The 51,218-nt window shown below is 65.8% G+C and carries 69 protein-coding genes and 6 pseudogenes (1 of these 75 running past the window's edge); 33 read left to right on the forward strand and 42 right to left on the reverse strand.

All coding sequences use genetic code 11. The annotated features are described in order from the left end of the window. Nucleotides 1-276: 276 nt before the first annotated feature. The 3 genes from KQ304_RS11645 to KQ304_RS11655 all read right to left on the reverse strand — a co-directional run bounded on the left by KQ304_RS11645 (nt 277) and on the right by KQ304_RS11655 (nt 3,196). Nucleotides 277-1,053: a hypothetical protein gene (locus tag KQ304_RS11645; protein WP_259737251.1), complete on the reverse strand. Its 777-nt coding sequence runs from the start codon at nt 1,051-1,053 to the stop codon at nt 277-279. A 332-nt stretch (nt 1,054-1,385) separates the two neighbouring features. Next, complete coding sequence (locus KQ304_RS11650) at nt 1,386-1,730, reverse strand: cupin domain-containing protein (protein ID WP_259737252.1); 345 nt, start codon at nt 1,728-1,730, stop codon at nt 1,386-1,388. Continuing rightward, nucleotides 1,730-3,196 (reverse strand): mannose-1-phosphate guanylyltransferase/mannose-6-phosphate isomerase, encoded by a 1,467-nt coding sequence (locus tag KQ304_RS11655; protein ID WP_259737253.1) that lies wholly within the window; start codon nt 3,194-3,196, stop codon nt 1,730-1,732. The genes KQ304_RS11650 and KQ304_RS11655 overlap by 1 nt, the downstream gene beginning before the upstream one ends. 90 nt (nt 3,197-3,286) lie before the next feature. On the opposite strand from KQ304_RS11655, the gene KQ304_RS11660 reads away from it, so the two are divergent. After that, nucleotides 3,287-5,200, forward strand: coding sequence for an exostosin family protein (locus KQ304_RS11660; protein ID WP_259737254.1), 1,914 nt, complete (start codon nt 3,287-3,289; stop codon nt 5,198-5,200). 406 nt (nt 5,201-5,606) lie between these two features. Beyond that, on the forward strand, nt 5,607-5,912 hold the full coding sequence (locus tag KQ304_RS11665) for a hypothetical protein (protein WP_259737255.1): 306 nt from the start codon (nt 5,607-5,609) through the stop codon (nt 5,910-5,912). Nucleotides 5,913-6,129: 217 nt separating this feature from the next. Here the strand turns inward: KQ304_RS11665 and KQ304_RS11670 are convergent, their stop codons facing one another. The 3 genes and pseudogenes from KQ304_RS11670 to cpsB form a co-directional block, all read right to left on the reverse strand. Next, nucleotides 6,130-7,617: a mannose-1-phosphate guanylyltransferase/mannose-6-phosphate isomerase gene (locus tag KQ304_RS11670; protein ID WP_259737256.1), complete on the reverse strand. Its 1,488-nt coding sequence runs from the start codon at nt 7,615-7,617 to the stop codon at nt 6,130-6,132. Between the two features lie 128 nt (nt 7,618-7,745). Beyond that, nucleotides 7,746-8,498 carry a hypothetical protein gene (locus KQ304_RS11675; protein WP_259737257.1) on the reverse strand — a complete coding sequence of 251 codons (753 nt, stop codon included), beginning with the start codon at nt 8,496-8,498 and terminating at the stop codon, nt 7,746-7,748. A gap of 434 nt (nt 8,499-8,932) precedes the next feature. Further along, nucleotides 8,933-9,183 (reverse strand): annotated as a pseudogene (gene cpsB, locus KQ304_RS11680) (mannose-1-phosphate guanylyltransferase/mannose-6-phosphate isomerase); the annotation flags it as partial. Nucleotides 9,184-9,737: 554 nt separating this feature from the next. Here cpsB and KQ304_RS11685 point away from each other — a divergent pair. After that, nucleotides 9,738-10,040: a type II toxin-antitoxin system VapB family antitoxin gene (locus KQ304_RS11685; RefSeq protein ID WP_231594675.1), complete on the forward strand. Its 303-nt coding sequence runs from the start codon at nt 9,738-9,740 to the stop codon at nt 10,038-10,040. A 573-nt stretch (nt 10,041-10,613) separates the two neighbouring features. Here the strand turns inward: KQ304_RS11685 and KQ304_RS11695 are convergent. Beyond that, on the reverse strand, nt 10,614-10,796 hold the full coding sequence (locus KQ304_RS11695; protein WP_259737258.1) for a type II toxin-antitoxin system VapB family antitoxin: 183 nt from the start codon (nt 10,794-10,796) through the stop codon (nt 10,614-10,616). A gap of 42 nt (nt 10,797-10,838) precedes the next feature. On the opposite strand from KQ304_RS11695, the pseudogene KQ304_RS11700 reads away from it, so the two are divergent. Further along, a pseudogene (locus KQ304_RS11700) lies at nt 10,839-11,093 on the forward strand (hypothetical protein); the annotation flags it as partial. 170 nt (nt 11,094-11,263) lie between these two features. Here KQ304_RS11700 and KQ304_RS11705 read toward each other — a convergent pair. The 6 genes and pseudogenes from KQ304_RS11705 to KQ304_RS11730 all read right to left on the reverse strand — a co-directional run. Continuing rightward, nucleotides 11,264-11,431 carry a hypothetical protein gene (locus KQ304_RS11705; RefSeq protein ID WP_197163530.1) on the reverse strand — a complete coding sequence of 56 codons (168 nt, stop codon included), beginning with the start codon at nt 11,429-11,431 and terminating at the stop codon, nt 11,264-11,266. Nucleotides 11,432-11,563: 132 nt separating this feature from the next. Beyond that, the gene (locus tag KQ304_RS11710) at nt 11,564-11,788 is read right to left on the reverse strand and encodes an AbrB/MazE/SpoVT family DNA-binding domain-containing protein (RefSeq protein ID WP_231594677.1); all 225 of its coding nucleotides are present in this window, start codon (nt 11,786-11,788) and stop codon (nt 11,564-11,566) included. A gap of 188 nt (nt 11,789-11,976) precedes the next feature. Then, nucleotides 11,977-12,441 (reverse strand): hypothetical protein, encoded by a 465-nt coding sequence (locus KQ304_RS11715; protein ID WP_259737259.1) that lies wholly within the window; start codon nt 12,439-12,441, stop codon nt 11,977-11,979. Between the two features lie 85 nt (nt 12,442-12,526). Then, nucleotides 12,527-12,658: an NAD(P)-dependent oxidoreductase gene (locus KQ304_RS11720; RefSeq protein ID WP_259737260.1), complete on the reverse strand. Its 132-nt coding sequence runs from the start codon at nt 12,656-12,658 to the stop codon at nt 12,527-12,529. Nucleotides 12,659-12,669: 11 nt separating this feature from the next. Then, nucleotides 12,670-13,131, reverse strand: a complete 462-nt coding sequence (locus KQ304_RS11725) for a hypothetical protein (protein ID WP_259737261.1) — start codon at nt 13,129-13,131, stop codon at nt 12,670-12,672. Nucleotides 13,132-13,204: 73 nt separating this feature from the next. Next, a pseudogene (locus KQ304_RS11730) lies at nt 13,205-13,495 on the reverse strand (sugar nucleotide-binding protein); the annotation flags it as partial. Nucleotides 13,496-13,567: 72 nt separating this feature from the next. On the opposite strand from KQ304_RS11730, the gene KQ304_RS11735 reads away from it, so the two are divergent. Next, nucleotides 13,568-13,777 (forward strand): type II toxin-antitoxin system HicB family antitoxin, encoded by a 210-nt coding sequence (locus KQ304_RS11735; RefSeq protein ID WP_197163534.1) that lies wholly within the window; start codon nt 13,568-13,570, stop codon nt 13,775-13,777. Next, nucleotides 13,774-13,959: a type II toxin-antitoxin system HicA family toxin gene (locus tag KQ304_RS11740; RefSeq protein WP_259737262.1), complete on the forward strand. Its 186-nt coding sequence runs from the start codon at nt 13,774-13,776 to the stop codon at nt 13,957-13,959. The genes KQ304_RS11735 and KQ304_RS11740 overlap by 4 nt, the downstream gene beginning before the upstream one ends. 74 nt (nt 13,960-14,033) lie before the next feature. Here the strand turns inward: KQ304_RS11740 and KQ304_RS11745 are convergent. Further along, a pseudogene (locus KQ304_RS11745) lies at nt 14,034-14,978 on the reverse strand (dTDP-glucose 4,6-dehydratase); the annotation flags it as partial. A 127-nt stretch (nt 14,979-15,105) separates the two neighbouring features. Here KQ304_RS11745 and KQ304_RS11750 point away from each other — a divergent pair. Together KQ304_RS11750 and KQ304_RS11755 are read left to right on the forward strand one after the other, a co-directional pair. Next, complete coding sequence (locus KQ304_RS11750; protein ID WP_231595001.1) at nt 15,106-15,246, forward strand: type II toxin-antitoxin system HicA family toxin; 141 nt, start codon at nt 15,106-15,108, stop codon at nt 15,244-15,246. Continuing rightward, nucleotides 15,243-15,455 (forward strand): type II toxin-antitoxin system HicB family antitoxin, encoded by a 213-nt coding sequence (locus tag KQ304_RS11755; RefSeq protein WP_197163540.1) that lies wholly within the window; start codon nt 15,243-15,245, stop codon nt 15,453-15,455. Before KQ304_RS11750 ends, KQ304_RS11755 begins: the two co-directional genes overlap by 4 nt. Here the strand turns inward: KQ304_RS11755 and rfbC (KQ304_RS11760) are convergent. Together rfbC (KQ304_RS11760) and KQ304_RS11765 are read right to left on the reverse strand one after the other, a co-directional pair. After that, the gene (gene rfbC, locus KQ304_RS11760; protein ID WP_370594596.1) at nt 15,446-15,928 is read right to left on the reverse strand and encodes a dTDP-4-dehydrorhamnose 3,5-epimerase; all 483 of its coding nucleotides are present in this window, start codon (nt 15,926-15,928) and stop codon (nt 15,446-15,448) included. The two genes, KQ304_RS11755 and rfbC (KQ304_RS11760), sit on opposite strands and share 10 nt — an antisense overlap. A gap of 18 nt (nt 15,929-15,946) precedes the next feature. Beyond that, nucleotides 15,947-16,069 (reverse strand): annotated as a pseudogene (locus KQ304_RS11765) (glucose-1-phosphate thymidylyltransferase); the annotation flags it as partial. A gap of 418 nt (nt 16,070-16,487) precedes the next feature. Here KQ304_RS11765 and KQ304_RS11775 point away from each other — a divergent pair. Then, nucleotides 16,488-16,679 (forward strand): hypothetical protein, encoded by a 192-nt coding sequence (locus tag KQ304_RS11775; protein ID WP_197163542.1) that lies wholly within the window; start codon nt 16,488-16,490, stop codon nt 16,677-16,679. A 436-nt stretch (nt 16,680-17,115) separates the two neighbouring features. Here KQ304_RS11775 and KQ304_RS11780 read toward each other — a convergent pair whose 3' ends face one another. The 4 genes from KQ304_RS11780 to KQ304_RS11795 form a co-directional block, all read right to left on the reverse strand. Beyond that, a complete protein-coding gene (locus KQ304_RS11780) occupies nt 17,116-17,304 on the reverse strand; it encodes a hypothetical protein (protein WP_197163544.1) in 189 nt (62 codons plus the stop codon). Nucleotides 17,305-17,766: 462 nt separating this feature from the next. Next, nucleotides 17,767-18,111, reverse strand: coding sequence for a type II toxin-antitoxin system PemK/MazF family toxin (locus tag KQ304_RS11785; RefSeq protein WP_197163553.1), 345 nt, complete (start codon nt 18,109-18,111; stop codon nt 17,767-17,769). Beyond that, a complete protein-coding gene (locus tag KQ304_RS11790) occupies nt 18,108-18,332 on the reverse strand; it encodes an AbrB/MazE/SpoVT family DNA-binding domain-containing protein (RefSeq protein WP_197163555.1) in 225 nt (74 codons plus the stop codon). Before KQ304_RS11790 ends, KQ304_RS11785 begins: the two co-directional genes overlap by 4 nt. A gap of 385 nt (nt 18,333-18,717) precedes the next feature. After that, on the reverse strand, nt 18,718-18,897 hold the full coding sequence (locus KQ304_RS11795; RefSeq protein ID WP_197163557.1) for a hypothetical protein: 180 nt from the start codon (nt 18,895-18,897) through the stop codon (nt 18,718-18,720). 204 nt (nt 18,898-19,101) lie between these two features. On the opposite strand from KQ304_RS11795, the gene KQ304_RS11800 reads away from it, so the two are divergent. Further along, the gene (locus KQ304_RS11800; RefSeq protein WP_197163559.1) at nt 19,102-19,719 is read left to right on the forward strand and encodes a Uma2 family endonuclease; all 618 of its coding nucleotides are present in this window, start codon (nt 19,102-19,104) and stop codon (nt 19,717-19,719) included. Here the strand turns inward: KQ304_RS11800 and KQ304_RS11805 are convergent. After that, nucleotides 19,658-20,038 (reverse strand): transposase family protein, encoded by a 381-nt coding sequence (locus KQ304_RS11805; RefSeq protein ID WP_197163561.1) that lies wholly within the window; start codon nt 20,036-20,038, stop codon nt 19,658-19,660. The genes KQ304_RS11800 and KQ304_RS11805 overlap by 62 nt on opposite strands. 163 nt (nt 20,039-20,201) lie before the next feature. Here KQ304_RS11805 and KQ304_RS11810 point away from each other — a divergent pair, with 163 nt between their 5' ends. Further along, complete coding sequence (locus tag KQ304_RS11810) at nt 20,202-20,405, forward strand: AbrB/MazE/SpoVT family DNA-binding domain-containing protein (RefSeq protein WP_197163563.1); 204 nt, start codon at nt 20,202-20,204, stop codon at nt 20,403-20,405. Next, entirely contained in the window at nt 20,402-20,791 is a 390-nt protein-coding gene (locus KQ304_RS11815) for a type II toxin-antitoxin system VapC family toxin (RefSeq protein WP_259737263.1), read from the forward strand. The genes KQ304_RS11810 and KQ304_RS11815 overlap by 4 nt, the downstream gene beginning before the upstream one ends. Before the next feature lie 60 nt (nt 20,792-20,851). Here KQ304_RS11815 and KQ304_RS11820 read toward each other — a convergent pair whose 3' ends face one another. Further along, the gene (locus tag KQ304_RS11820) at nt 20,852-21,061 is read right to left on the reverse strand and encodes a hypothetical protein (protein ID WP_259737264.1); all 210 of its coding nucleotides are present in this window, start codon (nt 21,059-21,061) and stop codon (nt 20,852-20,854) included. A 202-nt stretch (nt 21,062-21,263) separates the two neighbouring features. On the opposite strand from KQ304_RS11820, the gene KQ304_RS11825 reads away from it, so the two are divergent. Beyond that, nucleotides 21,264-21,509, forward strand: a complete 246-nt coding sequence (locus KQ304_RS11825; RefSeq protein ID WP_259737265.1) for a FitA-like ribbon-helix-helix domain-containing protein — start codon at nt 21,264-21,266, stop codon at nt 21,507-21,509. Between the two features lie 3 nt (nt 21,510-21,512). Here the strand turns inward: KQ304_RS11825 and KQ304_RS11830 are convergent, their stop codons facing one another. From KQ304_RS11830 to KQ304_RS11870, 9 genes and pseudogenes are all read right to left on the reverse strand, one after another. Next, nucleotides 21,513-21,848: a hypothetical protein gene (locus KQ304_RS11830; RefSeq protein ID WP_259737266.1), complete on the reverse strand. Its 336-nt coding sequence runs from the start codon at nt 21,846-21,848 to the stop codon at nt 21,513-21,515. A gap of 170 nt (nt 21,849-22,018) precedes the next feature. Then, nucleotides 22,019-22,195, reverse strand: a pseudogene (locus tag KQ304_RS11835) (dTDP-glucose 4,6-dehydratase); the annotation flags it as partial. 44 nt (nt 22,196-22,239) lie between these two features. Next, on the reverse strand, nt 22,240-22,713 hold the full coding sequence (locus KQ304_RS11840; protein WP_259737267.1) for a type II toxin-antitoxin system VapC family toxin: 474 nt from the start codon (nt 22,711-22,713) through the stop codon (nt 22,240-22,242). A gap of 8 nt (nt 22,714-22,721) precedes the next feature. Continuing rightward, on the reverse strand, nt 22,722-22,982 hold the full coding sequence (locus KQ304_RS11845; protein ID WP_259737268.1) for a type II toxin-antitoxin system Phd/YefM family antitoxin: 261 nt from the start codon (nt 22,980-22,982) through the stop codon (nt 22,722-22,724). Nucleotides 22,983-23,095: 113 nt separating this feature from the next. Next, nucleotides 23,096-23,497, reverse strand: a complete 402-nt coding sequence (locus KQ304_RS11850; RefSeq protein ID WP_311133906.1) for a HigA family addiction module antitoxin — start codon at nt 23,495-23,497, stop codon at nt 23,096-23,098. Further along, nucleotides 23,407-23,694, reverse strand: a complete 288-nt coding sequence (locus KQ304_RS11855) for a type II toxin-antitoxin system RelE/ParE family toxin (protein WP_259737270.1) — start codon at nt 23,692-23,694, stop codon at nt 23,407-23,409. The genes KQ304_RS11850 and KQ304_RS11855 overlap by 91 nt, the downstream gene beginning before the upstream one ends. A gap of 137 nt (nt 23,695-23,831) precedes the next feature. Beyond that, on the reverse strand, nt 23,832-24,311 hold the full coding sequence (locus tag KQ304_RS11860; protein WP_259737395.1) for an ISAs1 family transposase: 480 nt from the start codon (nt 24,309-24,311) through the stop codon (nt 23,832-23,834). A gap of 388 nt (nt 24,312-24,699) precedes the next feature. Next, on the reverse strand, nt 24,700-24,987 hold the full coding sequence (locus KQ304_RS11865) for a transposase family protein (protein WP_259737271.1): 288 nt from the start codon (nt 24,985-24,987) through the stop codon (nt 24,700-24,702). A gap of 222 nt (nt 24,988-25,209) precedes the next feature. Further along, entirely contained in the window at nt 25,210-26,796 is a 1,587-nt protein-coding gene (locus KQ304_RS11870; protein ID WP_259737272.1) for an APC family permease, read from the reverse strand. A 297-nt stretch (nt 26,797-27,093) separates the two neighbouring features. On the opposite strand from KQ304_RS11870, the gene KQ304_RS11875 reads away from it, so the two are divergent. The 5 genes from KQ304_RS11875 (at nt 27,094) to KQ304_RS11895 (ending at nt 31,406) form a co-directional block, all read left to right on the forward strand. Next, on the forward strand, nt 27,094-28,008 hold the full coding sequence (locus KQ304_RS11875; RefSeq protein ID WP_259737273.1) for a DUF1800 domain-containing protein: 915 nt from the start codon (nt 27,094-27,096) through the stop codon (nt 28,006-28,008). A 419-nt stretch (nt 28,009-28,427) separates the two neighbouring features. Then, nucleotides 28,428-29,588 carry a GDP-mannose 4,6-dehydratase gene (gene gmd / locus KQ304_RS11880; protein WP_259737274.1) on the forward strand — a complete coding sequence of 387 codons (1,161 nt, stop codon included), beginning with the start codon at nt 28,428-28,430 and terminating at the stop codon, nt 29,586-29,588. A gap of 83 nt (nt 29,589-29,671) precedes the next feature. Next, a complete protein-coding gene (locus tag KQ304_RS11885) occupies nt 29,672-29,983 on the forward strand; it encodes a type II toxin-antitoxin system Phd/YefM family antitoxin (RefSeq protein ID WP_259737275.1) in 312 nt (103 codons plus the stop codon). Next, the gene (locus KQ304_RS11890) at nt 29,980-30,399 is read left to right on the forward strand and encodes a type II toxin-antitoxin system VapC family toxin (protein ID WP_259737276.1); all 420 of its coding nucleotides are present in this window, start codon (nt 29,980-29,982) and stop codon (nt 30,397-30,399) included. The genes KQ304_RS11885 and KQ304_RS11890 overlap by 4 nt, the downstream gene beginning before the upstream one ends. Next, nucleotides 30,396-31,406: a GDP-L-fucose synthase gene (locus KQ304_RS11895; RefSeq protein ID WP_259737277.1), complete on the forward strand. Its 1,011-nt coding sequence runs from the start codon at nt 30,396-30,398 to the stop codon at nt 31,404-31,406. The genes KQ304_RS11890 and KQ304_RS11895 overlap by 4 nt, the downstream gene beginning before the upstream one ends. 233 nt (nt 31,407-31,639) lie before the next feature. Here KQ304_RS11895 and KQ304_RS11900 read toward each other — a convergent pair whose 3' ends face one another. Next, the gene (locus tag KQ304_RS11900) at nt 31,640-32,524 is read right to left on the reverse strand and encodes an N-acetylmuramoyl-L-alanine amidase (protein ID WP_259737278.1); all 885 of its coding nucleotides are present in this window, start codon (nt 32,522-32,524) and stop codon (nt 31,640-31,642) included. A gap of 113 nt (nt 32,525-32,637) precedes the next feature. Here KQ304_RS11900 and rfbA point away from each other — a divergent pair, with 113 nt between their 5' ends. Continuing rightward, entirely contained in the window at nt 32,638-33,546 is a 909-nt protein-coding gene (gene rfbA, locus KQ304_RS11905) for a glucose-1-phosphate thymidylyltransferase RfbA (RefSeq protein ID WP_259737279.1), read from the forward strand. Nucleotides 33,547-33,563: 17 nt separating this feature from the next. Here the strand turns inward: rfbA and KQ304_RS11910 are convergent, their stop codons facing one another. From KQ304_RS11910 to KQ304_RS11920, 3 genes are all read right to left on the reverse strand, one after another. Next, nucleotides 33,564-33,704 (reverse strand): hypothetical protein, encoded by a 141-nt coding sequence (locus tag KQ304_RS11910; RefSeq protein WP_259737280.1) that lies wholly within the window; start codon nt 33,702-33,704, stop codon nt 33,564-33,566. A gap of 109 nt (nt 33,705-33,813) precedes the next feature. Further along, nucleotides 33,814-33,942 carry a hypothetical protein gene (locus KQ304_RS11915; protein WP_259737281.1) on the reverse strand — a complete coding sequence of 43 codons (129 nt, stop codon included), beginning with the start codon at nt 33,940-33,942 and terminating at the stop codon, nt 33,814-33,816. After that, complete coding sequence (locus KQ304_RS11920) at nt 33,939-34,181, reverse strand: type II toxin-antitoxin system Phd/YefM family antitoxin (RefSeq protein WP_259737282.1); 243 nt, start codon at nt 34,179-34,181, stop codon at nt 33,939-33,941. The genes KQ304_RS11915 and KQ304_RS11920 overlap by 4 nt, the downstream gene beginning before the upstream one ends. A gap of 63 nt (nt 34,182-34,244) precedes the next feature. Here KQ304_RS11920 and rfbD point away from each other — a divergent pair, with 63 nt between their 5' ends. From rfbD to rfbC (KQ304_RS11940), 4 genes are read left to right on the forward strand one after another with little or no spacing between them, the layout of a single operon-like run. Then, complete coding sequence (gene rfbD / locus KQ304_RS11925) at nt 34,245-35,180, forward strand: dTDP-4-dehydrorhamnose reductase (protein WP_259737283.1); 936 nt, start codon at nt 34,245-34,247, stop codon at nt 35,178-35,180. Beyond that, on the forward strand, nt 35,171-35,551 hold the full coding sequence (locus tag KQ304_RS11930) for a clan AA aspartic protease (protein ID WP_259737284.1): 381 nt from the start codon (nt 35,171-35,173) through the stop codon (nt 35,549-35,551). Before rfbD ends, KQ304_RS11930 begins: the two co-directional genes overlap by 10 nt. Further along, the gene (gene rfbB, locus KQ304_RS11935) at nt 35,548-36,621 is read left to right on the forward strand and encodes a dTDP-glucose 4,6-dehydratase (RefSeq protein WP_259737285.1); all 1,074 of its coding nucleotides are present in this window, start codon (nt 35,548-35,550) and stop codon (nt 36,619-36,621) included. Before KQ304_RS11930 ends, rfbB begins: the two co-directional genes overlap by 4 nt. A 39-nt stretch (nt 36,622-36,660) precedes the next feature. Further along, nucleotides 36,661-37,224 (forward strand): dTDP-4-dehydrorhamnose 3,5-epimerase, encoded by a 564-nt coding sequence (gene rfbC, locus KQ304_RS11940; RefSeq protein WP_259737286.1) that lies wholly within the window; start codon nt 36,661-36,663, stop codon nt 37,222-37,224. Between the two features lie 14 nt (nt 37,225-37,238). Here the strand turns inward: rfbC (KQ304_RS11940) and KQ304_RS11945 are convergent, their stop codons facing one another. Both KQ304_RS11945 and xth read right to left on the reverse strand, forming a co-directional pair. Next, the gene (locus KQ304_RS11945) at nt 37,239-37,517 is read right to left on the reverse strand and encodes a hypothetical protein (protein WP_259737287.1); all 279 of its coding nucleotides are present in this window, start codon (nt 37,515-37,517) and stop codon (nt 37,239-37,241) included. A gap of 28 nt (nt 37,518-37,545) precedes the next feature. Next, complete coding sequence (gene xth / locus KQ304_RS11950; protein WP_259737288.1) at nt 37,546-38,400, reverse strand: exodeoxyribonuclease III; 855 nt, start codon at nt 38,398-38,400, stop codon at nt 37,546-37,548. Nucleotides 38,401-38,470: 70 nt separating this feature from the next. Here xth and KQ304_RS11955 point away from each other — a divergent pair, with 70 nt between their 5' ends. Beyond that, on the forward strand, nt 38,471-38,749 hold the full coding sequence (locus tag KQ304_RS11955) for a hypothetical protein (protein ID WP_259737289.1): 279 nt from the start codon (nt 38,471-38,473) through the stop codon (nt 38,747-38,749). Here KQ304_RS11955 and KQ304_RS11960 read toward each other — a convergent pair. Then, nucleotides 38,721-39,473 (reverse strand): lipopolysaccharide assembly protein LapB, encoded by a 753-nt coding sequence (locus KQ304_RS11960; RefSeq protein WP_259737290.1) that lies wholly within the window; start codon nt 39,471-39,473, stop codon nt 38,721-38,723. The two genes, KQ304_RS11955 and KQ304_RS11960, sit on opposite strands and share 29 nt — an antisense overlap. 154 nt (nt 39,474-39,627) lie before the next feature. Here KQ304_RS11960 and KQ304_RS11965 point away from each other — a divergent pair, with 154 nt between their 5' ends. The 7 genes from KQ304_RS11965 to KQ304_RS11995 all read left to right on the forward strand — a co-directional run bounded on the left by KQ304_RS11965 (nt 39,628) and on the right by KQ304_RS11995 (nt 45,799). Further along, entirely contained in the window at nt 39,628-40,365 is a 738-nt protein-coding gene (locus tag KQ304_RS11965; RefSeq protein ID WP_259737396.1) for a hypothetical protein, read from the forward strand. Nucleotide 40,366: 1 nt separating this feature from the next. Continuing rightward, a complete protein-coding gene (locus KQ304_RS11970) occupies nt 40,367-41,032 on the forward strand; it encodes a hypothetical protein (protein WP_259737291.1) in 666 nt (221 codons plus the stop codon). Between the two features lie 5 nt (nt 41,033-41,037). Further along, nucleotides 41,038-42,312, forward strand: a complete 1,275-nt coding sequence (gene larC, locus KQ304_RS11975; protein ID WP_259737292.1) for a nickel pincer cofactor biosynthesis protein LarC — start codon at nt 41,038-41,040, stop codon at nt 42,310-42,312. Next, nucleotides 42,312-43,352, forward strand: coding sequence for a lysylphosphatidylglycerol synthase domain-containing protein (locus KQ304_RS11980; RefSeq protein WP_259737293.1), 1,041 nt, complete (start codon nt 42,312-42,314; stop codon nt 43,350-43,352). The genes larC and KQ304_RS11980 overlap by 1 nt, the downstream gene beginning before the upstream one ends. Before the next feature lie 73 nt (nt 43,353-43,425). Further along, nucleotides 43,426-43,905 carry a Fur family transcriptional regulator gene (locus tag KQ304_RS11985; RefSeq protein ID WP_259737397.1) on the forward strand — a complete coding sequence of 160 codons (480 nt, stop codon included), beginning with the start codon at nt 43,426-43,428 and terminating at the stop codon, nt 43,903-43,905. 320 nt (nt 43,906-44,225) lie between these two features. Next, a complete protein-coding gene (locus KQ304_RS11990) occupies nt 44,226-44,822 on the forward strand; it encodes a Crp/Fnr family transcriptional regulator (protein ID WP_259737294.1) in 597 nt (198 codons plus the stop codon). A gap of 53 nt (nt 44,823-44,875) precedes the next feature. Further along, nucleotides 44,876-45,799, forward strand: coding sequence for an esterase-like activity of phytase family protein (locus tag KQ304_RS11995; RefSeq protein WP_259737295.1), 924 nt, complete (start codon nt 44,876-44,878; stop codon nt 45,797-45,799). Here KQ304_RS11995 and KQ304_RS12000 read toward each other — a convergent pair. Beyond that, a complete protein-coding gene (locus tag KQ304_RS12000) occupies nt 45,761-47,305 on the reverse strand; it encodes an iron ABC transporter permease (RefSeq protein WP_259737296.1) in 1,545 nt (514 codons plus the stop codon). The genes KQ304_RS11995 and KQ304_RS12000 overlap by 39 nt on opposite strands. Next, on the reverse strand, nt 47,302-48,381 hold the full coding sequence (locus KQ304_RS12005; RefSeq protein WP_259737297.1) for an extracellular solute-binding protein: 1,080 nt from the start codon (nt 48,379-48,381) through the stop codon (nt 47,302-47,304). Before KQ304_RS12005 ends, KQ304_RS12000 begins: the two co-directional genes overlap by 4 nt. A gap of 73 nt (nt 48,382-48,454) precedes the next feature. Here KQ304_RS12005 and KQ304_RS12010 point away from each other — a divergent pair, with 73 nt between their 5' ends. Beyond that, nucleotides 48,455-50,086 carry a bifunctional aminoglycoside phosphotransferase/ATP-binding protein gene (locus tag KQ304_RS12010; protein WP_259737298.1) on the forward strand — a complete coding sequence of 544 codons (1,632 nt, stop codon included), beginning with the start codon at nt 48,455-48,457 and terminating at the stop codon, nt 50,084-50,086. A gap of 27 nt (nt 50,087-50,113) precedes the next feature. Here the strand turns inward: KQ304_RS12010 and KQ304_RS12015 are convergent, their stop codons facing one another. Further along, nucleotides 50,114-50,566: a secondary thiamine-phosphate synthase enzyme YjbQ gene (locus KQ304_RS12015; protein WP_259737299.1), complete on the reverse strand. Its 453-nt coding sequence runs from the start codon at nt 50,564-50,566 to the stop codon at nt 50,114-50,116. A gap of 188 nt (nt 50,567-50,754) precedes the next feature. Between KQ304_RS12015 and KQ304_RS12020 the strand changes: the two genes are divergently transcribed. Next, entirely contained in the window at nt 50,755-51,027 is a 273-nt protein-coding gene (locus KQ304_RS12020) for a hypothetical protein (protein ID WP_259737300.1), read from the forward strand. Nucleotides 51,028-51,052: 25 nt separating this feature from the next. On the opposite strand, the gene KQ304_RS12025 is transcribed toward KQ304_RS12020, so the two are convergent. After that, nucleotides 51,053-51,218, reverse strand: partial view of a response regulator transcription factor gene (locus KQ304_RS12025; RefSeq protein WP_259737301.1) — the 3' portion only. Its footprint extends 566 nt past the window's final position; only the last 166 of its 732 coding nucleotides appear in the window; the start codon falls outside the window, past its right edge; the stop codon is at nt 51,053-51,055.

Genomic DNA, 51,218 nt, shown 5'->3' on the forward strand with positions numbered 1-51,218 from the left:
AGTGTGTCTAAAATATCGATAATCATCCAGAGATCAGGCCAAGAAGCATGGTGGAAACTACCCGAAGTCTATTCAAGGACTGCTCTGAGCAAAAAGCGGGCAAAACCTGCTCAGTATCGTCTCATTGGCGAGAATGAGACTAGGTTATTTGGATTAAGCCGTTTTGATCAGAGTTTCCCTAGGACTTCTTAAGTGCTGGAGGCTCAAAGGTGAAAACAACCCAGGCATTGTTGCCTGTGGCTAGGAATATTCACAGCTCTGAGACGCAAGGACACATTACCTTTGAGCCTCCAAGTTTAGCAGGCATTCTTTTGCCATATTATATTGATTGCATAGATTATCAAGGTCGACACCAGGATGAGGCCCCTCTTCTGGGAGGGCATCTTGCCTCCCAGGAAGTGGTATGGCACACCTATTCTTGTAAGCATTGCCATGCTGGAGCTTGTCAGTCTCCTTGATTAGCTCCTTAATATATGTGGAATATACAGCTAGATCTGCTTTGCTGGGGCAAGAATTAATTAGGCCAAGGTCGAGCAGGCTGCTTGCAAGCACCATTGGCTGTGCGCAGATTTCCTCAAAAAGAAGAGGTTTAAAGTTATCTCTGCTATGAAGGTCATTGATAATGTCCAGCCAATCGCCATACGTGCAGGAGACTTCTGCAAACACCTCCTTTTGTGAATCATAGTAGCGAGATAAACTAGTAAATGCACCAGAAGGATCTCTGAGTATGGTTATCCCTTTAATGTTGCCAGAAACGAGCCTTCGATACAGGATGGGATCATGCTGATGATGTATAAAACGCTCTTGAATGATGACTTTCGAAACAATAGTACGAAGACCGTGTTCAGCCTTGAAGCCGCTTTCCAGAACTGAGATGTCAGGCTTGCCTACTTCTTCAAAGTAGATCAGAAGGGCGGCTAAATAAGTTGAATATGTATTAGCAGACCTAGGAAAGGCGTCAATGCAAAGGGCATTAGAAGGATCCGCTCGAAAGCGCGATAGCAAGTCGCGACCGCGTACTAGGTCAAGGAGAAGAGAGGGGTTCACATCCATCACTATTTGGCTCTATCATAAAGCACGCTCGCGGTTCCTGTCTACCACCCAGCCTCCCCGGAAGGATGAGCCTCTTTTCTCAGCTACGAGCTTGACACTCGCAGATCAATGCCTGGAGACAAGCTGCAAACGATCACGGGATACCACAGCCAATCGCTGCTGCGGCTGGCTAAACGCACGCTGCTGCCACTGACTAGCCTGCCGGAGCTCCTGCTGAGCCTGGCCGAGCTGCTGCCGAATCGTGAAGGACCATGAGGACAGCAAGGTGCTCAAATCTTATTATCCCTGAACTCAAAAGCATTAAAAGCCATTGGTTCGCAGAAACTTCCTAGCTACCGGCCAATCCCAAAATACAGAAGTACAAGCGCGCCTTGGCCGTCGTTCTTGAAGGAATGTAGGCAGCCCGGAGGGATGTGTACACAGTTGCCAATGATCAACGCGCATTGTTGGCCGTCTATCTCTGCAACTCCAGATCCGCTGAGGACAACGAAGACTTCATCCAGATCTTCATGAATGTGCTTCATCGTCTGCTGATCGGGATGCAGCGTTGCTATCGCCAGCTGCTGCAGATGATTGATTAATCCAGCACGCAACAGCACTTGTTTGGAAATCTCCGGATTGTGGGAAACACCCTCAACAAAACCATCGCCGATCTGGGTGATTCTGGTGTGATTCATCATTGGCTCGTCGACATGGCTTGGGGCAGATGACTTGTCCGCCCATACCGATCCTCGAACCGCACGATGTCGTCCTCGCCCAGATAAGGCCCGCTCTGCACCTCGATCATCTCCACCGAGATCTTGCCGGGGTTGCTCAGCCGGTGCTTCGCTCCCAGCGGGATGTAGGTGCTCTGGTTCTCGCCCACCAGTTCCTCCACGCCATCCTTTTCCACCACCGCGGTGCCCTGCACCACCACCCAGTGTTCAGCCCGGTGGTGGTGCATCTGCAGCGACAGGCTGGCGCCGGGATTCACCACGATCTTCTTCACCTGCCAGCGCTCGCCCTCCACGATGCCGTCATAGGAGCCCCAGGGCCGGTAGATGCGCCGATGGGCGCGGCCCTCCCGCGCCCCCACCGCCTCCAGCTGCCGCACCACCGTCCGCACGTCCTGGGCCCTGTCGCGATGGGCGATCAGAACGGCGTCGTCGGTTTCCACCACCACCAGATCCTCCACACCCAGGCCCACCACCAGCCGGTGTTCGCTGCGCAGGTAGCAGTTGCGGGCACCTTCGCTGATCACCCTCCCGCGCAGCACGTTCCCCTGCGCGTCCTGATCGGCCGTTTCCCACAGGGCGCTCCAGCTGCCCACATCGCTCCAGCCGGCCTCCAGCGGCAGCACCGTGCCCAGGCCGGTGCGCTCCATCACCGCCACATCGATCGCCACGCTCGGGCAACTGGCGAACGCTTCCCGCTCCAGCCGCAGAAAATCAAGATCGGCCGTGTCCTGATCCAGCGCCGCCCGGCAGCTGCTCACCACCTCCGGTGCTAGCCGCTCCAGTTCCGCCAGGATCGCGCTGGCGCGGAACAGGAACATGCCGCTGTTCCAGGTGAAGCGACCCGCCGTCAGGAACTGCTCGGCCGTGCCGCGATCGGGCTTCTCCACGAAGCGGGCGATCGGCACCGGCGCCTCGCTGCGCAGCGGTTCAGCGGCCTCGATGTAGCCATAGCCCGTTTCCGGCCCCGTGGGCACGATCCCGAAGGTCACCAGCAGGCCCGCCTCAGCCGCTGCCCGCCCGGCCTCCACGCTGGCGCGGAAGGCGGCGGCATCGCGGATCACATGGTCGGCCGCCAGCACCAGCAGCAGCGGGTCGTCGCCCTTGGCGGTGGCCTGCAGGGCCGCCACCGCCACCGCCGGGGCGGTGTTGCGACCGATCGGCTCCAGCAGGATCCCCGCCGGCTCCACGCCGATCTGGCGCATCTGCTCGGCCACGATGAAGCGGTGGCCCTCGTTGCAGATCAGCAACGGCGGCGCCAAGCCGGGCAGCCCCTCCAGGCGCTGCTGGGTCTGCTGCAGCAGGGTCTCTTCTCCGTCGCCGGCCAGGGCCCAATACTGCTTGGGGTAGCTGGCCCGCGACAGGGGCCAGAGGCGTGTGCCCGTGCCGCCGCAGAGGATCACGGGCACCAGGGGGACGGCGGGGTTCACGACGGCACCGATGCAACGCTTGATGAAGTGCAGTCAACACGCCATCAGCTAGTTCCTTGGTACTCCTGGTTACGTTTGGCCAGTGCTCGTGTGGCTTTCCTCGCCGTGATGCGCAGCGCCAGCCAGCGGCCAGCGGTGTTCGACCCGAATCTTCAGCAGTTGATCGCCCAGGCCGAGCGGGAGCGGAGGCAGGGTCAGTGGCCCCACGCTCTCCATCTCTACCGCCGTGCCCTCGCCCTGGCACCCCAACACCCTGGCCTGCGCACGGCCCTCTCTCTGTTGCGGCGCCTTCATCCCCTGCCGGGGTGCCTGCACCAGCCTGAAGCCCAGCCACGCACGCTTCCATCGCCCGCTGATGCAGCCCAGCTGCGTGAACTACAGGCGGCCGACCGGCTGGGGGACCTGAGCTTCGACTGGTACTCACTGTCTGGGCAGTTCCAGCATGCCCTCAACAACATCACCCGCAGCTCCCGCATTCCGCTGATCGTGGATGCCGGCACCACCCGGGCCTCCTCCGCCCTCTGGCTGGCGCGCCGCTGGTCTCAGGCTGAAGTGGTGGTGCTCGTGCAACGTCCGCTCGACCGTGAGGCCATCGCGGCAGCCGTTGCGGGCACGAACGTGCGCTTTGTGGAAGCGCAGGGTTCCGAGATCACGGGCCCGATCCTGCCGTCCCTGGCGCTGCTGGATCAACTCCTCCCCGCCACCACCCACACGCCGGCCCTGCTGCATCTCGATGCCGATCTCGTGGACATGGCCGCGCTCTTCAGCGGTGAAGCCTTCTGGCTGCCCCAGTTCCCGGTCGTGCTGATTCGGGGCGGCCTGGCCGCCGATCCCCAGGGGCGCACCCTGCCCCAGCCCTACCACCACGCCTTTGCTGCCTTCGGCTACGAAACGTTGCGCAGTGGCTCGGTGCTGGTGGCCTTCCACCGGCCTCGCCTGGTGGAACTGGCGGCCGCCGATCTCGTGGCTGATCCGGCAGCTCCGGCCCCCCAGGCCAGTGAGGCCGCTCAGCTTTCCGGTGAGACGGTACTGGAGCCAGGGCTGGTGGCCTTCGATGGCGAATGGCAGTTCCCCGCCATCACCGAGCAGCGGGCCTTCCAGTTGATGCGGCAGCGCCCCAATCCGGTGGATGGGGTGCTCTATGTGGGCTTCCCCTGGGCGAGCCTGATCGATCACCTCAACAACGGCACCGCCAAGGGGCGGGCCCTGCTAGCGGAGCTTGATCGGCTATTGCCCCACCTGCAGGGAGCCAGCCGGCGGATCACGGTCTGCCAGCAGATCTTCTTCCTTCAACACCGCTGGATCTTCGAGCGGGCCGGCATCACCGATGTGTTCTGGCCCCACACCACCATCTTCGCTGCCGATCCTGCCCTGCGGCTGCATCCCTTTCCGCTCTTCGCGGTGCAGTGGCAGCAGCCAACAGATCCTGAGCCCAGCCGCGACATCCTCTACAGCTTCATCGGTGCCCACTCCACCCGCCTCTACCTCAGCAACTCCCGTGATCTGATTCTCAGCAGCCTCGCGGGCCAGCCCGGCGCCCTCATCCAGGGCAACGACGGCTGGTTCTACGAGGATCTCGTCTATGGCGTACAGATCACGGGCAGGATTGGGGCAGATGATCCCCGTGCCATGGGCACCGGCCCAGAAGAGCAGCGCCATCGCTACATCGACAGCCTGCGGCGCTCCGTCTTCTGCCTCTGCCCCTCCGGCACCGGACCCAACACCATCCGCCTCTGGGAAGCAATCGGCTCCGGCGCCATACCCATCATCCTCTCCGACACCTTCCGCCCGCCAGGCCCCCGCCAGCTCTGGGACGACGCCGTGTTCCTTCTGCCCGACAACGCCCAGGGGGTGATGGCCATCCCTCAACTCGCGAAACAGTGGGCCGCCGACCCCGAGCTGCTCGCCGCCAAGCGCGCCGGCCTGCGCCGCCTCTGGCAGCGCTATTCCCCCGACACCTTCATCACCGACATCATTGAGTTGATCGACGGACTCCGCGGATGATCCTCCCTGGCAGGCCCCGGCTCCTCTGGCTCTGGGCACTCCTGATCGGCCTGTCGGTGTTCAGGGGCGCCAGCACGATCTGGCTGCCCCCCTCATCACCACTGCACGAACCCCTCTGCAACCTGATGAGCGGTCTGCCCGCTTGCCGCAGGTAGCGCGTTCTTCGCTCCCCGCTGCTGGCAGACGCCTGGGGCCACTCCGTGAAATCACGGATGCATGCGCCCATGGTACTGACATACTATTTACTGAGGGTTTGGGCCTGGCGTCGCTACGGTCATGGCAGAGAACGAAGCGCCGGTTTCCTCGGCTCAGCCCGATCCGTTTCCTTTCCTTGATCGCGCCGGTTCTGCCTCCCTTGTCGGCGGCTGCCTGGTCGTTCTGATCACGTTCTTGACCTCCTACAGCCATGTCGATCTCCTCGGGATCCGCTTCAACGTCAATCAGCAAATCGGAATTCCTGTCCTCCTTGCCGCCGTGGCGGCGCTGGTTGGCGAAGTTAAATTGGCATCCAACGATCGATGCGCAGATCAGGGCGCTCGAGAGCAAGAGGCGAGAGCTCGAGAGCGAGAGGCGAACGAAGCTGCTCGAGAAAGAGATCAATCAGCTCGATCAAGAGAACAAGCGGCTCGCCGATCTCGAATCCAAGCTCGATGCCTTGTTGCTCAGTGCCGATTCCTCCTCGCCGACACCGCCCTCAACCGGCTCCAGCTGAGTGAAGCCTTAGCCGTGTTGATGGAAGAGATCAAGCCGTCTGAATCCTGAGGTTCACTCTGGGTACTCCTGATCGGCCTCTCTGTCTTCAGCGGGCCAGCACACTTTGGCTTCCCCCGTCTTCACCGCTGCATGAACCGCGCTGCAACCTGATGAGCAGCCTGCCCGCTTGCCGCGAATAGCGCGTCCTCCGCTGAGCCGGGGTAAAGAATGCCGGTTTACTGAGCCCTCACCAAACGATCGCGCAGTTGGTCGTTCTCTGTTGGACCGCTCTCCGTGCGCCCATAGCGGTCCTCGAACCGCACGATGTCGTCTTCACCCAGATAGGGCCCGCTCTGCACCTCGATCATCTCCACCGGGATCTTGCCAGGGTTGGTGAGCCGGTGCTTCGCTCCCAGGGGGATGTAGGTGCTCTGGTTCTCGCCCACCAGCTCCTCCACCCCATCCTTTTCCACCACCGCGGTGCCCTGCACCACCACCCAGTGTTCAGCCCGGTGGTGGTGCATCTGCAGCGACAGGCTGGCGCCGGGATTCACCACGATCTTCTTCACCTGCCAGCGCTCGCCCTCGACGATGCCGTCGTAGGAGCCCCAGGGCCGGTAGATGCGCCGATGGGCACTGCCCTCACGCGCCCCCACCGCCTCCAGTTGCCGCACGATCGTCCGCACGTCCTGAGCCCGCTCGCGATGGGCGATCAGCACGGCGTCATCGGTTTCCACCACCACCAGGTCGTCCACCCCCAGGCCCACCACCAGCCGGTGTTCACTGCGCAGGTAGCAGTTGCGGGCGTCCTCGCTGATCACCCGCCCCCGCAGCACGTTGCCGGACGCGTCCTGATCGGCCGTTTCCCACAGGGCGCTCCAGCTGCCCACATCGCTCCAGCCGGCCTCCAGCGGCAGCACCGTGCCCAGGCCCGTGAGCTCCATCACGGCCACATCGAGCGCCACGCTCGGGCAGCCGGCGAAGGCTTCCCGCTCCAGCCGCAGAAAATCGAGATCGGCCGTGTCCTGATCCAGCGCCGCCCGGCAGCTGCTCACCACCTCCGGTGCCAGCCGCTCCAGTTCCGCCAGGATCGCGCTGGCGCGGAACAGGAACATGCCGCTGTTCCAGGTGAAGCGGCCCGCCGCCAGAAACTGCTCGGCCGTGGCGCGATCGGGCTTCTCCACGAAGCGGGCGATCGGCACCGGCGCCTCGTTGCGCAGCGGTTCGGCGGCCTCGATGTAGCCATAGCCCGTTTCCGGCCCCGTGGGCACGATGCCGAAGGTCACCAGCAGGCCCCCTTCCGCCGCTGCCCGCCCGGCCTCCACGCTGGCGCGGAAGGCGGCGGCATCGCGGATCACGTGGTCGGCCGCCAGCACCAGCAGCAGCGGGTCGTCGCCTTTGGCGGTGGCCTGCAAGGCCGCCACCGCCACCGCCGGGGCGGTGTTGCGGCCGATCGGCTCCAGCAGGATCGCCGCCGGCTCCACACCGATCTGGCGCATCTGCTCGGCCACGATGAAGCGGTGGCCCTCGTTGCAGATCAACAACGGCGGCGCCAAGCCAGGCAGCCCCTCCAGGCGCTGCTGGGTCTGCTGCAACAGGGTCTCCTCGCCGTCGCCGGCCAGGGCCCAGTACTGCTTGGGGTAGCTGGCCCGCGACAGGGGCCACAGGCGGGTGCCCGTGCCGCCGCAGAGGATCACGGGCACCAGGGGGACGGCGGGGGTCACGACGGCACTGATGCAACGCTTGATGAAGCGCAGTCAACACGCCATCTGCTGGAGCCTTGGTACTCCTGGTTACGTTTCATGGTTGCGGCAAGCTCTCGTGAACAGCGGATCCAGCTGAGATCCGGGATTCAGACATCCATGTAATCCAGCCGCTCCAGCAGCGTTTGGTACGCGCTGCTGGATCTGATCTCAGCGGCCACGTGATCAGGAATGGCGCGTCGTGGGCGGGGCTCAATGCGATCGCTTGAGCTTCGGCCACTGTCCCCGCTCAGGTTCACCCCACCGAACCGCTGCCGGTAGGTGGGGTGGTAGCAAACATCCAGCGTTCTGCAGAGCTCTTGCATGAACATATCAGGATCCTGACAGAAGTTTTCGTACTTCATCAAGTTCAGATCTGCATAGCTATCGAGAAAATGTAAATAGCGATGGCAATACTCATTCAAGCTGCTCGGCACAAACTGTGTGTGCCAGTTAATCGCCACCAGCGACAGAAAGCTGTCCAACGGGTGACGGATCGTGGCTACCGATGCCAGCTGATACTCCCCAGCCAGAAACTCACGAACAGGGGTGAGGGCAGCGGCCTGGTCTCCACGGCAGAAATCGGAATGGCTGTGATCCCGAAGCACCAACACGGCACCATCCCGCTCGCAAATCGCCATCATCTCAGCCATCACCGCCAGAAAATGGCTCCTGATTTCGCTCATCGTGAGCTGCCGGTAGCCCCGCTCCAGCAGCAACAGTGGATTGCTGGGCTGGAAGTCTCCGCCATGCCGGTTCAGCGGATTCACCTCACTCACCAGGGCCACATGTGGCATGGCCGCCAGGCATTTGCTGATCACCGTGCCCCCTGTGCAGGCCAGGTGGTGCAGGGTGCGAACCATCGGCCGGCTCGCGCGGGCTGGCGCCTGCCTGGCCAGCTCCGCCCGCAGCGCCTCCAGCTCCCGCTCCAGCCTTCCGAGCTTCAGCCAGGCGCGGACCGTGGTGGCCGACACCCCCACATCCCTGGCCACATCCGCAGGCCGCTGGCCCCCATCCAGGCAGCGGCTGATGGCTTCCTGGCGGCGGGGGTGGGATTGCATCGCTCAATCATGCCAGCGACGATTGAAGCACACCTCAATTGACTTCGATGTGCTGCAGTGTGTTCCCCTAAACCGTGCTGCGCCCTGTTGCTTGGGTTCGCCCACTCACAATGGCTGCCCTGCTGCCTCTCCCGAAACCGGCATCTGGCGCGGCAACTTCCTTGGGCTTTATTGGTAGGCAACCCAATCCATCCCCGCCAACAGAAGCGAGGCCAGCTTCAACCAGGCGCTGTTGCAGCATCGTCAGTTGCCATCACCACCAGATCCTCCACGCCAGACCATCCACCAGCCGGTGTTCGCTGCGCAGGTAGCAGTTGCGGGCGCCTTCGCTGATCACCTTTTTCTGCAGCACATTGCCCAGGCCCATGCGCTCTATCACGGCCACATCGAGCGCCACGCTCGGGCGCCTGGTGAAGGCTTCCCGCTCCAGCTCCGCCAGGAACTGATTGGCCGTGGCGAGATCGGGCTTTTCCACGAAGCGGGCGATTGCACCCCCTGCGTGAGGCTCAAGCGCGAATCGTGTCTGGAGGCGCCGGCTGTGGCAGCGCTATGCCCACGGCACCTTCATCGCCGACACTCTCCTCGCCGCAGGTAGTGGGTCCTTTGGTGCCCGCTCTTGGAACGCCTCATGGGGCCATTCCGTGAAACCACGGATGCAAGTACGAGCAATACTGGCATACTATTGCACATCGGCTTGGGGTTGGTTTCGCTGCGGTCATGTCAGAGAATGAAGCGCTGGTTTCCTCCGCTCAGCTCGATCCGTTTCCCTTCTTCGGTCGCGTCGGCTAGGCCTCACTCGTCGGCGGCTGCCTGGTTGTTCTGATCACGTTCTTAACCTCCTACAACCATGTCGATCTCTTCGGGATCCGCTTCAGCGTCAATCAGCAAATCGGAATTCCTGTCCTCGTTGCCTTGTTGCTCAGTGCCGATTCCTCCTCTCAGGCACCACCCGAACCCGCACAAAACCATCACTGCCCAGCCAAGCCGCCCCGCCAGCTGCAGGTGTTCCTCAGCCAGGTCGAGTTGATCGGTCTACACGAATTGAGCGCTGTCTACACGCCTCCAGCCGTGGCCCTCAACATCCGCAACGCCGAAGCCAGCCGCCTCGCCGCTGAGGTGGCCTCCCTCGCGGGCGAAACCAAAACCGCCGCCGTAATCCTGGCCCTGAAAGAGCGGTTGCGGCGCCTGCAGCGCCAGAGCCACACCACAGCGAATCGGCAAGCCAGCCTCGTCAACCGGCTCGACCAGATCGCCCTACGTTGTGCTGGGCGGCCGATCAGCGATCGTCGCAGCGCAGAAGAGATCCTCGGCTACGACCCCATGGGCCTGCCCACCTGCTGGTGACCCACTCATCCGCAGTTCTGGCCATCCTGCAGAACGAACCGGAGCGCCACGCCTTCAACGAGGCCATCGCCGCAGCAGAACAGTGCTCTCTCTCCTCGGCTTCCCTTGGATCGTGAACAGGCTGAACTCGATCGCGAGGCCTTCAGTCGTTATGGCCAAGGACGTCATCGGGCTGGGCTGAATTTCGGCGATTGTTTGTCCTACGCCCTGGCCAAGTGGCTCGCTGAACCGTTGCTGCTCAAAGGTGACGACTTCTGCCACACCGATCTTCAGCCCGCCTGCTCAGCGTCATGACACCGGTGGCGGCGACCGGCACCGGCTGTGGCGGAAGCTGCTTCATGCCCCTGATTCCTGCTCTGGCTTTGGCTCCTGCTGCGCCAGCCCTTGCTCCTGGGCTAGTTCGGCCAGGCGCCGGTCCACGGACCACCAGTTCATGGCGGTTGCGCAGATGGCCGCAGGCCAGTTCGCCGATCACCCAGGGATGGATCAGCACCTCGCCCTCCTGCAGGAGCGTGGCGAGGCGGGCAAGTCCATGGCGCAGATGCTCCACCCAGACGGAGGTGTCGACGAGGATCAAGCGGCGCTCCGGCGACGGGGGATCGGATCGAGCGCCGGTTCACTGCCGCCAAGTGCGGCCAGACGCTTCGCACTTTCGCGCTGCACCAGGGCCCGCAGGGCCTCCTTGAGCAAGCCACTGCGTTCCAGGTGGCCGCACAGCTGCTCGGCTCTGGCCAGCAATTCATCGTCGAGCGTCACTGTGGTGCGCTGAATTCCATCCAAGAGGCTCCGGTCATTTCCAAAAAGGACATCCTCAACCTCGTCTACCTCTGCCGCCACTACGGCCTCAGTGAGGTGGCCGCCTACTGGCAGCAGGTGGTGGCCAACCTCTTTGGCACCGTCAGCGGCAAGGGTCTCGCCATCCTCGGCTTTACCGATGGCCTCCGGCCGACTGCGTCTACTAGGCCGATACCAACGACACCCCGCGTAGCCGCGGGCTTCTCCGCAGGAGTGGCGCCCTCCATCACCATCTGCCGTGATCTGCTCGATGAGGGCATCGCAGGTGGTGCCCGCGCCCGTGTTCCATCAAATCTGCGAGGCGCTCGACCTCCCCTGCGATCCTTCTGCTCTGGGGGGCTGCGGCGGCTGTGCAGGCGGATGGGGTACGGGGAGGGGAGGGGGCGGCAGGCTGGGGTCTGGGCGAATGGCCGTTCAGCCCAGGCCGGTCAACCCGTGTCCGATCCCGTCCCCCCCGACGGCGTGCCAAGCCAGCTCTGAAAATCCAAAGGCGAAAGGATCAAGAGCGACGGGAGAGCCGATTTCACGGCCAGCAGGTCGGCATCGCCGCTCACCAGGAGCGCCACCCCTGCGGTGAGCGCCAGATCCAGGAACACCTGATCATGAGAGTCACGAATCGAAGAGCCACTGGGGAGGATGTCGCCCGACCAGCTCTCACACCACGGCCAACACGCGAATCAGCTGACGGGCTGTGGGCCCCGCCAGTACGGGCCTGATGGCATCGCCTGTCACGCCTGGCGTGCCCAGCCCACAGCGTCGGCCACATCCGCTTCCGTGATCCCCATCTCCGCAAGGCGCGTGCGCACGGCGATGGCGCCTCCCGGATGAACCGGGGTGAGCACAATTCGGCCGTTCTCACAAGCCGCCTCGTAGTAGTCGGCGACGCCGGCTTGCTCCACCACAGCCTTGGGAAGGGTGAGCTGGTTCTTGCTGGTGCGCTTCGCCAGCACCATCACCACCCGCCTCACTTGGTAAGGAATTCTTACTTTTAGTCATGGATCGCTACGATCGGGAGGCGCTGGTGGTCATCCGAGAGCCAGTCACAGGGTGATGGCGGCAGCAGTGTGGTCTGCTCAGGCTGCCAGGGGCGGAAGGACTTGCGCTTGTGCATGCCCCATTCTCTCGCCCAGATCCATTGCAGTCACAAGGATCTGAGCAGCTTCATGGCGGTCTGTGGAGAGGCTGCGGGTGACCTATGCGCGACAGGCTCCTTGTAGCGGTTGGGTTTCGACGCCAAGGCGCTCGTTGAATTCGTGTTTGGAAACGTCGTTGGCCTGATCGCTCTTTTTCCTCCGATGTCCACGTCACCCTCCCCCGCCGCCAGCTCCCTCTCCAGCAGCAATAGGGCGTCTGGCTCATCGCTCCCTCCCTTCCGCTTGTTGTTGCGGATGCTCAACTGGCGGCGCGATCCCGCCGCTGAACAGCGTTCGATACAGGTCGAGAGAGTGCTCGCATTGCTCAACCGGATACACTCCCAGCTCGACATGATCGAGGGCGGCTTGCCTTCTAGGTCGACCCCTCCGCCAACAATCGCCGCAAAATCCAGCGACTGTTGTACTTGCTCAATTGCTCTGAGCTGACTGAGCTCTATCGCGGCTGAGGTCATATCACCATCTCCAACAACTGCCGCAGGGCCTGTCGCCAGGGGGTTGGGGACAGGCCGAGGGCCCGGCGGCGGCTGGAGGAGCAATTCAGCAGGGAATAGCTGCGGCGCTGGGCGGGCAGCCCACCTGATCTTCCACCACCCCGAGGGACTGGCCGCTGGCGCCGGGCTCGCGGTGCAGCCGCAGCTGGGTGATGGGCCTGGGGCTGGCTGGAGGCACGGGCGAGGCGATCAAGGCGTGGTGGAGTACTGGTGTACTAAGCTGGTGGTTGTCGGGATCTGGATGCGCCGCCGCCCTGGTGGCGGCTGGGGTTCGATGGCAATGCCCTGCTGGAAGCCGTCGTTGGAACAGTTGTTGGCCTGATTGCTCTGTTTTCTTCCTATGACCACATCAACCTCCCAGAACGAGCTCTCCCGCTCCAGCAGCAATGGGGCGTCTGGCTCATCGCTCTCTCCCTTCCGCTCGTTTTTGCGGATGCTCAACTGGCGGCGCGATCCCGCCGCCGAACAGCGCAGGATGCAGCTCGAGAAAGAGCTCGCGTTGCTGAGCTGGATGCACTCCGAGCTCGACTTGATCGAGGCCGACTTGCCTTCCAGCTCGACCCCTCCGCAGGCAATCGCCGCAAACTCCAGCGACTGCTGAGCCTGTTCAACAGCCCAGAGATGGCTGAGCTCTATCGCGGTTGAGCTCATCCCACCGCCTCCAGCAGGGAATAGCTGGGGCGCTTGGCCAGCTCGCCCACAGCCACGGCCACAGCCTTGGTGGGCCGTAGGCGCCGAGGGGATCACGGCCCTGCTCGGGCCGGTAGGGGCTGCCCTGCTGGCCGTTGAACACGAAATCCGTGCTCACCTGCAGCAACCGCCCGCCCGTCTCCACCAGCGCTTCCGCGAAGGCCCGCGGCGCGCCGCCGTTCACGGCGGTGTAGGCGCCACCATTGAGCACCCAGTCGGGGCGGTGCTCGAGCACAGCAGCCCGGCAGGCGGCGGCATCGGCGAGATCCAGAGCCAGGAGCCCTTGGCCACCGACTCCTTCACCGCTGCGGCTGGTGGCGATCAACTATCAGGATTGCTGTTGTCACGGGCTGACTAGGGTGTGTTGGAAGCTTTTGATCCAAGCGAGGCTGCGGGCGTGAGCGCTTACACCGCTGTTGTGAAGCAGGACGGCGACTGGTGGATCGGCTGGGTGGAAGAGGTGCCGGGCGTGAATGCCCAGGAACGAACCCGTGAACGGCTGGTGGTTGCGCTGAAGGCGGTGCTGCAGGAAGCCCTGGAGATGAACCGCGCCGAAGCCCGTGCTGCTGCAGGCAGCTCCTACGAGGAGCTGGCGCTGGCCCTGTGAAACGCAGGGATCTGCTGCGCCATCTCAGCCAGCACGGCTGCACCCTCTTGCGAGAAGGCGGCAACCACTCTTGGTGGCACCAGCCCGAGCTCAACAGGCGCAGTGCCATCCCCAGGCACACTGACATCAAGGAGCTTCTCGTGCGCAAGATCTGTTCCGATCTGGGAATCCCCCGGCCTTGAGCCATCTGTCCAACTGATCCCATCGGGGGAGGTCATCACCCGGTTGCCCTTGCCGCTGACCCTGATGGCAACAACCAGCCCAGCTCGCTGCTGATCCGGGTTGGATCAATCGCGTAACGCCGGTCGTGACCAGGGCGATCCGTCACCGGCGTGACCAGGAGGCTGTGGGGGGCACCAGCGGGCAGCAGGTCATCGAGCGCACTGCAGATCGCCTCCACCACCTGCTTGTTGGTGCGCTCGCTGGCTGTTCCATTTGAACCGGATCCGCCCACGCAATAGCTGCGGCCGAGCTGGCCCTGGGTGGCTGCCAGCAACAGGGCGTCAGCATGGTCGTCCACGTAGAGCCAGTAGCGCACGTTGGCGCCATCGCCATAGAGGGGGATCGGTTCGCCTGCGGCGGCCTTGAGGATCACCACCGGGATCAGCTTCTCGGGGAACTGCCAGGGGCCGTAGTTGTTGGAGCAGTTGGTGAGCACCACCGGCAGGCCGTAGGTGTGGTGCCAGGCGTTCACCAGGTGGTCGCTGGCGACCTTGCTGGCCGAATAGGGGCTGCGCGGGTCGTAGGGGGTGGTTTCCGAGAAGCGGCCCGAGGGGCCCAGGGAGCCGAACACCTCATCGGTGGAGATGTGGTGGAAGCGGAAGCCAGCCTGGCGCTCCTGAGGCAGGCCTTCCCAGTGGGCGCGCACCTCCTGCAGCAGCTGGAAGGTACCGCTCACGTTGCTGCCGATGAAAGCAGCGGGCCCCTCGATGGAGCGGTCGACGTGGCTTTCGGCCGCTAGGTGCAGCACCAGGTCGGGGTCGGCCTGCCGCACCGCCGCTGCCGTGGCCTCGGCGTCAGTGAGGTCCACCCGCAGCAGGGTGTGGCGCTCAGCCGCCTGGGGCAGCGCCTCGATGCTGGTGAGGTCGCTGGCGTAGCCGCACTTGTCGAGGTTGAACACCAGGGCGTCGCTGTCTGTCAGCAAGCGGCGCACCACCCCCCCAGTGTCAGCAGGATCTTCATGGCTGGGCCTCCTTCTCAGAGTTCCGTGATCGCACGGAAGCCAAGCGCAGCCACAAAGGGCAACACTGACCCTCGAGACCAGCAGCACTTGTGGTGTGAAGATCCGCGAGGTGATCAAGCAACTGGAGCTTGCGGGCTGGGTGCTGGTGGCCACAAGGGGGAGCCACAGGCAGTTCAAACATCCCCAAAGGCCTGGGCGCGTTACAGTTGCTGGAAAGCCCAGCGACGATCTCGCGCCAGGCACCCTCAAAAGTATTGCCAAGCAATCCGGAGTGCCCCTGCCATGAGCCAATCGTTTGCCGTGGTGATCGAGGAAGCCGATCACAACTTTTCGGCTTACGTTCCTGATCTTCCAGGTTGCGTGGCCACCGGCGCATCTCGCGATGCTGTACTGGCTGAGATTCGAGAAGCCATTGCCTTTCACCTGGAAGGCCTGAGAGCCGATGCCGAGCCCCAGCCGCTCGTGCGCTCAAGTGTGGCCACTGTTCAGGTATAACCGGAACCGCCCTCATCACGCAAATACCTCCCCGGCGGCAACGGCCTCGGCAAAGCTGGGGGCGGCGGCATCCTTCTCAGCCAGCGCAGGGAGCGTTCGCAGCTTTTGCTCCAGAAGCCGCTGGCCTTGTAGAGCACCTCAGCCGTCTCACTCAGGGTGAGGAAGCCATGGCCAAAGCCCACCGGCACCCACAGCTGCTGCTGGTTGGCGGCGCTGAGTTCGGCCCCCACCCACTGGCCAAAGGTGGCTGAGCTGCGGCGCAGGTCCACCGCCACATCAAAGATCGCCCCAGCCGTGCAGCGCACCAGCTTGCCCTGGGGTTCGGGTTCCAGCTGGTGGTGGAGGCCGTGCAGCACGCCGCGGCTGGAGCGGGAGTGGTTGTCCTGCACAAAGGTGGTGGCTGTGCCCACGGCCTGATCAAAGCGGCGCTGGTTCCAGCTCTCGTAGAAGAAGCCGCGATCGTCGCCAAACAGCTGGCGGTGCTGAGCGGCTCAACCTGCATGGGGCGTCTCCAACAGCTGCAGCAGGTAGCTGCCACAACCACTCTTGCGTAGCGGTGTGGCCAGCGCTTCCAGCTGCCCATCGCTGATCCAGCCCTGGCGCCAGGCCACCTCACTCCTCGGCTTCCCTTGGATCGTGAACAGGCTGAACTCGATCGCGAGGCCTTCCGTCGTTATGGCCAAGGACGTCATCGGGCTGGGCTGAACTTCGGCGATTGTTTGTCCTACGCCCTGGCCAAGTGGCTCGCTGAACCGTTGCTGTTCAAAGGTGACGGCTTCTGCCACACCGATCTCCAGCCCGCCTGCTCAGCGTCATCACACCGGTGACACCCTCGCCCTGGCACCCCAACACCCTGGCCTGCACACGGCCCTCTCGCTGCTCCAACGCCTTCATCCCCTGCCGGGGGGGCCTCCACCAGCCTCAAGCCCAGCCACGCACGCTCCCGTCACCGCCTGAGCTTCGACTGGTACTCCCTGTCTGGGCAGCTCCGCCCTCTGGCTGGCGCGCCGCTGGTCTCAGGCGGAAGTGGTGGTGCTCGTGCAACGTCCGCTCGACCGTGAGGCCATCGCGCGCCCGATCCTGACGGCCCTGCTGCATCTCGATGCCGACCTCGTGGACATGGCCGCTCAGCTCTCCGGTGAGACGGTGCTGGAGCCAGGGCTGGTGGCTTTCAACGGCGAATGGCAGTTCCCCGCCTCTACCTCAGCAACTTCCGTGATCTGATTCTCAGCAGCCTCGCGGGCCAGCTCGGCGCTCTGATCCATGGCAACGACGGCTGGTTCCACGCGGAGGATCCCCGTGCCATGGTCACCGGCCCCAACACCATCCGCCTCTGGGAAGCCATCGGCTCCGGCGCCATTCCGATCATCCTCTCGGATACATTCCGCCCCCCCGTCCCCCGGCCCCCGCCTGCTCTGGGACGACGCCCTGTTCTTCCTGCCCGACAACGCCCAGGCTGTGATGGCCATCCCCCAGCTCACCAAGCAGTGCGCCGCCGGCCCCAGCTGCTCGCCGCCTCTGGCAGCGCTAGTCCCCCGACACCTTCATCACCGCTGCACGAACCCCTCTGCAACCTGATGAGCGGGTCTGCCCGCTGCTGGCAGTCACGTGGCCAATCCGTGAAACCACGGATGCATGCGCTCATGATACAGACGCACTATCAGTGGATCGATTTTGGCTTGGCGTCGCTACGGTCATGGCAGAGAACGATGCGCCGGTTTCCTCGGCTCAGCCCGATCCGTTTCCTTTCCTTGATCGCGCTGGTTCTGCCTCCCTTGTCGGCGGCTGCCTGGTCGTTCTGATCACGTTCTTGACCTCCTACAGCCATGTCGATCTCCTCGGGATCCACTTCAACGTCAATCAGCAAATCGGAATTCCTGTCCTCCTTGTCGCCGTGGCGGCGCTGGTTGGCGAAGACGAAGTCTTCTCCGAAGGAGTAGTTAAACTGGCATCCAACGATCGATGCGCAGATCAGGGCGCTCGAGAGCGAGAGGCGAACGTAGCCGAAGGCCGGCGAAGCCGTAGCTGCTCGAGAGAGAGAACAAGCGGCTCGCCGATCTCGAATCCAGGCTCGTAGACGAAGTCTTCTCAGAATGAGTTGCCTTGTTGCTCAGTGCCGATTCCTCCTCTCAGACACCGCCCTCAACCGGTTCCAGCTGAGTGAAGCCTTGGCCGTGTTGATGGAAGAGATCAAGCCGTCTGAATCCTGAGCTTGGCTGAAGTCTGCCGATACGGCAGAGGCGATTGGCAGCGACCCCGATAACCCCCGTAGCATGTTTATGTCTATCGCAGAATGTTGGCGTGGCATCGCTCAGGTCCTGGAGGGCAGCAGCTTGCCCAGCTGGGCCGACACACCGGCGCAATCAGCGGCGGCCAGAGCGCCCAGGCCCCCCAACACCAATCGCTCATCAAGGGTGAACAGCTTGAAGCGCACCAGGCAGGGTTGGGGCAGGCCTGCGGCCTTGAGATCTTCAAGGGGCCAATCGAGGGGCCACGAGGATTGCCGCGCTGATGTGATCATCGCCAGCAGCAGATGGCCACAGCCTCGCTGGAAGCCAGGCTGTGAGAGCACCAACGCCGGCCGCTGCTTCTGGTCCTGCCGATCCGTGAATGGGAACGGCACCCGCACCACCGTGTACCTCTCGAGGGCGCTCACAGATCGCGGAACGCCTCCTCATCCGCCGGGCTGCTCCAATCGCTCAGGCTGCTGTCCAGCCCCTGGAGATAGGCCAGATCCAATGGCGCCACCGCTCGCACCCGCACCGAGCCATCCTCCAGCTCCCAACTGAGCTGGTCGCCCTGTCGCAATCCCAGGGCCTCACGCACGGCCTTCGGCACCGTGACCTGCCCCTTGGCGGTGAGTGTGGCGACGTCCATCGGTGGCCAACCAGTCCCTGGCCTCACCTTAGGCCAGATCCCTCCTTGTCGTAAGGCGTCCTTGCGGGCTTACACCATGGTCGAACAGGCCGAGCGCTTGGGGCCACTCCGTGAAATCACGGATGCATTCACTCCTTGTACTGACGTACTATCAGTGGATCGATCTGGGCTTGCCGTCGCTACGGTCATGGCAGAGAACGAAGCGCCGGTTCCCTAGGCTCAGCCCGATCCGTTTCCTTGCCGATTCCTCCTCTCAGGCACCGCCCGCAACCGGCACCAGTTGAGTTGGGTCCCCGCACAGTCCTCAAGGATGTTTCACGGGAGGCTGAAGATTCAGCTGCAGGGCATCAGCGAAGTCCATGCCTTGACGGTGGACATCCAGAGCCTACCTCACGAGATTGTCCTGCTCAAGATGCAGGTGGCGAATCGCAAGCACCACCGTGATCGGCACAAAACAGGCCGAGCTGGCATCAATCAGAGCAGCGGCCAGTTCGGCCTGGGCGGGATCGTCGTTCACCAGCAGACGCACCAAGACGTTGGTGTCCAGAGCCACAGGCAGGGTCATGGCTTGGCCAACAGCGCCGGATCCATCGCTTCCAGATCCAGTGCCGGGCCCTGAGAGCCCGTGCAACCGATCAAGCTTCTGGCGGAGCTGGTCTTTGCGCGATCCTGCGGAATCAGGCGAAGGCCCGGCTGCCCGATCTGCCCGGCTGTGTGGGCACTGTGCAGCGCGTTGCGGCTAGCGTGGCCAGAGAGCCAGCCAGCAGCGATGACGCTCACCACCAACCCGAGTTCGGGTGTGTTGCCGCTGAACTTCCCTTCAGGGCTGCGCCTCACCCCAGAGCAGTTCGAACTGGTGTGCGCTGAAAATCGGGAGGCGGTGCTTGAGTTAACCGCGGATGGCCGTGTCATCGCGATGCCCCCAACTGGTAGTGAGACCAGTGGACGGAACAGTGAGTTGTTGTTTCAGTTGCAACGATTCGCCAAGGCCAATGGCGCGTGGAAAGTGTTTGAGAGCTCTGGAGGCTTTCGGCTGCCCGACGGATCGGTCGTGAGCCCCGATGCCTCCTTGGTCCGCCTGGAGCGCTGGCAGGCTCTCAGCCCGGATGAGCGTCGACGCTTCGCTCCCCTATGCCCCGTCCTGGTGGTTGAACTGGCCAGCCCCAGCGACGAGGGCCCCCGCGGCGTGACGTTGTTGCGAGCCAAGATGGCTGCTTATCAGCGCAATGGTGCCCGGCTGGGCTGGCTGCTCTTGCCGGAAGAGCGCGCGGTTGAGGTGTGGCATGCGACCGGTGATCCCCAGCGGCTGCACAATCCCACTGTGCTCACGGCTTCGCCTGAACTACCGGGCTTGACCCTCCAACTCGACGAGATCTGGTCTGTTTGACGATGACCTCGCTGGTGGGCTGGCATCCAAGCTCCTGCGTGGCGGCGATCGCCGCGATCTGTTCATCGGCAAAGGCCGGACTCCTGAGTTCGATGCCCAGCGCCTCGATCAACACGCTGTGGTGGCGGATGGCAAAACGCTCCAGATCCCGCAGGCTCTGGCAACGGCTCAGGATTCCCAGCACCGCCACCAGCAGCAGAGACCAGGCCGGAATGCGGATCCCACGCCACATCCGCGCGTCCGGAATCGCCTTGAGAAAGCTGATCAGGTCGAGATCGATTGCGGGAAGAGCGATTGCAGGAAGAGCGGTTTCGGGCACAGCAAGGGCGCGATTCCGCCGACCTCAACCCATGCTTGCAGCCCAGGCCAGAAAGCTTGTGACACACTTTGAATCAGTCCTGGCTCCTGAGGGGCTCTGCTGAATCCGGTGGCTGCCGCAAAACGGACTAGGATCGATCTGCAGATGGTATGACGGCCTTGCGATGGATGTCACAACCGTATCCCCCAAGTTCCAGGTCGTGATTCCCAAGCGGGTCCGCGAACAGTTCGGCCTCAGGGCTGGGCAGACCCTTCAGGTGATCGCCTTGCCGGGGCGCATTGAGCTTGTGCCCAGCCAGTCTCCAGAGGCTCTGCGCGGTTTTCTGCAGGGCAAGAACACCTTCCAGCGCGAGGGTGATCGCCTGTGACGCCCACGCGGGTGGTGGTGGATTCCTCGGGCTGGATCGAGGTGTTCACCAATGGTGGTCAGGCCGAGCGCTTCCTGGCCCTGATGGCAGACGAAAGCTCCCTTGTGGTGGCCTCGATCAGCATCTTTGAGGTGTTCAAATGGGTCTTGCGCGAACACGGGGAGGCTCAGGCCGTTCAGGCGGCCGCCGTGATGCAGCGCGGCCAGGTGGTGGATCTCGACAGCCGGCTTGCGCTGGCGGCAGCCCAGCTCAGCCATGCCCTGCAGCTGCCAATGGCAGACAGCATCATCCTGGCCACAGCCAGGGATCGCCAGGCCAGGCTGCACACCATGGACAGCGATTTTCGCGGCATCGCCGACGTGGAGTGGATCGATCTGATCACCTGATCAGAGCAGCGCTGACCTGATCTGTTTCTCTGCTGACGCACTGCTCTGCTGACGACCGTGTCAATCAAAACAATCAATAGCGTCCTGCGGCATCTGCAACAGCAACGCGCCCAGGAATGGGGCACTGCCCTGATCGAGCCGCTTGAGCCGTTCGTAGTCCTCGGCGAAGCCCCGCAGGATCAGCGGCGCATTCCCCCGCTGCAGCCCCATCTCAACCAGGGGCCAGCCCAGCGAGGGCTGCACCTGGTTGTGCTGAAACGTGGGCGCCACATCGAGGCTGCCGATCAGCAGCCGGTGCTCGACCCTCCCCCACCTCCTGATGCCGTCCGGTCCGGCGGTCGCATCGATTGGTGCCTGGCCCGCATGCAGGGCTCAGCTGTTGCCGCTGTTCTGCCCTTCGCGCATTCTGATGGAGGCATTCAATTTGCATGACTTCTCAGTATGTTGAAGGAAGCACTGCTATGCGCGATCCATGCCATCCCTGCAGATCCGCGACCTTCCCGAACCCCTGCACATCCTTCTTCAGCGCCGGGCCCGTGCCCACAAGCGCAGCCTCAGCCAACAGGCCCTGGCCGATCTGGAGGCCCTCGCTGGTGGTGATCCTCGCCAACGGCGACAGCAGGCCCTCGAGCGGATCGCACAGCGCTGGCAACAGCAGCCGGCGCTGCAGTGGCCTCAGTCGCCGGAAGCGCTGATCTGTGCCGATCGGGAGCGCTGATGCCTACGGCCGTTGTGCTCGCTGCCTCGGTGGCACTGCGGGCGCTGCGCCGGACTCACCCACCCCGCCGTTCCCACAGCCCGGCAGCTGCGCGAGATGCGCATCGAGATCAGCAGCGCTGGGTGGTTCGATTATGGCCAGAAAAGCCCGATCAAGCCGGGCAGAGGCTTCCGGCTGATGGAGCCAGAGTTCAGAATCTGGAATGGTCTGAGCTGTTTTGATGACCCACACGCCAGGCTCGCTGCTGTCGATCAGCACGGTGCGCCCCGTGTATTCCTTACCAAGGGAGATATGGCCGCTCACGCCGACCTGCTTTGCCACCAGCCGCGAGGGGTTCATGCAATCAACCCTTTCATCCAGGCTAGTCCAATCGCCGTGAAGATCTCGCGTTTTTGCTCGGGTGTCAGCCGATCGCCCTGTTCACCCAGGCAGCCGGCCGCCGCTTGAGCCGCCCTGCTCGCTCACCTGACGGCAGCATTCCTGCTGCTCCAGATACCAGCGCACTTCTGGCCATCGCCATAGAGCGGGATCAGCTTCTCGGGGCACTGCCAGGGGCCGTAGGGCGTGGTTTCCGAGGAACGCCCCCTCTCGCCCAGGGAGCCGAACAGCTCGTCGGTGGAGATGTGGTGGAAGCGGAAGCGTTGTTGGCGCTCGTCGGGGAGTTGCTCCCAGTGGCTCCGCACCGCCGATGTTCACGCAGTGGGCCGGAGGCCGTAGCCGGCGCCGCCGGTCACCAGGATGCGGCGGCGGCCGGCGAGCAGGGCGGAGACGACGGGTGGGCTGGCGGTGGGCATGGGGTTGCTCCTGGCGCAGGCTCCTGCATCCAGGGGTTCAAGGTCTCCACTCCCGTTGGGGCGAAATGCCGCAGGTTGCGCGTCACCACCGTGAGGCCCCGTTCCAGCGCGGTGGCGGCAATCAGCAGATCAGCACCGTCATGGCCGATCTCCGCCGAGAGCAGCCCCCAGCGGCGCGCCACCCCCACATCCACTGGCAGCAGCCGATCGCCATACAGCCGCAACAATTGATCCAGCCATTCAGCCAGCTGCGAGGCAAATGCAGCATCGCTCGAGCGCTTGCGGGCGATGCCGCACTCGATCTCTGCGATGCTCACCACGCTCAGAAAACAATCCTCCTGCCGCTGGCTGCTGATCCAGGCCACCACGCCCGGATCGCGCTGGCGCAATCGCAACTCGGAAAGCACCATCGTGTCGATCAGATACACGGAAACTCCCTTGGCGCCAGTGGCAACCGCTCGAAGACCTCGTCGTCTTGCGGCATCTGCAACAGCAACTCGCCCAGCGATGGCGCGCTGGCCCGCTCGAGGCGCTGCAACCGCGCGTACTCCTCGGCGGAGAGCACCACGCTCACCCATTTGCCGCGGCGGGTCACCCTCTGGGGCTCTCCCCGGGCCGCCGCATCCACCACCGCGCTGAAACGATTTTTGGCGTCCTGCAAAGTCCACGTAGCATCCATGGCAAAGCTGGCTAGCTGATCTGTCTAGCTTAATGGCAGCGCTCCCAAGGCCGCCCCCAAGAGTTGGCGCAGGGCCTGGCCGAGCTGGCCGGCGGCGCCGGTGAGCAGCACCCTCATGCCTCAGTGAGCTCCATTGGAGTCAGCGCTGAGAGATCCAGGCGACGACGGGCCTGCCAGAGGTCATGGCTGTCCTGCAGCATCAACCAGCTTTCAGCGCTGCGCCCCAGCACCCGCGAGAGCCTCAGCGCCATATCGGGTGAAACCCGGCTTTTGCCCGCAATCAGCCGCTGAAGGGTGGATGCAGACACATCCAACCGCTCAGCCACCTGCCGCATCGAAAGTCCACAAGGCTCCAGATAAACCCCCTCGATGAATTCCCCAGGGTGGGGAGGATTGTGCATCTGGGTCAGGTGATTAGGTGTCATCAGTGGTAATCCTCGAAATCCAGATCGAACACGTGGCCATCGCGGAAGGCAAACGTCATCCGCCAGTTGCCGTTCACCCAGATCGACCATCGGCCCTTGTCTGCTCCCTTGAGCAGATGCAGGCGATAGCCCGGCAAATCCATGTCTTCGATCTGGGTTGCTGAGTGCAGCGCTGCAAGTTGCAGCCGCAGCTTGCGCGCCAGTGATGCCTGAATTCCTGCGGTGCTGTCGGTTTCGAAAAACTGGCGCAGCCCCTTGTGCCGGAAATCCTGGATCACCAGCCCCACTCAGCCAACCCAAATCGTAGCCCGTTGCGCAACGGGCGGCACTGGTTTCGCGTGGCGTCACGCAAGCAACGTCCACGGTGGCAAGTCAGGGCTGCCTAAAAGTCTTACCAAGCCTCGCTCCCTGGCGTCCCCGGTCCTCACAGCGCCAGCATCCGGGAGATGTCATGGGCGAGTTCCTGCTGGCCGGCATGAACCGAGCGGTACCCAGCCCGGCGCAACAGGTTCATCACCACCGTACGCAGGAAGGAGAACAGCGGTGCACCGACCCGGTTGGCGTAGCGATGGGCGTCCTCGCCCAGCTGAACGTCGCGGACCCAAGGCCACTCGTTCTCAATACTCCAGCGCTGGCGCACCAGTCGTAGTAACGCGTTTGGGGCGGTGCGGAGGCTCGTGAGGAAGGTGTGGGTTGGCGTGACCTGCTTTCCTTTGCGGGTACCGGTAGTGATCACCTCTACGATCCAGCTGCAACCGGGCCAGTTCGTCTTGATGTGATCCGGCGCCTCTTTGGCCCTCAGCGTCCAGGTGGTGTCACGGCCATGCCGTTTCTCGTCATCCGTTGCTGTGAAAGGGATCTTGCGCATGCCCTGGAACTGGCTGCGGATCTGGCGGTGCAGGATCTTTTGGTTGCCCTACTCCTTCGGAGAAGGCTGCGCCTACGGCCTGAATCAGCACACCATCGAGATCCAGGCTGCTCAGCAGTTCCTTGAGGGCAGCGCGCTCGTTGGATTCGGTGGTGTCGTAGGCCTTCTGCGCCAGGGCGACGCCGATGGCCCGGGCCTACACCGTGACCTGGGCGACATTGACGCAGTCGGCCGGAGGCCGTAGCGGTGACCACCCTCTTCTGTCTCGATCGCAGAGCCGCGCAGGGTCTTGCCATCGCACACCAGCTGGTCCACACCCTCGGCGCCACCTGGGATCTGACGGATCATCCAGGCCTGTAGCAGCTGGCCGTAGCCCACGGCTTCTGCGAAGCAGTACTCCCGCAGATGGGCTTTGTTGTAGCCGTCAGGCTTCCGCGCAGCGGTACAGGTAGAGGAAGGTGGCATCCGAGGGCCAGCGCTGATAGTCCAGCCCCAGCGCCTGGTTGAGCGCTTCCCGGTGTCGGCGGGCAAAGCGCTCCAGATCCCGTGAACTGCGGCAGCCGCTGAGGATCCCCAGTACCGCAACCAACAGCAAGAACCACTGCGGGTAGCGCACACCGCGCCGGAAGCGTCCATCGGGAATGACCTTGGGAAAGCTGATCAGATCATTCGGAGCGCTCTGATCCGCTGTGGCGTTTTGGGATTCGGGCATGGAGGGCAACCAATCCCACCGACCGAAACCCATGCTGACAGCACCGCCAAGAGCTACGCGGACGGACTTTTAGGCGGCCCTGCCCAGGGCCCACACACTTCACCAACTACCCCCAGCTGCTGGAACAACTCAGCAACCGCGGCGTTCTCATCCTCGATCCCGGTCAGCACGACATCCGGGCCTTGCCAATGCCTTGCTCGCGCCTGATGGAAGAGGCCCCCCTCAGTCAAAGCCTGGCGGACACGTCGACGCCCAGGGGGACACCGCCGACAAGCGCGAACCCACCGCCAGCGGGAACACCAGCAGAGCCCAGACCCCCAGCAGGATCAGCTCTGCGGACAGCTGGAGCGGCCAGGCGGTGATCGCCACCAGACCACCCAGATAGAGGAACCACCACAGGCCCTGGCGCAGGTTCAGCGGTGCGTGGGTCTGAACTGCCTCACTGTGGTGTTCATGCTGCCGGCCCCGCAGAGCCAGCAGCACGAAGCCGATGGCCGGCAGCAGCACGATCAGCACCGCGCCCCGCAGAGAGGTGGTGCCGCACCAGCTGATCGCCCAGGTGGCCAGCACGAAGGCCAGCGGACACCAGAGCCTGGCCCAGGGCAGGCGGTAGGGCCGGAAGCGGTCAGGGAGCTGGAGGCGCAGGGCGGCCAGGCTGACCGGTCCCATGGCCAGAGCGATCACCAGGGTGGCGGTGAGCAGGCTTACCACGCTCTGCCAGCCGGGGCCCAGCAGCAGCAGGCCGATCCCCAGGGCCAGGCTGATCAGCAAAGCCACCGACGGCACCGCCTGGCGATTGATCCGGCCGAGCACGTTGGGCAGCAGCCCGCAGCGGCCCATCATCCAGCCGACGCGCGACGCGGCCCCCATGTAGGCCATGGCGGTGGCTGTGGGCGACACCACCGCATCCAGGAGCAGAAGCCGGCCGACCCAGCCCAGGCCCAACCCCAGGGCCAGGGCCACCAGGGGCCCGCCGTGGGCGCTGAGGCGGAGCCTGGCCCAACCGTCGGTGAGCTGATCGGGTGGCACCGCCACCAGAAAGGCCAGTTGCAGCAGCAGGTAGATCAGCAGCGAGAGGCCCAGGCCCAGGGCCATGGCGATCGGCACGGTGCGCTGCGGTTGGCGGGCTTCTCCGGCCAGATCCATGGCCGTGCGAAAGCCCAGCAGTGAAAACAGAATGCCGCCGCTGCTGATCGCCCGCACCATGCCCTCCAGGGTTGTTCCCACCGGCTGGGCCAGGGGCACCAGGTTGCCCCAGTGGCCGGACATCAGCATCAGGGTGATCGAGACGACCAGGGGCACCACCAGCTTCCAGCTGGTGAGGCCGTCGATCCAGCGGGCCAGCCAGCCCACGCCGGCCAGGTTGATCCAGGCCAGCAGCACCAGCAGCAGGCTGGCCAGGGCCAGGCCGGCGCCGCTGAGCACCTGGCCGGCACCTCCATCGGCGGTGAGCCAGGGGGCACTGCTGGCCAGATACTGCATCACCGCCATCACCTCGATGCTGGGCAGGGCCAGATAGGAGACCCAGGCGCACCAGCCGCCGATGAAGCCGGCGGTGCGGCCGTGGCTGAGCAGGGGGATCTGGGCCAGGGCGCCGGAACTGGTCACCAGGGCCCCGAGTTCGGCAAACACCAGGGCCAGGGCGAAGGCCAGCAGCCCGCCCAGCAGCCAGGCGCCGAGGGCGGCCGGTCCGGCGAAGCGTGCGGCATAGAACGGCGCGAACAGCCAGCCCGATCCGATCGTGCTGGTCACCACCGCCAGGGTCATCGAGCGGAGGCCGAGCTGGCGGGAGAGGCCGGTGTCGCGCATCGACGGGCTGGGAGCAGCGGGGCTGCGGCCATTCTGCTGGCGGATGGGTCGCCTGGTGCCTCATCAGTCGATCAGGAGTCGTTCTGATCCAATGCCCGGCTGAGATTCGATCAGATCGATTGCGTCCAAGCTGGGGAATACCAGCCGGATTGATTATTGTTACTCTTGACAACTATAAAGCGCCAAAAGCAATTCGGCCGGCTTACTTCCACCTGCAGTGGCATCTCCGATCCCCAGGCGCGAGCCCGTTGTCGTGTATTCGCTGCCCACCGGCACCAGGAAGCCTGGTTGGAGCGGTTGGCCTTCGCTCCTGGGGCTGAACGGGCTGCCGAGATTCAGTTCTGGAGCGGCATCTTTCCGGTGAGCTGGCGGCAGCTGCCCAACGCTGCGCTGCTCGCCGGGTATCGCCTCGATCGCCAGGGCCAGCTGCTGCTGGATCACCGCCGCCACGATCCAGGCTCCAAAACCATCCTCGGCCGCACCGAAGCTTTCGATGGTGTTCGTCTGGTGGCTTGGCTGTGCGAACAGCCGGCCACGGCCCGGCACATCCTCGGTCGGTGCTGGCGGCAGCGGATCGGCCCTCTGCCCTCTGCCCGCTGCCCGCTGCTGGCAGTCACGTGGCCAATCCGTGAAACCACGGATGTGTGCGCTCATGATACAGACGTACTATCAGTAGATCGATTTTGGTTTGCCGTCGCTACGCTCATGGCAGAGAACGAAGCATCAATTTCCTCGGCTCAGCCCGATCCGTTTCCTTTCCTTGATCGCGCCGGTTCTGCCTCCCTTGTCGGCGGCTGCCTGGTCGTTCTGATCACGTTCTTTACCTCCTACAGCCATGTCGATCTCCTCGGGATCCACTTCAGCGTCAATCAGCAAATCGGAATTCCTGTCCTCCTTGCCGCCGTGGCGGCGCTGGTTGGCGAAGTTAAACTGGCATCCAACGATCGATGCGCAGATCAGGGCGCTCGAGAGCGAGAGGCGAGAGCTCGAGAGCGAGAAGCGAGAGCTCGAGAGCGAGAGGCGAACGAAGCTGCTCGAGAAAGAGATCGCGCTGCTCGAGAAAGAGAACGAGCAGCTCGCCGATCTCGAATCCAGGCTCGATGCCTTGTTGCTCAGTGCCGATTCCTCCTCTCAGACACCGCCCTCAACCGGTTCCAGCTGAGTGAAGCCTTGGCCGTGTTGATGGAAGAGATCAAGCCGTCTGAATCCTGAGGCTGCTTGACGTCTGTCGAAACGGTAAACACGATCAACAACCGGCGTCGTTCGCTGTTCTATCCCGGCCCCGACACCCCCCGGAGCGTGGCACTGTCAGCCGCCAGGAGATGGCTGCTGCAAAACGGACTAGGAACGATCTGCAGATGGCATGACGGCCTTGCGATGGATGTCACAACCGTATCCCCCAGGTTCCAGGTCGTGATTCCCAAGCGGGTCTGCGAACAGTTTGGCCTCAGGGCTCGGCCGATCCTTCAGGTGATCGCCTTGCCGGGGCGCGTCACCTTCTGTTTGCAGGGCCCAGATGGCCTCCATCAGTCAGTCCATGATCCAGCCAACCGGCGCGGAAGGTTACGGGTGGACTTGCGGCCACCCCTAACCTCTGCAATGGTTCAATCCGCTACCAACAGGCCGCCACAATGCCGAAAACCGCTCTGATCACGGGCATCTCCGGCCAGGACGGTTCCTACCTCGCCGAGCTGCTGCTGGAGAAGGGCTACGTGGTGCATGGCATCAAGCGGCGGGCCAGCAGCTTGAACACACAGCGGATCGATCACCTGTATCAGGATCCCCACGAAAGTGATCCCCGCCTGGTGCTGCACTACGGCGACCTCACCGATTCCACCAATCTGATCCGGATCGTGCAGCAGGTGCAGCCCGATGAGATCTACAACCTGGGCGCCCAGAGCCATGTGGCAGTGAGCTTCGAGAGCCCGGAATACACCGCCAACAGCGATGCGCTGGGCACGCTGCGCGTCCTCGAGGCCGTGAGGATTCTGGGGCTCTCGGAAAAAACACGCATCTACCAAGCGAGCACCAGCGAGCTCTACGGCCTGGTTCAGGAAATCCCCCAGAAAGAAACCACGCCATTTTATCCGCGCAGCCCCTATGGGGTGGCCAAGCTCTATGCCTACTGGATCACGGTGAACTACCGCGAGGCCTATGGGATGTATGCCTGTAACGGTATCCTCTTCAACCACGAAAGCCCAAGGCGCGGTGAAACCTTCGTGACCCGCAAGATCACCCGCGGCCTGGCTCGCATTGATGCCGGCCTCGACGACTGCCTGTTCATGGGCAACCTGGATTCGCTGCGCGACTGGGGCCACGCCAGGGATTATGTGGAGATGCAGTGGCGGATGCTGCAGCAAGACGGCCCCCCCGAAGATTTCGTGATTGCCACCGGCCGCCAGGAGAGCGTGCGCCGCTTCATTGAGCTGGCGGCAGCTCAGCTGGGTTGGGGCGGCATCGAATGGAGCGGTGAGGGGCTGCAGGAGCAGGGCCGCCGCGCCGGCAGCAACGAGGTGGTGGTGCGGATCGACCCGCGCTACTTCCGCCCAGCCGAGGTGGAAACGCTGCTGGGAGATCCCAGCAAGGCGCGCGAGAAGCTGGGCTGGACGCCCACCACCACCCTGGAGGAACTGGTGGCCGAGATGGTGGCGGCAGACAAGGAAGAGGCCAAGAAAGAGGCGCTGCTGCGGCTCAAGGGCTTCAAGGTGGTGGGCTCGATGGAGAACCCGCCCACCAATCCCCACGCCGTGGAGCGGGCGCGGGGAGGGCTGGATCAACGCTCAACAGGGTGAGGGTCTCCAGCTCGGCCTGGCCTGGCCAGATGGCACCCGAGAAATCTGACCATTATTATGGTCTGAAGCGATGAGGCTGCGCCATGACTCAGGTCGTACCCCTGTCCGACGCGAAGGCGCGACTGGCAGGTCTTGTGCAGGCAGCGGAAGCGGGGCAGGTGGTGCACATCTCCAGGCACGGCAAGCCCGTAGCGGTGCTGCTCTCCGAGCAGGCCTACAGCACACTGCATCACCTGCAGACAAGCCAGGCCCCCGGGAAGGCCATCCTCAACTGGCGCATGGAGGGGCGAGCAGGTTGCCACGAGGATTGGCCGTTGCCATCCGATCCGTCAGCGGATCAGGAGGTTGCCTCGTGGCGGGATCGCGCCCCCGGCCGGCCCGTCGACCTGTCGTGAGAGTGCTGCTCGACACAAACGTGCTGTCGGAGCCCCTGCGGGAGCACCCCAACCCGTTGGTGGTGGAACAGCTCCAGGATGGTAGGCATCAGTTGCATACGGCCAGTGTGGTGATCCATGAGCTGGCCTACGGCGTCCAGCGCCTATCGGCGGGGAGGAAACGACAGCGGCTGGCCGCGTATCTCGATGCCCTGCTGGAGTCGGGATTGCAGGTGCTGCCGTATGACGGCCGGGCAGCGCTCTGGCATGGGCAGCAACGCGCGCAGCTGGAGGCTGAAGGCCGGCGACCTGCCTTCGCCGACGGGCAGATTGCCGCGATTGCAGCCACGAACGATCTGGTGATGGTGACCCGCAACCTCAGCGATTTCGCTGATTTCCAAGGACTGCAACTCCTCGACTGGTTTTCCAAGCCATGAGCAACACTTCCACCACACCCTTGATCAACCCCAGCGATCGCATCTTCGTGGCGGGCCACCGGGGCATGGCCGGCAGCGCCATCTGCCGTGCCCTGCAGCGGGGGGGCTATGACCACATCCTCACCGCCACGCGCCAGGAGCTGGACCTGGAGGATGCCGTTGCGGTGCGCACCTGGTTCGAGGCGAACAGGCCCGAGGTGGTGGTGCTGGCGGCCGCGAAGGTGGGCGGGATCTACGCGAACGACACCTACCCCGCTGACTTCCTGCTGCAGAACCTGAAGATCCAGAACAACGTGATCGAGAGCGCCTGGCGCAGCGGCACGCGGCGGCTGCTGTTCCTGGGCAGCAGCTGCATCTATCCGCGCAACTGCCCGCAGCCGATCAAGGAGGAGGTTCTGCTCACGGGCCCGCTGGAGCCCACCAATGAGTGGTATGCCATCGCCAAGATCACCGGCATCAAGCTGTGTGCGGCGCTGCGCAAGCAATACGGCTTCGATGCGATCAGCCTGATGCCCACCAATCTCTATGGGCCCGGCGACAACTATCACCCCACCCACAGCCACGTGATGGCCGCCCTGATCCGCCGCTTCCATGAGGCCAGGGAAGCCGGTGCGCCAAGTGTGACCTGCTGGGGCAGCGGCACGCCGCTGCGGGAATTCCTGCATGCGGATGATCTGGGAGAGGCCTGCGTGCATGCGCTGGAGCACTACAGCCCCGATCCGAGCGAGCCGGTGCAGCACCTGAACGTGGGCACCGGGGTAGACCTGACGATCCGGGAGCTGGCTGAGCGGGTGGCCCGAACGGTGGGCTACACGGGCGAAATCCTCTGGGATTCGAGTCAACCTGACGGCACGCCGAAAAAGCAGCTGGATGTGTGCCGATTTGCAGCCTATGGCTGGAGGGCCAGGATTTCATTGAGCGAAGGTCTGGCCTCCACATATCAAGCCTTCAAGGCGGCCCATGGTCCCCTTGAAAGACAAGCACGTCCGTCGGCCCCAGCCAGATGAAAAACCTCATGGACGCTCATCTCAGAGAACGAACCGCCGGTTAGAAAGCACCGGTGAGGCCTCCTTTGTTGCCGGTGTCCTGGTTGTCCTGATCACGTTTTTTAGCTCTTACAGCTTTTAGCTCTTACAGCCATGTCGAGCTTCCCTGGATCCACTACAACGTCAACCAGCAAATCGGAATTGCTGTCGTGTTTGTCGCCGTGGCGGCGCTGGTTGGCGTAGACGAAGTATTCTCAGCCACCTCGCCGTTCCCACAGCTTGAACGGCTCGAAGCTCACGCTGATCCCGAATTCCTCGGCGAATTCCAGCACCCGGCACCAGGCCCTGTTCTCGCGCAGGATGCCCCGCAGAATCAACGGCGCCTGATCCCGCTGCAGGCCCATCTCGAACAGCGGCCAGCCCACCGAGGGCTGCACCTGGTTGTCCTGAAACGTGGGTGACACATCAAGGCTGCCGATCAGGATGCGTTGGCGGCTCACCTCCCACTCATAGGGAATCTCGTAGAGCTCCAGCAGATCAGCCGCCCGCGCCCACGACGTGCCATTGGCATCGATCTCCACCGCCAGCTCCTGATCGCGCGCCTCCATCGTGCTGGCGCGGCGGAAGCTCAGCCGCTCGGCTACCGCCGGTTTCGGTTCACTCAGGTGGCGGCGGATGCGCTGGCGCAGGTCATCACCACCGTTGGTCGGGCCGTTCTTGCGCAGCTGCAGAAAGTCCCAGCGCTCACCGCTGCCGCCCCAGATCACCGGGCCGTAGTTCTCATGCATCCAGCGGCCATCGCGGTTGGACGCCGCCTCCGCATGGGTCATCACCGCCTGGATCGTGATGGCATCAGCGCCCCAGCCCCAGCTGGTGGCAATCCGCGCCGCCTCCGCACACATCGCCTCCAGCTGAGCTTCGGTGGGGGGAATCGTCCAGGGATCAGGCTGGCCGCCCATGCAGGCGCACGACAGCGCCACCGAGTTGGTGTTGCGCCGCCAGGTGTGGGCCGGCAGGTCGAGGCTGTAGGCATGCAGCCGGTTCAGGCGGCCATCACCGCTGATGATCGTGTGGTACGTGCCCGAACGCACCCAGCTGTAGGGCGTGGCAGCCCAGTGCAGGTAAATCGTGGCCGGCATTCTTGAGCCGCATCAATCAACTCCGCTCCCAGCATGATCAGAACAGAGGTTCTTGGCAGGGCGTAACAGGCCAGGGGTTCGTGGTACAAGAGCCAGTACGTGCCTGCCTGTGCATGCCCCCCCAGCCCGCCTCGCCCCTTTGCACCAATCGCAAGGGGATCATCCTCGCCGGCGGTTCGGGCACTCGCCTTCATCCGATCACCCAGGCGGTGAGCAAGCAACTGCTGCCCGTTTACGACAAGCCAATGATCTACTACCCGCTCAGCACCCTGATGCTGGCCGGGGTCTCCGAGATCCTGATCATCTCCACCCCCCGTGATCTGCCCCAGTTCCAGGCGCTCCTCGGCGACGGTTCGGCCTGGGGTGTGTCCCTCTCCTACGCCGAGCAGCCCAGCCCCGATGGCCTCGCCCAGGCCTTCCTGATCGGTGCCGATTTTCTCGCCGGTCAGCCCGCCGCCCTGATCCTCGGCGACAACCTCTTCTATGGCGACGACCTCTCGCGCAACCTCCAGGCCGCCAACTCCCGCGCCAGCGGTGCCTCGGTGTTTGCCTACCGTGTCGCCGATCCCCAGCGCTATGGCGTCGTCAGCTTCGATGAGCAGCGGCGCGTGGTGTCCCTGGAGGAAAAACCGCTTCAGCCCGCCTCCAATTACGCCGTCACAGGGCTTTATTTCTATGACGCCGATGTGGTCGACCTGGCCCAGCAGGTGAAACCCTCCGCCCGCGGCGAGCTCGAGATCACCACCCTCAACCAGCTCTACCTCGATCGCGGCGACCTCTGCGTTGAACTGCTCGGCCGTGGCATGGCCTGGCTCGACACCGGCACCTGCGATTCCCTCCACGACGCCGGCAGCTACATCCGCACCCTCGAACACCGCCAGGGCCTCAAGATCGGCTGCCCCGAAGAGGTGGCCTGGCGCCAGGGCTGGATCAGCGCAACCCAACTCGAAGCCCTCGCTGCCCCCCTGCGCAAATCCGGCTACGGCACCTACCTCGAAGGCCTGCTGCAGGAGGGGTTCTGATGACGATCTCTACCGCTTCAGGCCAAGCGGCCGCCGGCCGCATCCGTTGCGGCGCGCAGTCGACGATCAAAGCTGGCCAGCCGGCCCCCCACACGCAGGCTGAGTTCCAGATAGGCGGCGTCATAAACGCTGAGCCGATGGCTCCGGGCCAGTGTCAACAACTGGATGCGAGAGCTGGTCAGTGGTTCTGGGTCCGTGTCGATCGGGAGGGCCCCCAAGCGCTCAAGAAAGGCTGTGCTCATGGTCTCTTGGATCACGCCTCGCCGCTCAGCCACCACCAAGGCATTGCCCACTTCCAAAATGATCCAAAAGCCGCTGGGCTTCCTCAGCTTCCATTGGGTTGTCCCGCTCGAAAATCCAGGCCAAGGCAGCCGAGGCATCCAGCACCACGGTCATGAACGACCTTCAGTCACAAAGGCAGCCACTGACCAATCGCTGATTCCCCGCACTCTTGGAAAGGCACGCATGGCTTCAGCCGCCGCCAGGCAGCTGGCTGCAGAGCCACCACCAGTGGGTACCAGATCGGCCACTGGCTTTCCCCTGACGGTGATGGTGAACCTTTCGCCCTTCTCCACGGCCCGTAGCAGCCGCGACAGCTGGGCTTTGGCCTCGAAAGCACCGATCGCTTTGGCCACGGGCTGCTCCTCTGAACAGGTCTGCAAACTAGTTCATCTTTCCAGTCTTCGCCGCCGCCGCCCATGACTGCTTCAGGCGCCCCCCTCCTCCTGATCGGCCGCTCCGGTCAGGTGGCCTCTGCCTTGCGGCGCCTGGCTCCCCGGTTGCTGCCGGATCGGCCCTTGGTGGTGGCCTCCAGGCCTGAGCTGGATCTGGCGGCTCCAGCAGAGGCGCTCCGGCTCACCGTTGAGCAGCTGCTCGCCACGCACCAGCCGGCCCTGGTGCTTAATGCCGCGGCCTACACCGCCGTCGACAAGGCCGAGAGCGAAGCGGAGCTGGCGGCGGCCATCAACGGCACCGCGGTGGGTGTCCTGGCCCGCGCCTGCGCCGAGCGCTCCTTGCCCCTTTTTCATCTCTCCACCGACTACGTCTTCTCAGGCCGTGGCGAGCGCCCCTGGCGAGAAGATGATCCCACCGGCCCCCTGGGCGTCTATGGCAGCAGCAAGCTCGCCGGTGAGCAGGCGCTCCAGGCCGCCGGAGGCCAACACCTGCTGCTGCGCGTGAGCTGGGTGTTCGGGGTCGAGGGCGCCAACTTCGTGCGCACCATGCTGCGTCTGGGCGCCGAGCGGCCTGCCCTTTCGGTGGTGGCCGATCAGATCGGCGGTCCCACCAGCGCCGAAGCCATCGCCAGCACCTGGCTCAGCCTCGCCGAAGCAGCCGTGGCCAACCGCTCTCCCCTGGATCCAGCCCAGCCCTTCCCCTGGGGCACCTACCACTACGCCGGCGAGCCCGCCGTGAGCTGGCATGGTTTTGCCGAGGCGATCTTCAGCGAAGCCGTTGCCCTGGCGCTGCTGCCGCAGGCCCCCCAGCTCACGGCCATCCCCAGCAACGGCTACCCCACCCCAGCGCGGCGCCCCGCCAATTCCCGCCTGGATACCAGCCGGTTCCGTGCCGCCTTTGACCTCCCCCTGCCCCAGTGGCGCGAGGATCTACGCCGTTGCCTCCACTCATGGGCCTGATCCGTGCCCCCTTTCAGCTCTCCAACCCTTCCCAGGAGCAGCTGCAACCTGTCGAGGTGCAGGCCCTCGTGGACACGGGTGCCGTTCACCTCTGCATTCCTGAACATCTGGTGATCCAGTTGCAACTCCAGGAATTGGAGCGCCGCGAGGTCCTCCTGGCCGATGGTCGCCGGCGCAGTGTTCCCTATGTGGGGCCAGTGGAGGTCCGCTTCCGTAACCGCCGCTGCTTCACCGGGGCCCTCGTGCTCGGTGATGAAGTGCTGGTGGGGGCCATTCCCATGGAGGACATGGACCTCATCCTCAGACCTCAGCTTCAGTCGGTGGATGTGAACCCCGAAAGTCCCAACCTTCCACTTTCCCTGGCCAAATGACCCGCCATCTGCTGATCACCGGCGGCGCCGGTTTTATTGCCGGCAACCTTGTTCATCACTGGGCGGCCGCCCACCCCAACGACACCCTCGTGGTGCTCGATGCCCTCACCTATGCCGGCAACCGGGCCACCATCGAACCGCTGATCGCCGCCGGCCGCCTCAGCTTCGTGCACGGCAACATCAACGACCGCCCGCTGCTGGATCGGCTGCTGGCTGAGCACGCCATCACCCATGTGGCTCACCTGGCGGCCGAATCCCACGTGGATCGCTCGATCACAGGGCCTGGAGCGTTCCTGGCCACCAATGTCAACGGCACCTTCACCCTGCTGGAGGCCTTCCGCGCCCACTGGCAATCGGCTGATTCCCCCGGGCACTGGCGCTTCCTGCACGTGAGCACCGATGAAGTGTTCGGCAGCCTTGAGCCCAGTGATCCGCCCTTCAACGAAACCACCGCCTACAGCCCCCGCTCCCCCTACGCCGCCAGCAAGGCCGCCAGTGATCACCTCGCCCGCGCCTGGCAGCACACCTACGGCCTGCCGGTGCTGGTGAGCAACTGCTCCAACAACTACGGCCCTTATCACTTCCCCGAGAAGTTGATCCCGCTCACCTTGATCAACATCCTGCTGGGGCGCTCCATTCCCGTCTACGGCGATGGCTCCAATGTGCGCGACTGGCTCTACGTGGAAGATCACTGCCGCGCCCTGGAATCCGTGCTGCTCCGCGGTGAACCCGGCCGCACCTACTGCATCGGCGGTTGCAATGAAGTGGCCAACCTTGATCTGGTGCGGCTGCTCTGTGCCCTGATGGATGAACTGGCCCCCGAGCTGCCGATCCGCCCCAGCGAAGAACTGATCCGCTTCGTCAGCGATCGCCCCGGCCACGACCGCCGCTACGCCATCGATGCCTCCCTGATCCAGAACGAACTCGGCTGGCAGCCCCAGGTCACGGTGGAGCAGGGGCTGCGCCGCACCGTGGAGTGGTATCTCGCCCATCGCTCCTGGTGGCAGCCGCTGCTCTCCGATCAATACGCCAGCTACATGGAGCAGCAGTACGCCGCCAGGCTGGCTTGAACCCTCACCACTCCACCACCACCACTGAATTCAGCTCTGATGCAAGTCATTCCCCAGTCGATTCCTGAGGTGTTGCTGCTGCAGCCCAAGGTGTTCGGCGATGAGCGTGGCTTCTTTGTGGAAACCGCCCGCCAGAGCGTCCTCTCAGAAGCCGGTATTCCGCCGCTGCTGCAACACAACCAGTCGCGCTCCCGCTGTGGTGTGCTGCGCGGCCTGCATTACCAGCTGGTGCAACCCCAGGGGAAACTGGTGCGCTGCTCCCAGGGTTCCGTCTTCGATGTGGCGGTGGATGTGCGCCGGGGCTCCCCCAGCTTCGGCCAGTGGGTGGGCGCCATCCTCGACGACGTGACCCATCACCAGCTCTGGGTGCCGCCGGGTTTCGCCCATGGCTTTCTGGTGCTCTCCGCTGTAGCTGATTTCTGTTATCTCTGCTCCGATTACTACCATCCCCCCTCCGAGCAGGGCATCGCCTGGAATGATCCAGCCGTGGCCATCAGCTGGCCCCAGCTGCCCGCCGGCGGGCAGCCCCAGCTCTCAGCCAAGGACCTCGCCAATCCATTCCTGGCCCAGCAGAGCGTGGAGCGGCTGCCGCGTCTGGGCTGATTGATTCACAGCCTTCAGGGTTGATCGCCACCCTCTGGCCTGCGGCTGCGCCCCACACCCCAGCCCACCACAAAACCCACCAGCCCGCCGGCCAGCGCCCCCTGCAGCTGGAACATCTGCCGGCGAAAGCGCCAGGGCATCGCCCCCAGTTGCAGCCCGATCAGCACCGCCAGCGTCAGGCCCACCACCAGTCCGCCGCCGCCCACCATCCCCAGCAATCCGCCGCGCCGGCCGGGTGTTGGGGATGGGTTCGCTTCTGCGAGCTGATCCTTGTTCAGCTGCTTGGGGCCCATGGCTGGCAATCAGAGCTGCGGCTTCGGTTTACTCCAGTCCTTCCTCGTTGTCGTCGTTGTAGGCGTCGTCGTCGTCGGCGTCGGCGTCCGGCGGCCACTGCAGTTGCACCACCACCGGCGCATGGTCGCTGGGTTTGTCGTTGCCCCGCACGGCTTTGTGGATCAGGCAGCCGGTGGCGCGCTCCTGCAGCTCTTCAGAGAGATAGATGTGATCGATGCGCCAGCCGCTGTCGCGGTCCCAGGCGCCGCTGCGGTAGTCCCACCAGCTCCAGTGGCCGCGCTCGGGCTCGAACAGGCGGAACACATCGCTGAGGCGTCCCTCCAGCGCCTGGCCCAGGGCCTGACGTTCGGCGTCGCTGGCCATGATCCCGCCGCTGAGGCGCTCGGGGTCGTGGATGTCGCGGTCGTCGAGGGCGATGTTGAAATCACCCACCATGCAGAGGGGATCAGCGTCGGCGTCCTGGGCGTCGAGGTAGCGGCGCAGACAGGCCAGCCACTCCAATTTGTAGGCGTACTTCTCGGAGCGCAGGGCCGAGCCGTTGGGCACGTAGAGGTTGAGCACGCGCACCCCCTCGATCCGGGCACTGATCACGCGCTTCTGCTCCGCCAGCGCCAGCGCCGGGCCATCGCTCAGCACCGCGTCAAAGCCGATGCGCACATCCTCCAGCGGCAGCAGGCTGAGGATGGCCACTCCGTTGTAGGCCTTCTGGCCGCTGATCACCGCGCTGTAGCCCAGGGCCGTGAACGGCTCCAGCGGAAAGGATCCGTCCTCCACCTTGGTCTCCTGCAGGCAGAGCACCTCCGGCCTCTGTCGCTCCAGCCAGGCCAGCACCTGCTCCAGGCGGCTGCGCACGGAGTTCACATTCCAGGTGGCGATCTGCATGCCGCAACAATCAGCCACCGCTGGTGGCCCTTAGCATCAACGCACCATCTTCTCCCGTCGCACGCCTGCCATGGCCCGCCCCCTGGCCCTTGCGGCCCTTGCTCTGCTGACCCTGCCGCTGGTGGCCCAGAGCAGCCGCGCCCAGCCCAGCACCTTCGGCCAGTCGGTGCAGGAACAGCAGATCTACGACAACAGCCCCACCGGCCGCCCCAGCGGCGGAATCCTTGAATCGGGCAATCCGCTGGAGCTGATGAACAAGCTGCGCCGCAACAGCGCCATGGACAACGCCACCCAGCCCGACGACGCCATCGATCAGGCCATCAGGGCGCTGGAGGCCCAGGGGCCTTAGGCCGCCGCAGCGGCTCCAGGCCCCAGGCGGCCGCCACGTCATCCAGGCGGCTGTCGCTCTGATTCGGCTTCAGCCGGCGGGCGCGATCCAGCAGGTTCAGGGCCTCGTTGGTCTTTCCCTGCTGCTGACGCAGCATCGCCTGGGCCAGTAGCGGCCGCGGATCCTCCGGATGATCCAGCGTCAGCTGCCTGTAGAGGCCATCGGCGGCGGCGCTCTGACCCCGCCGTTGGCGCAGATCAGCCAGCAGCAGCCCCGTGCTCAGCGCCTTGGTACTGCCCTTTTTCTGGCTGGCCTGCTGGTGGGCCTTGCTCAGCAGCGCTTCGGCCTCCATTCCCCGGCCCTGCTCCAGCTGCAGCAGCGCCATCAGCTGCAGCGCTTCGATCCGGTCGGGCTTGAGGTTGAGCAGCTGCCGCACTTCCCGCTCGGCGCCGCTGAGGTCCTTCTGCTCGCGGCGCAGCTCCGCCAGCATCAGACGCAGGCCCCAGCGGCCGGGCTGCTGGTCGGCCATGCGCTCCAGCAGCACCGTGGCCTCAGCTTTGTCATCCAGGTTCAGCAGCAGTTGCAGCAGCCGCTGCTGCTGAGCCTCACTGGCCTGGCCCTGGCTCACCTCCGCCCGCAGGCGGGTGGCCTGCTTCTCCAGTTCCAGCCTGGAGGCATCCACGGCACGGCTGCCCAGGCTGCGCTGCCCCAGCCACCAGCCCGCCGTGAGCGAAACCGCCGCCACCGCCCCGGCGGCCAGCGCCAGCCATGGGCGTGAGCCGACGCCCACGGCAGCACTGGAGGGGCGGGGTGGCATCGATCCGGCACCGGAAGGCGTCAGTCTGGCCCCTGGTGCCCTGGCTAGATTGCGCCACGGGCCTCTGGTTGCCCCCACCACGATGCGTCAACACCCCATTTCCCCGGTCACCGAACCGCTGCAGTACCGGGCCATCGGCGTGGTGCGAGGCCAGTACGTGCCCACCGATCCCGAGCAGCTCACCCGCGGCCTGATCCGCACCGACGACGGCAGTGAGATCGACGCCGTCGTTCTCGGCCGGGTGCTCAGCCTGGTGCGCCGCCACCTCGACCTCGACCGCTCCCACCTCTGGGTGGTCTATCCCCGCTGCCGCGAACCCGGCGCCCTGCACCTGCAGATGGTGGGGGTGTGGGAACCGAGCACCCTCACGGAGCCGGAAGCCGAAGCTGAACTCGAAGCCGAGCCGGAAGCCGAAGCTCAGGTGGCACCCAGCAGCGATGGCCTGCCCGAGGGCGACGACTACTTCTCCGTGCGTGGCGAGCTCATCTACACCCGCCCCGACGCCAAGGAGCTGGTGGTGAAGGTGCGCCAGCGGGCCCGCCCCGATGGCAGCCGCCCCCAGCCCTTCAAGCTGCCCCTGCGCGGTGAGGTGCCCCTGGCCCACCTGCGCCATTTCGTTTCCCTCGACCTGCGCCGCCTCGGTCACCACCTGGAGCTGGAGCATTTCGATGTGATCGCTCCAGTGGCCCAGCGCGGCAACCGCGGCGGCAAAGGACGGCCTGAGCGGCCCGGCAGTGGCGGCTCCAGCGCTGCCCCCAGCGCTGGCTCCAGCGGCCCGAGGAGCTCTCACCGCAGCGCCGTCATCCGGCCGGGGGGCTGAGATGGAGCCCCGCCGCCAGCTCGGTGATGGGTCCTCCGCCGCCCTGCGGGTCGGTGCGGTGGTGGCTGGTGGCACCCTGCTGGCCGTGCTCGGCCCGGCCATGGGCCTCTCCCCCTGGTTGGTGGCCCTGGCCGCCGGCGGCGGGCTCACCGGGCTCACCGTCGATTCCTTTCGCTACGGCGGCCGGGGCGGCCACCTGCTGGCCGAAACCCTCCCCGGTGGGTTGGCGCGCCTGCGCCGCGTCGCCATCCATGAGGCCGGCCATGCGCTGGTGGCCGAGCAGGAGAACCTGCCGGTGAAGCAGGTGCTGGTGGGCAGCCTGGCCTGTCTGCGCGCCGGCATCGGCGCCAGCGGCAGCACCGAATTCGAGCCGCCCCAGCACGCCAAGCTCCCCCCCGAAGACCTGCGCCGCTGGAGCCGGGTGCTGCAGGCCGGCATGCTCGCCGAGCGCCTGCTCTACGACGACGCCCGCGGTGGCGCCGACGACCGCGCCCTGCTCGGTCGCCTCTGGGGCCTCTCCGGCTTCGATGTCGACACCGCCCAGCGGGAGCAGCGCCGCGCCCGCCGCGAGGTGGAGCAGCTGCTGCGCCGCCGCCAGGACGACCTGGAGGCCCGAGCCGAGCGGCTGCTGCAGGCTGCCCCCAGGCTGCTGCGCAGTGCCGCCTGAGCCCGATGCCGCTGGCCTATCTGGATTGCCCCACGGGCCTGGCCGGCGACATGCTCCTGGCCGCCCTGCTCGACCTGGGGCTGCCTGAGGCCGTGATCCATCGGCCCCTGGCCCAGCTGGGCCTGGAGGGCCGCTACCGCCTGCAGCACGCCGAGGCCCGCAGTGGCGGCCTGCGCGGGCGGCGCCTCACGGTCGAAACCCTTGAGGCCGATCCCCCCCACCGCTCCTGGGGCAGCCTGCGCCAGCTGATCGGCGACAGCGCCCTGGAGCCGCCCCTGCGCCAGCGGGTGCTGGCGGTGTTTGGCCTGTTGGCTGAGGCTGAGGGGGCCGTGCACGGCCAGCCTGCGGAGCAGGTGCACTTCCATGAGGTGGGTGCCCTCGATGCCCTCGTCGATGTGGTGGGCGTCTGCGCCGGTCTGCTGCACGTTCAGGTGGAGCGCCTGATCTGCGCCCCTCCCCCCGCCGGCCACGGCAGCGTTTCCACCGCCCACGGCCGCTTGCCCCTGCCGGCGCCGGCGGTGCTGGAGCTGGCCCGCCGCCGCTCCATTCCCCTGGCCAGCGCCGAGGGGTTTCCCGCCGGTGAACTCACCACCCCCACGGGCCTGGCCCTGATGGCCTGCTGGGCGGAGCGCTTCGCTGCCGCGCCAACCCTGGTGCCCCAGCAGGTGGGCATCGGTCTCGGCCACCGGGTGCTGGACCGCCCCAACCTGCTGCGCCTCTGGCTCGGAGCAGAGGTTGCCGGCGGCGGCCCCGGCCCTGAGGCCCTCTCGTCACCCCCACCCCCGGGTTCGCCCCAGCTGGAAACGGTGCTGCAGCAGCAGGCCCAGATCGATGACGCCAGCCCCGAAGACCTGGCCTTCCTGATCGAGGAACTGCGCGCCGCTGGTGCCCTGGAGGTGTTCAGCACCGCCATCGCCATGAAGAAGGGTCGCCAGGGGCTGCTGCTCACCGTGCTGGCCTGGCCCGATCAGGCCGCCGCCCTGCGTGAGATCTGGTGGCGCCACAGCAGCAGCCTCGGCCTGCGCGAGCAGCTGCAGCAGCGCTGGGCCCTGCCCCGCCGCAGCCACCACCTGACCACAGCCCTGGGGGAGGTGCGGGTGAAGCTGGCCGGCACCGCGGGCAGCCCACCCCGCCACAAGGCCGAACACGACGACCTCGCTGCGCTGGCCCGCCGCCATGGCCTCAGCCTCGCCCAGGTGCGTCAGGTGGTGGCCGAGGCCATGGCCGGCGCCGGCGCCATCGCCAACGACAATGGGCCCGCTTCGCCGGAACTCAGCTGATGCCAGCCCCCCAGCAGCTGTTCTCGTCGCTGGTGGCGCCTCTGCAGCGCCTCAAGCGCTTGCCGCGGCTGCCGCCCTGGCTGCGCCTTCCCGGTGGGGCCCGCTTCTGGGTGACGCTGCTGAGCCTGGGCTTTCTGCTGGCGGCCCTCAGGGGCAATACCGAGCAACTGCTGGCCCAGCGCCTCGACCCCCAGGGCTGGCTCTGGCTGGTGATCGGCGTGGGGCTGAGCCTGCTCAGCCTGGTGGTCAACGGCTTCGGCTGGGCCGTGGGCCTGCGCTGGTTCCGCCTGCAGCCCCGCTGGGGCCTGAGCGTGCGCGCCTACCTGGCCACCAACCTGCTCAAGTATCTCCCCGGTGGCATCTGGCACCTGGCGGAGCGGGTGCGGCTGCTGGGCCAGACCGACCGCCTGCTGTCTGGGCCCACGCCGTCGCTGGCCACACCCCTGGCCCTGGCGGCCACGCTGCTGGATCCCCTTCTTGCCGCCAGCGCCGCCCTGGCGATCGCGGCGGCGGCGGGCTGGCGGGAGGGCTGGCCGCTGCTGGGGCTGCTGCCCCTGCTGCTGCTGGTGCCGCGCTGGTTCCAGCCGCTGCTGCAGCGCCTCGAGCGCAGGCGCGAGCGTCAACTGGCCCTGCCGCCCCAGGATCCAGCGGTGCCCGCTCTCCAGCTGCAGCTGCCCGGCTATCCGCTGCTGCCGTTGCTGGTGCTGGCCCTGTTCGTGCTGCTGCGCTTCGGGGGGTTTGCCGCCTGCGTGCTGGCCTTTGATCAGCAGCTCTCGCTGCCCTGGACCGCCTGGCTGCTGGGCTTTGCCCTGGCCTGGACGGCGGGGCTGGTGGTGCCCGGCGCCCCCGGTGGACTGGGCGTGTTCGAAGCGGTGCTGCTGCTGCAGCTGGGCGGCCAGCTGGCGGAAGCGCCGCTGCTGGCGGTGGCGCTGAGCTACCGGCTGGTGGCCACCGCCGCTGATCTGCTGGCGGCGCTCACGGCCCGGCTGGATACGGCCATCGATCGGCCGCGCCGCAGCGCTCCCCCTGCCCAGGCCTGAGCTGACGCTTCGCAATTACGGCATCAGTTGAGAAGAGCGGGTTAGATTTGCCGCTGTTGTAGGGGGTGATCCGCTGCCATCCCGATCGCCAGCCACACCAGCGCTCACGGCACCGGCCACCGAGCTGCGCTCCAGCCTGCACGGCCGGGGCCAGCGGCTCACGCCCCAGCGCCAGAAGGTGCTCTCCCTGTTCGAGCGCATCGGTGAGGGCAGCCACCTCAGCGCCGAGGAGGTGCACCAGCGCCTGCTGCGGGCGGAGGAGCGGGTGTCTCTGGCCACGGTGTACCGCAGCCTGCGCCTGCTCAGCTCCATGGAGCTGCTGCGGGAACTGGAGCTGCCGGAGGGGGGCCGCCGCTTCGAGCTGGCCAGCGATGGCCACCGCGATCACCACCATCTGGTCTGTGTGGGCTGCGGCCGCACCGAGGAATTCGAGAGCAGCGTGGTGCTCGATGAGGGCCGTCAGGCCGCCGGCAGCCACGGCTTCCGCCTGATCGAGTGCGTGCTCAACGTGCGGGCCCTCTGTCCTCGCTGCGCGTCCGCCGAACCCTCCTGAAGCGGGCCTCCATTCCCGTGGGCTGCGCCAGCCCCAGTTGCTGGTCGGCCCAGTGGGCGGTGAGGGCAGCGAGCAGGGAGGCGCGATCGCCATGGACTCTGAGCATCGCAACAGTGCGGCAACGGGCCCAAGGCTGAATCGGCCCGCGGCCCCTGCCTGGCCTCTTGGGCACCGGGGCGGGAGCCCAAAGGCACATCTGGCGGCCCCATTCACCACCGGCGCCTGGGTTTTCCTTGCAACAAACATTGTTATTGAGAATCGATTGCAAAAGGGCGCCCCTGCTGTTTAGATTGCGAGTCATTCGCAATAGTGACGGTTCCGTGAGCTTCCGTTTTCTGCCCGATCAGCCCCTCTCCTGCGTGCGGATGCCGGCCGGCCAGACCGTGCTGCTCGATCCAGCCCTGCGCCCCGGCGGCAGTTCCATCGAGGTGCTCGAAGGCATCGCCCGCGTCTACTGCCCCTGCGAGGAAACCGAAGGCATGACCCTGGCCTTCCTTCAGCCCGGCGACCAGCTGCGCACCGACCGCCTCTGCAGCGAAGGTGTCTGCGTCGAAGCCCTCACCCCCCTCTGCTTCCGCTCCGAAACCGAGGTCGCCAGCGACGGTGGCTTCGATCCCGTCAACGAATGGACCCTGCAGCTGCTGCGCATTCGTCACCTCGGCTCGGCCGAGCAGCGGCTCCATGCCCTCTTCGGTCTGCTGGTGCGCCGCCTCGGCCGCCGCTGCGGCCCCTGGTGCAACCTGCCCTTCCGCCTCACCCACGAGCGCATCGGTGAACTGATCGGCACCACCCGCGTCACCACCACCCGGCTGATCTCACGCATCCGCCAGGCCCAGCTGCTGGAGGCCCCCGCCGGCGAATCGACCCTGCGTCTGGCCCCCTCTCTGGTGGAGTCGGCTCCCCTGGCCGCCGCCTGATCCCGCTGCTCCCCTGCCCGCCCGCCGCCGGCTGGGAGCTGGTGGCTCAAGGCGTGCTGCCCTTCAGGGCCGCCGATGGCCGCAGCCTGGGCGGCTTCTCCGCCGCCGCCGTCGATCCAGGTGATGGCAGCCTCTGGCTGCTCAGCGACCGCGCAGAGCCCGAGCTGGTGCCCATCTGGGATCTCTCCGGGCTGGGCCAGCGGCCCCTGCGCCTGGGGGAGCCCCTGCCCCTGCGCGACGCCAACGGCGATCCCCTGGCGGCCCCCCTCGATGGCGAGGGCCTGGTGCTCGATGGCGACGACCTCTGGATCGTGAGCGAGGAGCGGCGCAGCCCCCAGCGCCCCGCTCAGCTGCTGCGCTTCGATCGCCGCAGCGGCCGGCTGCGCCAGGCCCTGCCGCTGCCGCAGCCCTGGCGGGCCGCCCCCGGCCAGGGCCTGGCCGCCAACTTCGGGCCCGAGTCCCTCACCCGCCTGCCGGGTTCACCCCTCAGCCTGCTGCTGGCGGCGGAGCGCCCCTTGCTCCAGGACCGCCGCGATCTGCTGCGCCTGCTGGAGCACGGCCCCGGCGGCTTCCGCCCCGTGGGCTCCCTGCGCCTGCCCCTGCCCGGCCCCCTCTGGGGACTCACCGAGCTGCTCGCTCCCCCCGGCGGCGGCCTGCTGGGCCTGGTGCGGGGCTTCGAGCCGCCCGCCAGCTGGTGGGCCCAGCTGCTGCAGCTGCCTGCGCCGGGACCGGCCGGAACCGTGCAGCAGCCCCTGGCCCGCTGGGATCTGCTGGCCATCGGTCTGCCCCCCGACAACTGGGAGGGCCTGGCCCTGGGGGCGCCCCTGGCCGATGGCCGCCCCACCCTGCTGCTGGTGAGCGACGACAACTTCAATCCGCTGCAGGCCAACCGCCTGGCCCGCCTGGCTCCGCGCCGGCAGGCCGGCTGCCGCGAGGGCTCAGTCGCGGCTTTCGAGGGTGGGGATCAGAGCCAGTGAGGCCACCAGGCCCAGGGCCATGATCACCAGCGCCGGCGCCATCGCCGCCCCCACCCGCTCATCGCTGGCGTACTGGAACACCCGCACCGCCAGGGTGTCGAAATCGAAGGGGCGCAGCGAGAGGGTGAGCGGCAGTTCCTTGACCACATCCACGAACACCATCAGCGCCCCCACCAGCACCGGGCCGCGCAGCAGCGGCAGATGCACCCGCCGCAGCACCTGGGTCCAGCTGCAGCCCAGGGAGGTGGCCGATTCATCGATGCTGGGGGGAATCCGCTCCAGGCCGGCGTCGAGCCCCTGCTTGGACACGGCCATGAAGCGCACCCCGTAGCCCCAGATCAGCAGCAGCAAGGGGCTGAGGGCCAAGGGACCCCCCAGCAGCATCAGCCCCAGGGCCATCACGCTGCCGGGCACCGCATAGCCCATTCCCGCCACGAAACTGAGCTGGCGCACCGCCAGCCGTGGGCTCCAGCGGCGAATGATCGACAGCAGCAGCGCCGCCAGCGCCGTCAGCAGGGTGGCCACCAGCGCCAGGCCGAGGCTGCGGCCCGCCAGCACCAGCTGCTCCATCAGCGGTTCATCCAGCAGGTTGCGCCAGCCCTCGGCCACCCACACCAGCGGAATCGCCAGGGCCAGCAGCGGCGGCAGCGCCGAGATCACCTGGGCCAGCAGGGCCCGCCAGCCGCTGAGCACGTAGGCCTGGGCCTCGGCATTGGCATGACCCAGAGTCCAGCGGCGGCTGCGCCGGCGCAGGGAGCGCTCGGCCGCCACCAGCACCAGCACGATCGCCAGGGCCATCAGCGACAACAGCGCCGCCCCGCGGGGATCCCCCTCCACCTGCCAGCGATCGAGGATGCCCGCCGAGAGGCTGGGCACCCCCAGCAGCCGCACCGCCCCCAGCTCGTTCACCACCTCCATGGCGCTCAGGGCCACGCCGGCGCCGATGGCCGGCAGGGCGATCGGCAGCGCCACCCGCCGGAACGCCTGCCAGGGGCCCACCCCCAGGCTGCGGCTGGCCTCCAGCAGCTGGCCGCCGGTGATCGAGAAGCTCTCGGTGCTCAGCAGGAACACATAGGTGTAGTTCGCCAGGCTGAGCAGCAGCACCGCCCAGCCCAGCCCATGGATCCGCAGGCCGTGGCTGCTGCCCCAGTCGATCAAGCTGGCGGCCAGCAGATAGGCCGGAAACGCCAGGGGCAGCAGCTGGGCGATGCGCAGCCAGCGGCGGCCGGGGAAGCGGCAGGCGGCCGTGAGCCAGCCAATGGTGGTGCCGACCACCGCCCCGCACACCCCTTCCCCCAGCACCAGCAGCAGGGTGCCGCGGATCTGATCGGCGCCATCAAAACCCAGCCCCAGGCCGCCCTCCGCCGCCGGCTGGAGGACGGCATCGCGCAGCAGGGCCGCCAGCGGCAGCAGCGCCAGCACGCCGATCACCACCACCACGGCGGTGAGGGCAGGCCGCTGAGAGCTGCTGACGCGATTCAGCGGTGTGGAGGCCAGCAGGGTCACTTCCAGCCCGTTTCCACCATCAGCGCGCTGGCCTCACGGTTGCCGCGGGCCAGTTGGTCGGCGCTCACAGGCGAGGCCTCGAAGGTTCCGAAGCCACTGAGAATGGCATTGTCGCCGAATCCCTTGAGCGGATATTCGAAGTTGGCGGCGGCATAGCCCTTGCCGGAGCTGGGGGAAGCCAGAAATTCAATCAGCTGGGTGGCCGCTTCCGGATTCCTGGCATGGCGGGTGACACCGGCGGCGGTGATGTTCACGTGGGTGGGTTTGGGAAAAACCACGGTCACCTTCTCAGCCAGGGCCCGGTCCTCGGGCTTGGACTGATCCGAGAGCATGCGGGCCAGGTAGTACTGATTCGCCACCGTCACGCCGCACTCACCGCGGCCGAGCGCCCGCAGCATCGGCGTGTCGCTGGTGAAGAAGGGGGTCTTCACATTCGCCACCAGACCCTGCAGCCAGGTGGTGGTGGCGGCGGTGCCCTTCTGCTCCAGGATGTCGGCCACCAGCGACTGGTTGTAGACGCTGGCGCGGTTGCGCAGGCAGAGCTTGTCCTTGAGATCAGGATTGGTCAGATCGGCATAGCTTCCCAGGCTGGTGGGATCCACCAGCGCCGAATTCACCATGATCGGGCGGGCCCGGCGGGTGAGGGCGAACCAGCTGCCGTCCGGGTCGCGCAGATTGGCGGGCACGTCGCGGTTGAGGGCCTCGGAGTTGATCGGCTGGAACAGCTCCTCCTGGCGGGCCCGCTGGATGCGGGCGGCGTCCACCAGCACCAGCACATCGGCGGGGCTGTTCTGGCCTTCGCTCTTGAGGCGCACGATCAATTCATCGTCTTTGCCCTCCAGCAGATTCACCTTGATGCCGGTCTTGGCCGTGAACTGCTTGTAGAGCTCCTTGTCGGTGTTGTAGTGGCGGCCGGAATAGACATTGACCTCCTGGCCTGAGCCGGAACCACTGCCCTCGGCGCCGTCGTTGTCGGCCTTTTCAGCGTTGCCGCAGCCCGTGAGCAGAGCCAGCCACAGGGCTCCGCCAAGGGCCAAAGCCCGGGAGCGGTAGCGGATGGGGCGGAGCTGGGTCATGGTTGAAGGGATGACGAGCAGGCAACGTACGGAGCCAGGCAGGGGCCCCTGCGTTCAATTGCTTCCAGTTGGTGTGACATCTGCTACCCCCAATCAGCTGGCTGCGTTGATCAGCGCCCTCTCCCGCCCCGGGGCCTACCCCGAGGAGGCCTGGGCAGGTCTGCCCACTGAGCGGCGGCGGGTGCAGCTGATCCACACCCACATCAGCGTGGTCTTCCTCACTGAAGGGCGTGCCTTCAAGCTCAAGAAGCCTCTCTGCTTCTGGGGTCTGCTCGATTACGGCAACCCCGGCCTGCGGCTGCACTGGTGCCGCGAGGAGGTGCGCCTCAACCGCCGTCTGGCCCCTGATCTCTATCTCGGTGTGGCGCCCGTGCTGCAGCTCGCCGGCGGCGAGCTGGCCATCGGTGCCCTCGGCGAGGAGCTGGAGGGGGCTGAGCACGTGGTGGTGATGCGCCGCTTCGCCGAAGCCGACACCCTCGCGGCGCGCCTGGCGGCCGGCCACGTCAGCGACGGTGAGCTGCAGGCCCTGGGCCAGCGCCTCGCCCGCTTCCACGATCACCACCCCCTGGAAGCGGAGCTGGCCGAAGGCGCCGACCAGCGCTTCGCGGCGGTGCTGCGCAACAACGTGCGCGCCACCCGCCGCTCGGTGCCGCAGCTGTTCCCTGCCGTGGTGCACGGGCTGCTGGTGAGTGCCCTGGCCCTGGCCCTGCGCCACAGCCGCAGGCTGCTGCGCCAGCGGCTGGCGGCGGGTCAGGCGGTGGATGGCCACGGCGATCTGCGCCTGGAGCACGTGCTGCTGGAGCCGGAGCTGGCGGTGGTGGATGGGGTGGAGTTCAACGCCGATCTGCGCCAGGTGGATCGCGCCTCCGACCTGGCCTTCCTGCTGATGGACCTGCAGGCGGCGGGTCACGGCAACCGCAGCGGCGCCCTGCTGGCCGGCTACGGAGCGGAGATCGAGCCGGCTGTGCTGCAGCTCTTCTGCGCCTACCGCGCCCATGTGCGGGCCAAGGTGGAGGCCGCCACCAGCGGCGAGGAGGAGGTCCCCGGTCCCCAGCGCCAGGCCGCCGAGGCGATGGCGCGGCGCTACCTCAGCCTGGCCCTGGCCTGCGCCAGCAGTGGGCTGCAGCCGCCGGCGCTGGTGCTGCTCCATGGCGTCTCCGGCAGCGGCAAAAGCCACCTGGCCAGCCGCCTGGCCCCCTGGCTGCAGGCCGATCACCAGCGCAGCGACCTGATCCGCAAAGGCCTCTACGGACTGAGCCCCCTGCAGCGCCCCTCAGCCGACCAGCGCCAGAGCCTCTACGGCCCCGAGGCCCATCAGCGCACGGAGGAGGCCCTGCTCGCCGCCGCCGCCGCCAGCCTGGCCCGGGGCCAGTGGGTGCTGCTCGATGCCACCCACCTCAGGGCCGCCAGCCGTGAGCGCGCCCGCCAGCTGGCCCTCAGCCACGGGGCGGTGCCGCTGCTGCTGGAACTGAAGGCCGATCAGGCCCTGCTGCAGCAGCGGCTGCAGCGGCGCGAGCGCCTCGATGACGACCCCAGCGACGCCGATCTGGCGGTGCTGCTGGATCAGCAGCGCACGGCCGAGCCCCTCAGCGCCAGCGAGCGGCAGGGCCATCTGCTGGTGCACTCCCACCCAGGCCTCGACGACTCGGCGGTGCTGATGGAGCTGTGGCAGAGCTGGGGCCGGTCGCTGCAGGGTCAACCCTGATTCCCGCTTCAGCCCCCGGGGCCCGCTTCAGCTGCCGATCCAGTGGGCGCAGAGCTGGCGCTGGTGGGGGCGGCGGCGGTGCTCCCACAGGTAGATGGCCTGCCAGGTGCCCAGCAGCAACCGGCCCCGATCGAACGAGAAGCTGAGGCTGGTGGCGGTGAGAGCCGTGCGGATGTGGGCCGGCATGTCATCGGATCCCTCGTCGTCGTGGACCCAGGCGCGCAGGGGCCCGTCACCGCTGATGGGACGCACCCCTTCCTCGGGCACCAGGGCCTGCAGATAGGCCGCCAGATCCTGCAGCACCCGCGGATCGGCGTTCTCATTGACGGTGAGGCTGCAGCTCGAATGCAACACGCTCAGGTGCAGCACCCCCTGCTGCAGACCGCTGGCCGTCAGGCAGGCCCTGAGCTCTTTGGTCAGGTCGTGGAAGCCTTCGCCGCTGGTGCTGAGCTCAAGCCGGTCGAGGTGCTGACGCAGCATCGGGATCGAAGGATCAAGGATGGATCAGAGGTGGCCCAGAGGTGGCCCAGAGGTGGCTCAAGACCTGATCGGGGAGTGGCCTGTGAGTCTCCCTTGAGTCGCGTCTTGTTGCAGAGCCGGGCCCGGCGCCAGCCCTTCAGTAGGCCCGTCAAACCTAGGCTCATCTCACCCAACTCAGGCCCCCGGCCATGCCCTCTGCTGCGTCATCCGCCTCTCCACGCCCCCGCTGGCTGCTGCTCAGCCTGGCTGTGCCGCTGGCGGTCGCGGGCCTCGGCGCACCGGTCCAGGCCCAGAAGGTGGTGCCCAAGCTCAGGGACATGTGTCCCCTGGGCTACGTCGATCTCTTCAACGGCCAGTGCAGCACCCTCGGGGCCACCACCTATGCGGTCACGCCCACCAGTGGAGAGGCCTGCCCCTCCGGCTGGATGAACGTGGGCGGCGGCTACTGCCGGCGCAAGTGAGCCGGTGCCAGCGAGTCCCGGCCGCTCAGGGCAGCTCGTCGAGGTGCCAGTTCACCAGCCCCTGGCACACCGCCATCACGGCGGCCTGGGCCCGTCCTGTGGCCCCCAGCTTCTGAAAGGCTGATTTGAGGTGGCTGCGCACCGTTTCCACCGACAGGTGCAGCTGGGCGGCGATCTGAGCGTTCTGATAG

Source organism: Synechococcus sp. CS-1329 (assembly GCF_025128055.1).
Taxonomy (GTDB): domain Bacteria; phylum Cyanobacteriota; class Cyanobacteriia; order PCC-6307; family Cyanobiaceae; genus Regnicoccus_A.

What these genes read in the sequence shown, in the direction of transcription:
- KQ304_RS11930 (WP_259737284.1), top strand. Translation starts at nt 35,171, where the DNA reads ATGGGCCTGATCCGTGCCCCCTTTCAGCTCTCCAACCCTTCCCAGGAG.
- KQ304_RS11830 (WP_259737266.1), bottom strand. Translation starts at nt 21,848, where the DNA reads ATGAACCCCTCGCGGCTGGTGGCAAAGCAGGTCGGCGTGAGCGGCCAT.
- KQ304_RS11900 (WP_259737278.1), bottom strand. Translation starts at nt 32,524, where the DNA reads ATGCCGGCCACGATTTACCTGCACTGGGCTGCCACGCCCTACAGCTGG.
- KQ304_RS11675 (WP_259737257.1), bottom strand. Translation starts at nt 8,498, where the DNA reads ATGGTTCGCACCCTGCACCACCTGGCCTGCACAGGGGGCACGGTGATC.
- KQ304_RS11840 (WP_259737267.1), bottom strand. Translation starts at nt 22,713, where the DNA reads ATGGTGCTTTCCGAGTTGCGATTGCGCCAGCGCGATCCGGGCGTGGTG.
- KQ304_RS11970 (WP_259737291.1), top strand. Translation starts at nt 40,367, where the DNA reads ATGGAGCCCCGCCGCCAGCTCGGTGATGGGTCCTCCGCCGCCCTGCGG.
- gmd (WP_259737274.1), top strand. Translation starts at nt 28,428, where the DNA reads ATGCCGAAAACCGCTCTGATCACGGGCATCTCCGGCCAGGACGGTTCC.
- KQ304_RS11915 (WP_259737281.1), bottom strand. Translation starts at nt 33,942, where the DNA reads ATGACCGTGGTGCTGGATGCCTCGGCTGCCTTGGCCTGGATTTTCGAG.
- KQ304_RS12005 (WP_259737297.1), bottom strand. Translation starts at nt 48,381, where the DNA reads ATGACCCAGCTCCGCCCCATCCGCTACCGCTCCCGGGCTTTGGCCCTT.
- rfbD (WP_259737283.1), top strand. Translation starts at nt 34,245, where the DNA reads ATGACTGCTTCAGGCGCCCCCCTCCTCCTGATCGGCCGCTCCGGTCAG.
- KQ304_RS11810 (WP_197163563.1), top strand. Translation starts at nt 20,202, where the DNA reads ATGGATGTCACAACCGTATCCCCCAAGTTCCAGGTCGTGATTCCCAAG.
- KQ304_RS11800 (WP_197163559.1), top strand. Translation starts at nt 19,102, where the DNA reads ATGACGCTCACCACCAACCCGAGTTCGGGTGTGTTGCCGCTGAACTTC.
- rfbB (WP_259737285.1), top strand. Translation starts at nt 35,548, where the DNA reads ATGACCCGCCATCTGCTGATCACCGGCGGCGCCGGTTTTATTGCCGGC.
- rfbA (WP_259737279.1), top strand. Translation starts at nt 32,638, where the DNA reads ATGCCCCCCCAGCCCGCCTCGCCCCTTTGCACCAATCGCAAGGGGATC.
- KQ304_RS12020 (WP_259737300.1), top strand. Translation starts at nt 50,755, where the DNA reads ATGCCCTCTGCTGCGTCATCCGCCTCTCCACGCCCCCGCTGGCTGCTG.
- KQ304_RS11795 (WP_197163557.1), bottom strand. Translation starts at nt 18,897, where the DNA reads ATGACCCTGCCTGTGGCTCTGGACACCAACGTCTTGGTGCGTCTGCTG.
- KQ304_RS11850 (WP_311133906.1), bottom strand. Translation starts at nt 23,497, where the DNA reads ATGGTCGATCTGGGTGAACGGCAACTGGCGGATGACGTTTGCCTTCCG.
- KQ304_RS11895 (WP_259737277.1), top strand. Translation starts at nt 30,396, where the DNA reads ATGAGCAACACTTCCACCACACCCTTGATCAACCCCAGCGATCGCATC.
- KQ304_RS11945 (WP_259737287.1), bottom strand. Translation starts at nt 37,517, where the DNA reads ATGGGCCCCAAGCAGCTGAACAAGGATCAGCTCGCAGAAGCGAACCCA.
- xth (WP_259737288.1), bottom strand. Translation starts at nt 38,400, where the DNA reads ATGCAGATCGCCACCTGGAATGTGAACTCCGTGCGCAGCCGCCTGGAG.
- KQ304_RS11825 (WP_259737265.1), top strand. Translation starts at nt 21,264, where the DNA reads ATGCCATCCCTGCAGATCCGCGACCTTCCCGAACCCCTGCACATCCTT.
- KQ304_RS11645 (WP_259737251.1), bottom strand. Translation starts at nt 1,053, where the DNA reads ATGGATGTGAACCCCTCTCTTCTCCTTGACCTAGTACGCGGTCGCGAC.
- KQ304_RS11965 (WP_259737396.1), top strand. Translation starts at nt 39,628, where the DNA reads ATGCGTCAACACCCCATTTCCCCGGTCACCGAACCGCTGCAGTACCGG.
- rfbC (WP_259737286.1), top strand. Translation starts at nt 36,661, where the DNA reads ATGCAAGTCATTCCCCAGTCGATTCCTGAGGTGTTGCTGCTGCAGCCC.
- KQ304_RS11665 (WP_259737255.1), top strand. Translation starts at nt 5,607, where the DNA reads ATGTCGATCTCCTCGGGATCCGCTTCAACGTCAATCAGCAAATCGGAA.
- KQ304_RS11790 (WP_197163555.1), bottom strand. Translation starts at nt 18,332, where the DNA reads ATGGACGTCGCCACACTCACCGCCAAGGGGCAGGTCACGGTGCCGAAG.
- KQ304_RS11715 (WP_259737259.1), bottom strand. Translation starts at nt 12,441, where the DNA reads ATGACCTCAGCCGCGATAGAGCTCAGTCAGCTCAGAGCAATTGAGCAA.
- KQ304_RS12015 (WP_259737299.1), bottom strand. Translation starts at nt 50,566, where the DNA reads ATGCTGCGTCAGCACCTCGACCGGCTTGAGCTCAGCACCAGCGGCGAA.
- KQ304_RS11710 (WP_231594677.1), bottom strand. Translation starts at nt 11,788, where the DNA reads ATGGTGCTGGCGAAGCGCACCAGCAAGAACCAGCTCACCCTTCCCAAG.
- KQ304_RS11955 (WP_259737289.1), top strand. Translation starts at nt 38,471, where the DNA reads ATGGCCCGCCCCCTGGCCCTTGCGGCCCTTGCTCTGCTGACCCTGCCG.
- KQ304_RS11865 (WP_259737271.1), bottom strand. Translation starts at nt 24,987, where the DNA reads ATGCCCGAATCCCAAAACGCCACAGCGGATCAGAGCGCTCCGAATGAT.
- KQ304_RS11870 (WP_259737272.1), bottom strand. Translation starts at nt 26,796, where the DNA reads ATGCGCGACACCGGCCTCTCCCGCCAGCTCGGCCTCCGCTCGATGACC.
- KQ304_RS11845 (WP_259737268.1), bottom strand. Translation starts at nt 22,982, where the DNA reads ATGGATGCTACGTGGACTTTGCAGGACGCCAAAAATCGTTTCAGCGCG.
- larC (WP_259737292.1), top strand. Translation starts at nt 41,038, where the DNA reads ATGCCGCTGGCCTATCTGGATTGCCCCACGGGCCTGGCCGGCGACATG.
- KQ304_RS11885 (WP_259737275.1), top strand. Translation starts at nt 29,672, where the DNA reads ATGACTCAGGTCGTACCCCTGTCCGACGCGAAGGCGCGACTGGCAGGT.
- KQ304_RS11725 (WP_259737261.1), bottom strand. Translation starts at nt 13,131, where the DNA reads ATGAGCTCAACCGCGATAGAGCTCAGCCATCTCTGGGCTGTTGAACAG.
- KQ304_RS11650 (WP_259737252.1), bottom strand. Translation starts at nt 1,730, where the DNA reads ATGAATCACACCAGAATCACCCAGATCGGCGATGGTTTTGTTGAGGGT.
- KQ304_RS11980 (WP_259737293.1), top strand. Translation starts at nt 42,312, where the DNA reads ATGCCAGCCCCCCAGCAGCTGTTCTCGTCGCTGGTGGCGCCTCTGCAG.
- KQ304_RS11755 (WP_197163540.1), top strand. Translation starts at nt 15,243, where the DNA reads ATGAGCCAATCGTTTGCCGTGGTGATCGAGGAAGCCGATCACAACTTT.